The sequence below is a fragment of the Aeromonas sp. QDB17 genome (assembly GCF_027705305.1).
Classification (GTDB): domain Bacteria; phylum Pseudomonadota; class Gammaproteobacteria; order Enterobacterales; family Aeromonadaceae; genus Aeromonas; species Aeromonas caviae.
The window spans coordinates 1-57375 of sequence record NZ_JAPDBP010000025.1; the positions used below are offsets into that span (position 1 = coordinate 1).

48 protein-coding genes, 2 tRNA genes, 3 pseudogenes and 1 other annotated feature (1 of these 54 only partly in view) are annotated in these 57375 nt (G+C 61.1%); of the genes and pseudogenes, 22 read left to right on the forward strand and 31 right to left on the reverse strand.

Annotated elements, in window-relative coordinates:
* Window positions 1–45: 45 nt before the first annotated feature.
* The 3 genes from OKC41_RS17830 to brxF are packed head-to-tail and all read right to left on the reverse strand — an operon-like array spanning window position 46 to window position 4835.
* Window positions 46–546, reverse strand: coding sequence for a DNA methyltransferase (locus OKC41_RS17830; protein ID WP_270672233.1), 501 nt, complete (start codon window positions 544–546; stop codon window positions 46–48).
* Window positions 547–594: 48 nt separating this feature from the next.
* Entirely contained in the window at window positions 595–4320 is a 3726-nt protein-coding gene (locus OKC41_RS17835) for a DUF6079 family protein (protein WP_180911160.1), read from the reverse strand.
* A gap of 2 nt (window positions 4321–4322) precedes the next feature.
* Window positions 4323–4835: a BREX-3 system P-loop-containing protein BrxF gene (gene brxF / locus OKC41_RS21120; protein WP_369124025.1), complete on the reverse strand. Its 513-nt coding sequence runs from the start codon at window positions 4833–4835 to the stop codon at window positions 4323–4325.
* Between the two features lie 291 nt (window positions 4836–5126).
* On the opposite strand from brxF, the gene umuD reads away from it, so the two are divergent.
* The 4 genes and pseudogenes from umuD (at window position 5127) to OKC41_RS17855 (ending at window position 8948) form a co-directional block, all read left to right on the forward strand.
* Complete coding sequence (gene umuD, locus OKC41_RS17840) at window positions 5127–5570, forward strand: translesion error-prone DNA polymerase V autoproteolytic subunit (RefSeq protein WP_024945037.1); 444 nt, start codon at window positions 5127–5129, stop codon at window positions 5568–5570.
* Window positions 5551–5859, forward strand: a pseudogene (locus OKC41_RS17845) (protein UmuC); the annotation flags it as partial. The gene umuD and the pseudogene OKC41_RS17845, both read left to right, overlap by 20 nt.
* 76 nt (window positions 5860–5935) lie before the next feature.
* Window positions 5936–7225: a site-specific integrase gene (locus OKC41_RS17850; protein WP_025297805.1), complete on the forward strand. Its 1290-nt coding sequence runs from the start codon at window positions 5936–5938 to the stop codon at window positions 7223–7225.
* Window positions 7218–8948, forward strand: coding sequence for a site-specific integrase (locus tag OKC41_RS17855; RefSeq protein WP_034066273.1), 1731 nt, complete (start codon window positions 7218–7220; stop codon window positions 8946–8948). The genes OKC41_RS17850 and OKC41_RS17855 overlap by 8 nt, the downstream gene beginning before the upstream one ends.
* Before the next feature lie 150 nt (window positions 8949–9098).
* Here the strand turns inward: OKC41_RS17855 and OKC41_RS17860 are convergent.
* Window positions 9099–10303 (reverse strand): IS3 family transposase gene (locus OKC41_RS17860; RefSeq protein WP_128274605.1). Its coding sequence is split into 2 segments (ribosomal slippage): window positions 9099–9985 and window positions 9985–10303, totalling 1206 coding nucleotides; the frame shifts between segments, so codons are not numbered across the junction.
* A gap of 63 nt (window positions 10304–10366) precedes the next feature.
* Here OKC41_RS17860 and OKC41_RS17865 point away from each other — a divergent pair.
* Entirely contained in the window at window positions 10367–12322 is a 1956-nt protein-coding gene (locus OKC41_RS17865) for a hypothetical protein (protein ID WP_270672234.1), read from the forward strand.
* Window positions 12303–12767, forward strand: a complete 465-nt coding sequence (locus OKC41_RS17870) for a hypothetical protein (protein WP_075116600.1) — start codon at window positions 12303–12305, stop codon at window positions 12765–12767. The genes OKC41_RS17865 and OKC41_RS17870 overlap by 20 nt, the downstream gene beginning before the upstream one ends.
* Before the next feature lie 67 nt (window positions 12768–12834).
* On the opposite strand, the gene OKC41_RS17875 is transcribed toward OKC41_RS17870, so the two are convergent.
* Both OKC41_RS17875 and OKC41_RS17880 read right to left on the reverse strand, forming a co-directional pair.
* Complete coding sequence (locus OKC41_RS17875; RefSeq protein WP_034066276.1) at window positions 12835–15525, reverse strand: AAA family ATPase; 2691 nt, start codon at window positions 15523–15525, stop codon at window positions 12835–12837.
* Between the two features lie 439 nt (window positions 15526–15964).
* Window positions 15965–16522 (reverse strand): TetR/AcrR family transcriptional regulator, encoded by a 558-nt coding sequence (locus tag OKC41_RS17880; RefSeq protein WP_143237244.1) that lies wholly within the window; start codon window positions 16520–16522, stop codon window positions 15965–15967.
* Window positions 16523–16701: 179 nt separating this feature from the next.
* Here OKC41_RS17880 and OKC41_RS17885 point away from each other — a divergent pair, with 179 nt between their 5' ends.
* The 4 genes and pseudogenes from OKC41_RS17885 to OKC41_RS17900 form a co-directional block, all read left to right on the forward strand.
* Window positions 16702–17865, forward strand: coding sequence for a multidrug efflux RND transporter periplasmic adaptor subunit TMexC3 (locus tag OKC41_RS17885; protein WP_034039546.1), 1164 nt, complete (start codon window positions 16702–16704; stop codon window positions 17863–17865).
* 15 nt (window positions 17866–17880) lie between these two features.
* Window positions 17881–21015 (forward strand): multidrug efflux RND transporter permease subunit TMexD, encoded by a 3135-nt coding sequence (gene tmexD / locus OKC41_RS17890; protein ID WP_088813949.1) that lies wholly within the window; start codon window positions 17881–17883, stop codon window positions 21013–21015.
* Window positions 21016–21019: 4 nt separating this feature from the next.
* Window positions 21020–22453 (forward strand): multidrug efflux transporter outer membrane subunit TOprJ1, encoded by a 1434-nt coding sequence (locus OKC41_RS17895; protein ID WP_003152694.1) that lies wholly within the window; start codon window positions 21020–21022, stop codon window positions 22451–22453.
* Window positions 22454–22876: 423 nt separating this feature from the next.
* A pseudogene (locus OKC41_RS17900) lies at window positions 22877–23842 on the forward strand (DUF4113 domain-containing protein); the annotation flags it as partial.
* Window positions 23843–24234: 392 nt separating this feature from the next.
* Here OKC41_RS17900 and OKC41_RS17910 read toward each other — a convergent pair.
* Window positions 24235–25065 (reverse strand): hypothetical protein, encoded by an 831-nt coding sequence (locus OKC41_RS17910; RefSeq protein WP_195879771.1) that lies wholly within the window; start codon window positions 25063–25065, stop codon window positions 24235–24237.
* Between the two features lie 255 nt (window positions 25066–25320).
* Here OKC41_RS17910 and OKC41_RS17915 point away from each other — a divergent pair, with 255 nt between their 5' ends.
* Window positions 25321–25536 (forward strand): SEC-C metal-binding domain-containing protein, encoded by a 216-nt coding sequence (locus tag OKC41_RS17915; protein WP_162628344.1) that lies wholly within the window; start codon window positions 25321–25323, stop codon window positions 25534–25536.
* Window positions 25537–25732: 196 nt separating this feature from the next.
* Here the strand turns inward: OKC41_RS17915 and OKC41_RS17920 are convergent.
* Window positions 25733–25820: transfer RNA gene (locus tag OKC41_RS17920), tRNA-Ser, on the reverse strand.
* Window positions 25821–26018: 198 nt separating this feature from the next.
* On the opposite strand from OKC41_RS17920, the gene OKC41_RS17925 reads away from it, so the two are divergent.
* Complete coding sequence (locus OKC41_RS17925) at window positions 26019–26768, forward strand: DsbA family protein (RefSeq protein ID WP_039041345.1); 750 nt, start codon at window positions 26019–26021, stop codon at window positions 26766–26768.
* Window positions 26769–26942: 174 nt separating this feature from the next.
* Here the strand turns inward: OKC41_RS17925 and galE are convergent, their stop codons facing one another.
* The 20 genes from galE to OKC41_RS18025 all read right to left on the reverse strand — a co-directional run bounded on the left by galE (window position 26943) and on the right by OKC41_RS18025 (window position 44558).
* Entirely contained in the window at window positions 26943–27968 is a 1026-nt protein-coding gene (gene galE / locus OKC41_RS17930) for a UDP-glucose 4-epimerase GalE (protein ID WP_039041346.1), read from the reverse strand.
* 85 nt (window positions 27969–28053) lie between these two features.
* The gene (locus tag OKC41_RS17935) at window positions 28054–29073 is read right to left on the reverse strand and encodes a hybrid-cluster NAD(P)-dependent oxidoreductase (protein ID WP_270672235.1); all 1020 of its coding nucleotides are present in this window, start codon (window positions 29071–29073) and stop codon (window positions 28054–28056) included.
* Between the two features lie 100 nt (window positions 29074–29173).
* Window positions 29174–30823 carry a hydroxylamine reductase gene (hcp, locus tag OKC41_RS17940; RefSeq protein ID WP_270672236.1) on the reverse strand — a complete coding sequence of 550 codons (1650 nt, stop codon included), beginning with the start codon at window positions 30821–30823 and terminating at the stop codon, window positions 29174–29176.
* Between the two features lie 236 nt (window positions 30824–31059).
* Window positions 31060–31527: a Dps family protein gene (locus tag OKC41_RS17945; RefSeq protein WP_010673329.1), complete on the reverse strand. Its 468-nt coding sequence runs from the start codon at window positions 31525–31527 to the stop codon at window positions 31060–31062.
* 130 nt (window positions 31528–31657) lie between these two features.
* Complete coding sequence (locus tag OKC41_RS17950) at window positions 31658–32200, reverse strand: DUF3833 domain-containing protein (protein ID WP_270672237.1); 543 nt, start codon at window positions 32198–32200, stop codon at window positions 31658–31660.
* Between the two features lie 11 nt (window positions 32201–32211).
* On the reverse strand, window positions 32212–32754 hold the full coding sequence (locus OKC41_RS17955; RefSeq protein ID WP_270672238.1) for a chalcone isomerase family protein: 543 nt from the start codon (window positions 32752–32754) through the stop codon (window positions 32212–32214).
* Entirely contained in the window at window positions 32711–32929 is a 219-nt protein-coding gene (locus OKC41_RS17960; RefSeq protein WP_010673326.1) for a TIGR02450 family Trp-rich protein, read from the reverse strand. Before OKC41_RS17960 ends, OKC41_RS17955 begins: the two co-directional genes overlap by 44 nt.
* The gene (locus tag OKC41_RS17965; protein ID WP_270672239.1) at window positions 32926–33405 is read right to left on the reverse strand and encodes a DUF2878 domain-containing protein; all 480 of its coding nucleotides are present in this window, start codon (window positions 33403–33405) and stop codon (window positions 32926–32928) included. Before OKC41_RS17965 ends, OKC41_RS17960 begins: the two co-directional genes overlap by 4 nt.
* A gap of 2 nt (window positions 33406–33407) precedes the next feature.
* Window positions 33408–34664: a cyclopropane-fatty-acyl-phospholipid synthase gene (locus tag OKC41_RS17970; RefSeq protein WP_270672240.1), complete on the reverse strand. Its 1257-nt coding sequence runs from the start codon at window positions 34662–34664 to the stop codon at window positions 33408–33410.
* Between the two features lie 106 nt (window positions 34665–34770).
* A complete protein-coding gene (locus OKC41_RS17975) occupies window positions 34771–35550 on the reverse strand; it encodes a DUF1365 domain-containing protein (RefSeq protein ID WP_270672241.1) in 780 nt (259 codons plus the stop codon).
* Window positions 35547–36806: an NAD(P)/FAD-dependent oxidoreductase gene (locus OKC41_RS17980; protein WP_041214656.1), complete on the reverse strand. Its 1260-nt coding sequence runs from the start codon at window positions 36804–36806 to the stop codon at window positions 35547–35549. Before OKC41_RS17980 ends, OKC41_RS17975 begins: the two co-directional genes overlap by 4 nt.
* Window positions 36803–37537, reverse strand: coding sequence for an SDR family NAD(P)-dependent oxidoreductase (locus tag OKC41_RS17985; RefSeq protein WP_270672242.1), 735 nt, complete (start codon window positions 37535–37537; stop codon window positions 36803–36805). The genes OKC41_RS17980 and OKC41_RS17985 overlap by 4 nt, the downstream gene beginning before the upstream one ends.
* The gene (locus tag OKC41_RS17990; RefSeq protein WP_010673320.1) at window positions 37534–37962 is read right to left on the reverse strand and encodes a nuclear transport factor 2 family protein; all 429 of its coding nucleotides are present in this window, start codon (window positions 37960–37962) and stop codon (window positions 37534–37536) included. The genes OKC41_RS17985 and OKC41_RS17990 overlap by 4 nt, the downstream gene beginning before the upstream one ends.
* A 1-nt stretch (window position 37963) precedes the next feature.
* On the reverse strand, window positions 37964–39388 hold the full coding sequence (phrB, locus tag OKC41_RS17995) for a deoxyribodipyrimidine photo-lyase (RefSeq protein ID WP_270672243.1): 1425 nt from the start codon (window positions 39386–39388) through the stop codon (window positions 37964–37966).
* The gene (locus OKC41_RS18000) at window positions 39385–40272 is read right to left on the reverse strand and encodes a MerR family transcriptional regulator (RefSeq protein WP_270672244.1); all 888 of its coding nucleotides are present in this window, start codon (window positions 40270–40272) and stop codon (window positions 39385–39387) included. Before OKC41_RS18000 ends, phrB begins: the two co-directional genes overlap by 4 nt.
* A 139-nt stretch (window positions 40273–40411) precedes the next feature.
* Window positions 40412–41356, reverse strand: coding sequence for a DUF523 and DUF1722 domain-containing protein (locus OKC41_RS18005; protein ID WP_010673317.1), 945 nt, complete (start codon window positions 41354–41356; stop codon window positions 40412–40414).
* A 173-nt stretch (window positions 41357–41529) separates the two neighbouring features.
* Window positions 41530–42159, reverse strand: a complete 630-nt coding sequence (locus tag OKC41_RS18010; RefSeq protein WP_039041374.1) for an outer membrane beta-barrel protein — start codon at window positions 42157–42159, stop codon at window positions 41530–41532.
* A 178-nt stretch (window positions 42160–42337) separates the two neighbouring features.
* A complete protein-coding gene (locus OKC41_RS18015; RefSeq protein WP_042864298.1) occupies window positions 42338–42892 on the reverse strand; it encodes a DUF3157 family protein in 555 nt (184 codons plus the stop codon).
* Between the two features lie 88 nt (window positions 42893–42980).
* Complete coding sequence (locus tag OKC41_RS18020; protein WP_162540653.1) at window positions 42981–43844, reverse strand: hypothetical protein; 864 nt, start codon at window positions 43842–43844, stop codon at window positions 42981–42983.
* Between the two features lie 114 nt (window positions 43845–43958).
* Window positions 43959–44558 (reverse strand): HAD family phosphatase, encoded by a 600-nt coding sequence (locus tag OKC41_RS18025; protein WP_270672249.1) that lies wholly within the window; start codon window positions 44556–44558, stop codon window positions 43959–43961.
* A gap of 191 nt (window positions 44559–44749) precedes the next feature.
* Window positions 44750–44883, forward strand: a sequence feature (Phe leader region).
* 38 nt (window positions 44884–44921) lie between these two features.
* Here OKC41_RS18025 and pheA point away from each other — a divergent pair.
* Window positions 44922–46094, forward strand: coding sequence for a prephenate dehydratase (gene pheA / locus OKC41_RS18030; RefSeq protein ID WP_103244400.1), 1173 nt, complete (start codon window positions 44922–44924; stop codon window positions 46092–46094).
* 624 nt (window positions 46095–46718) lie between these two features.
* Here the strand turns inward: pheA and OKC41_RS18035 are convergent.
* Both OKC41_RS18035 and OKC41_RS18040 read right to left on the reverse strand, forming a co-directional pair.
* Window positions 46719–47144 (reverse strand): LPP20 family lipoprotein, encoded by a 426-nt coding sequence (locus tag OKC41_RS18035; protein ID WP_010673311.1) that lies wholly within the window; start codon window positions 47142–47144, stop codon window positions 46719–46721.
* A gap of 88 nt (window positions 47145–47232) precedes the next feature.
* The gene (locus tag OKC41_RS18040) at window positions 47233–47853 is read right to left on the reverse strand and encodes a FlgO family outer membrane protein (RefSeq protein WP_010673310.1); all 621 of its coding nucleotides are present in this window, start codon (window positions 47851–47853) and stop codon (window positions 47233–47235) included.
* Window positions 47854–48118: 265 nt separating this feature from the next.
* Here OKC41_RS18040 and OKC41_RS18045 point away from each other — a divergent pair, with 265 nt between their 5' ends.
* From OKC41_RS18045 to OKC41_RS18060, 4 genes and pseudogenes are all read left to right on the forward strand, one after another.
* Window positions 48119–49270 carry a flagellar assembly protein FlgT gene (locus OKC41_RS18045; protein WP_039041370.1) on the forward strand — a complete coding sequence of 384 codons (1152 nt, stop codon included), beginning with the start codon at window positions 48119–48121 and terminating at the stop codon, window positions 49268–49270.
* A gap of 50 nt (window positions 49271–49320) precedes the next feature.
* Window positions 49321–49397: transfer RNA gene (locus OKC41_RS18050), tRNA-Arg, on the forward strand.
* Window positions 49398–49660: 263 nt separating this feature from the next.
* Window positions 49661–50485, forward strand: coding sequence for a polyphosphate kinase 2 (gene ppk2, locus OKC41_RS18055; RefSeq protein ID WP_201894497.1), 825 nt, complete (start codon window positions 49661–49663; stop codon window positions 50483–50485).
* Between the two features lie 160 nt (window positions 50486–50645).
* A pseudogene (locus OKC41_RS18060) lies at window positions 50646–51840 on the forward strand (PQQ-dependent sugar dehydrogenase); the annotation flags it as partial.
* 81 nt (window positions 51841–51921) lie between these two features.
* On the opposite strand, the gene OKC41_RS18070 reads toward OKC41_RS18060, so the two are convergent.
* The gene (locus tag OKC41_RS18070; protein WP_010673300.1) at window positions 51922–52716 is read right to left on the reverse strand and encodes a DeoR/GlpR family DNA-binding transcription regulator; all 795 of its coding nucleotides are present in this window, start codon (window positions 52714–52716) and stop codon (window positions 51922–51924) included.
* 256 nt (window positions 52717–52972) lie between these two features.
* On the opposite strand from OKC41_RS18070, the gene ltnD reads away from it, so the two are divergent.
* The 5 genes in view from ltnD to denD are tightly spaced (at most 35 nt apart) and all read left to right on the forward strand, a layout consistent with a single transcriptional unit that may run on beyond the window.
* A complete protein-coding gene (ltnD, locus tag OKC41_RS18075) occupies window positions 52973–53881 on the forward strand; it encodes an L-threonate dehydrogenase (protein ID WP_201894500.1) in 909 nt (302 codons plus the stop codon).
* Entirely contained in the window at window positions 53878–55131 is a 1254-nt protein-coding gene (gene otnK / locus OKC41_RS18080) for a 3-oxo-tetronate kinase (RefSeq protein WP_270672245.1), read from the forward strand. The genes ltnD and otnK overlap by 4 nt, the downstream gene beginning before the upstream one ends.
* Complete coding sequence (locus OKC41_RS18085; RefSeq protein ID WP_039041066.1) at window positions 55124–55756, forward strand: aldolase; 633 nt, start codon at window positions 55124–55126, stop codon at window positions 55754–55756. Before otnK ends, OKC41_RS18085 begins: the two co-directional genes overlap by 8 nt.
* A complete protein-coding gene (otnI, locus tag OKC41_RS18090; RefSeq protein WP_128273577.1) occupies window positions 55753–56526 on the forward strand; it encodes a 2-oxo-tetronate isomerase in 774 nt (257 codons plus the stop codon). Before OKC41_RS18085 ends, otnI begins: the two co-directional genes overlap by 4 nt.
* A gap of 35 nt (window positions 56527–56561) precedes the next feature.
* Window positions 56562–57375: the 5' portion of a D-erythronate dehydrogenase gene (gene denD / locus OKC41_RS18095; RefSeq protein WP_128273585.1), read on the forward strand. Its footprint extends 137 nt past the window's final position; only the first 814 of its 951 coding nucleotides appear in the window; the start codon lies at window positions 56562–56564; its stop codon lies off the right edge, out of view.

Genomic DNA, 57375 nt, shown 5'->3' on the forward strand with positions numbered 1-57375 from the left:
AAGAGCCGGCTGGAATGACGACTATCGGGCTCAGTTATTCTTTGGTTAAAAGATCAACAAAGTGTGCTCCCGCCCTGCTGTCATCCCTGTTCCACAGAAGCCATCAAAGACTATATCACCAGGATTGGTGTAGTGGAGGATATAACGCATAATCGCCTTATGCGGCACTTTGGTATGATAGGAGTGGGCATTATAAATAGGGTCATTTTTCCCTTCACTGACATCTGCCGCAAAAGGCTCACGATGATATGCCTCATCACCGGCAGGCTTTTGTGCTTCCCATGCTGCGACAAAATCGCCAATCCAAGGGTTAGGGCAGGCCGTGTAATAGGGTGGATCACTAAGATTTAAAATATCTTCATCACTACCGATGGGAAAGCCTTCGATGTTACGAAATTCGGGATCTTTTAGTTTTTCTGCCAGCAGGGCTAAAAAATAATCACGCCGAGCCTGATCGTTGGCAAAAGTTTTGCCCAAGCAGGTCACAGAGCCTGCCGTCTGATCTTGTTCTGGGCTATCAGTGGAGAATAAGCTGTCTTGTTGCATGGCGTTTCCTATAGCGGGTGCAGTTTATACCGCACCCGCGACTCTTAATTAATCGATGATGATACGGACTTTATTGAGATCCTTGCCCTGACAGAGCTTGGTGAGCAGTTGATTGAAACGATCACTCACTTCTTTGTGGCTGAGAGGTAGTCCTTGTCCGAGCCCTTTCACCAGGTCCGTGGTGCTAATTCGCACCTCTTCTAAACCAGCCAATACTAGATTCACAATCTGTACAAAGCTGAAGTCCAGAGGGTCAGGTAGCTGCCCTTGCTGAATAAAATCACGAATTAACTGTGCCTGTTCGGCTTTGAGCAGATCCAGATTAATAAAGGGGTCATCCAGCAAGCTGCTCAGGTTACTGAGCCAATCACTTTGCAGGCTGTCGAGCCGCAGCTCCAGGCTCTTCAATTGTGCACTGGCTGGCGCCTTGCCGCTCTCTTGGCGAGCATTAAACTCCATGGGGTTGGCATTCATCGCCAGCAGCTTGGGGTCGATAGGCTTGGCGGCTTGCAATTGCGCCGCCTCCTTACGCCACTCAGCCAGTTGTGTGGCCGGGAGCAAGGCGATACCGCTTAAGATCTCCAGCTCAGCCAAGCGTTCGTCATTCAACAGCTTGGCTTTGATCTTCTCTTCGTTGCCGTCGAGACGCGCTCGCATATAAAGCTCAACATAGTGTTTGGCATAGTCGGTTTTCAGCGCCGACAATGTGCTGAGCTGCGCGGCCTTAAAGCTGTCATCACCGCGCTGTGACGGGTTGGCCAAACCTTGGCGTAGGGCATCACGCGCCTGCTTGACTTGCTCTTGCCAAGCGTGAGATTCAGGCAATACCTGCTGCGCCTCTTTGAGATAGGCGCAGAGGGGGGCTAGATCGCCCACTACGGTTTTAAGCTGCACAAAGTTGTGCCATGCCTGCAGCATCTGTTGGTATGTGGCGATGTCGGCGGCAGTCACCTTAAGATTTTTCAGCTTGCCCGGTTTGTCGTAGCGGGCAATAGTTTCCAAAAAGTTCTTCAGCTCGCTCAGCTGGGCGGAGAGCGTCTGCTCCTCGCTCTCTTCCAGTACTGATTGCCCCCACAGCGGCAAGCGATCCTTAACGCTCTGCTGCCCCTTGACCAGCTCGTTAATCAGCGCCTCAGTGCGCTTTAACATTTCCCGCACCACGCCTTCATCGCCTTGCTGAATTGAGGTGGCTAGGCCATCGTTCATCTCAAGCAGGGTGAGTAGGGCTTTTAAGGCGGTGATATTAAAATCCTTGGGTGCCTGGATATGTTTAAAATCTCTCAGCACATCAAAGGGGATGGACTTGAACTTGACCACATCGCTGGCGGTCAAGGTATGGCCGACCACCACCAACTCAAGCTCACCGCTGTAAACCAAACAGGCGATCAGCACCAGAAGCCATTCAGGCTCCAGGCGGAAGCTATCTGGCTTAAAGTAGAGGCGGGAGTTGATAGCCTCCAGCAATTCGGTCTGATTGACCACTTGCCCTTGCTGCTTGCTTTGCAAGACAGCCAAAACGGCTTGGGCATAGCGCGATTGCAGCGGAGCGATTTTATCGCCATCAAGTAATTCCAATGCATCGAGCACGGCATTGGCGCGCTTGGTGGCCGCACCACCGGAGACGACACTTAACGCATCCTTGGCTGCGCTTTCGATATTCTCGTAGGTGATCCATTGGCTAAAGCTGGGATACTCGGGTGCCAATGCTTCAAAATGATTGGCCAAAATATGGCTGGCAACGGCTTCGAAGATATCTTTCAGACTGCCGATCTGGCTATCACCAAGTCCGGAGATGTTGCGCACCGAGGTGCCTTTTAGCCAGTCCATCATCGGCTTGTTTTGCCCGTTATATTGGGCAATGTAAGCCTCTTTGAAGTGGCTCTTTAGCCAAGTCTGCATCTCTCTGAGATAGCCTTCAGCCTTGAGTTTATACACATTCTTGGCATTGCCCGTGGCCGAAGCATGTAAGTCGATAGCTGCTGCGTAGTAGTTCAAGCAACGATCAAACTCGGCGTCGGCGTTTTGCAGGACAAACAGCACTTCATCGCTACGGATAAACTCTTTTTTCAGCTTGGGCGGGTTGTAGGGCTGAATAAAGTACATGTAATAGTCGAGCGGCGGTTTGGCTGTCTCTCGCTCATTAGGAGAGCCGAGGAACATCCAGCCGGGGCGGTTGACGTTACGCTCCAACCATTTGAGCTCGTGCCGCCACATCTGAATATTCGGTTGCTGGGTATCAGTTTCCTCCAGGATCTGCAGCATGGCTTCACGATAAGCACCATTACGGCTGTCATCGGTCAGCAAGGGCACCTTGTTTTCGATATATGCATCAAAATCTTCGGTCTTTTTCAAATCCAAAAAAAACTGATCATTGGCCTTGTTCTTCGAGAAGAACTGGCCGTTGACGGTTTTGCGGATCTTGGTCAATACCGCAACGATCTGGGTTTCCAAATTTTTGCTCTTTTCCCCTGGCAACTTTTCGATGCCGGGTAGATAGAGGCAAAGGGAATCACGCAGTTCGGCGGCTGTAGCCCCCATCTCGTTATAGACATCACCCACGGACAAACGATGGATGGCCAATCCGGCGACTAAGCGCTTGGCAAAATCGATCTCTGTCGCGGTGGGATAGGCTTGATCGATTCGCGTAAACAGGGTCTCACCGACCTCAATAACCTGACCGATCTCTGGGTTGGTTTTGGCGCTAGGGTCGCCTCTGAGCTCATCCCAGTAAGTGTCGTAAGAAAACACTCCCGGCTTATCGACAGGTACAACCTGTTCCATCAAGGCTTGCATCTGGCGCGAGAGGCTACGCAGTACCTGGCGTTGCTCAATACCCGCGCCCCGCACACGCTCGAAGGTGTTGATGTAGTCAGGGTGCACTGGGAACATGCGCACAAACTCGTCGAGGCGTTCGTTCATGCGATCAAAGCAGGGGGTGAATTGCTGCAGATATTCGCGGATCCAATGCAATTGCTGGGCATCTTTTTTGAGCAGACGTTCAGCGACGACATATTTGATATCGTCACGGGTGATCAGCACCTGTTCGGCCCGATCACGGATACGTTTGACTTCTTGAGTGGCGAATGCAAGTTGCGTGCTATCGAAGATAGCTTCTTGCACACCACAGATGAAACGGAAACGGGTACCATCGATAACTTCACCCATCACACGCATCATGGCCATATCCAACGGCAGTTGCTGCTGATTACGAGAGCGCAGGTAATCGAGGATCTCGTCACAAATCAGCAGCAAACCTTGGTCGGGATAACGCTCGTGAAACAGCGCCATCATCTCTTCAAAGTAGGGTTTATGATTGGATGAGATCTCATCCATAGCCGGAAATTGGTAGTCAATACCCATCTCAGCCAGGCCTGATGTCAAGTTGTCGGTGACAATATCGGCAAAGGCTTTTTTGCTCGCTCCGACTTCAAAGCGGATAACTTTGAACTTGCCAGCAATCTTGTTCGCGGCTGCACGCACCTTGTCGTTAGTGATGAATTGGGCCAATTCTGGAAACTCGGCGACGGCCGAGATCACCGACATCAAATGTGATTTACCGGAACCGTAGTTACCTACCACCCAGAGAGATTTGTTATCAACGGATTCGTCAAACTGAAGCTGAGGAATGATGATGTCCGCCAGCTTTTGCGACATTTTGTCCGAGATGACATATGAGGCCACCAACTGCTGAGCCTTTGACTGTTCTGCCGACTCTTTGAGTTTGATGATGGTGGTGACGGGCTCGAACTGAATGAGCTCCCCGTACTTTTTCATTTTTATCCCCTTTGCTCGGTAACGTGAATGATGGGCACGTTGGCCAAATCATTCGCAGAGTAAGATTGATAGTCGTCCCGTCCGGGGACGGAAAAGGTTAGAAATCGTTCTGTAATCTGACCAGGCCAGATGGCCACGATAGGTTTGAGGCGAGCTAAATCCTGGAGCTGACGCAGTGGGTCTAGTTCCAACGTTGGCTCAAACAAAACTTGGATCCTGTCTAGCCATACAACATCAGACGCTATGCCATTCAGCATTTGAGCAATGATGTCTGAAACATGGCGAGACCGGTCATTGCATGATAGCGGTAACAGCCGCTCACATAACTGTTCTGAAAGCTCAAAACATGTCAGCCCTTCTGTTTCACGAGCAGACCTGATGATTTGTGTAGGTGAGTTGATGACTAGCACCAAGGCGCTAGATTGGACACTCATTCTCAACAGGGCCTTGTTGGCTTCCGCTTGCAGCTCGTATGCCGAGGATACGCTTGTTACATGGATTGGTTGCCCGAGCATCGCTCTCTGCTTAATGACATAAATAAATTGGCATATTCTAGCGATTTCAACTTGGTCTGTCTCATCAGAAACCGTGAGATAGCGTGTCTTTATGAATAGCCCCGGCTCTCCAACTGACTGGGGATCCACATAACCACCCAACTGGAATCAAGGCTGAGACACAGATTGTGACTCATACTGACCTCTTTGTTATCTATTAGCGCCATGGTACGCCATCAGTGGCATGCGGGACTTGCACTGGTTCAAAGGTGGTGCGCTATAATGGCTGTATATAAATACAGGTGTTTTGCCATGAAGCTGTTAACCCCAGACCCATCACCCGCCGAGGTGACCATCCCGCTGTTCTTGCACCGCGCCTCTTGCGGCTTTCCCAGCCCAGCCAGCGACTATCTGGAAGGGAAGTTGGACCTCAACACCCACTGCGTGCCGCACCCTGCAGCAACCTTCTATCTGCGTGCCGAGGGGGAGAGCATGACCGGGGTCGGCATCTTTCCCGGTGACTTGCTGGTGGTCGATAAGAGCCTGACCCCGCGCCATGGTGATGTGGTGATTGCACTACTCGATGGCGGCTTCACGGTAAAGACCTTGCAGCTCAAGCCGAGGTTGCGGTTGTTGCCAGCCAATCCGGCGTTCGCGCCTATCGACCCTTGTATGAGCCTCTCCCTGGAGCTGTTCGGAGTGGTCACCCATGTGATTGGCAATCTGAGGCAGCGTGATGGCTATAGCGCTCGTTGATGTAAACAACTTCTACGCCAGCTGTGAGCGGCTGTTTCGCCCTGAGCTGCGTGGCCGCCCGATCGTGGTGCTCTCCAACAACGATGGATGCGTGGTGTCACGCAGCCCCGAGGCCAAGGCGATGGGTATCAAGATGGCCGGGCCCTACTTCAAGATCCGCGAGCAGTTCGAGGCGCATGGCGGTGTGGCATTCAGCTCCAACTACGCGCTCTATGGCGATATGTCTGGCAGGGTGATGAGCACGTTGGAGACCATGGCCCCCGAGCTGGAGGTCTACTCCATCGATAAGAGTAAGTTGTATAGTGCGGACGCCTAAGCTATTGAGTTCTATCTATGGACATTGTTAAGCGTCCCAGGGGCGTTGAATGGCGACGCTAGAGCGCATTCATTTCGTGCCCCATTACCTCGTGCGCAGAGAGAACGCCGTCGCATACTCCCCCAGTAGCAGCCGGCCATCCATTGAGGGCTTGCCCCAAATCTTTTGGGCAGACTATGCACCTTGGAGGGAGGCAAACCTGTGGGCAGTGGAGCGAGCAACGACTGGTGACGCTTCTCTTAAGACCGTTGCCAGTAACATGAATGGCCTTCTCAATTACGCTAAATTTCTTGAATCTCGTGATTTGCAGTGGTTCGAGTTTCCCGCTCGCAAAGCTGACCGCTGCCTGGTGCTATACCGAGGGGCGTTGATCAAGATGCGCGATGCCGGCCAGATCAGCCCATCCACGGCGTCTGAGTACATGCGCAATTGCATCATGTTCTATCGGTGGGTAAGGCATAGGGAGCTTCTTTCTCCACACGTCCAGCTGTGGCGGGAAAAGCCCTACGTCGTTAAATACTTCGACCGGGTGGGGTTCGAGCGAACGATCAGCGGAACCACCACCGACCTCAGCATCCCGAACCGTAAGCGCCCAGGCCAAACGCTTGAAGATGGGCTGTTGCCAGTCTCGGAGACCGATCGCGATGCAATTCTGGATTTCGCCGCAGAGAACGCCACGCCCGAGCTCTACCTCATGTTGGCCCTTGGATTTTTTACCGGGATGCGGCTCGGCAGCATCTGTGATCTCAAGATTCAGTCTCTGGAGCGCGCCGCCCCCGACCCTTCCGCTGAAGGGCTTCTACGCCTTGCAGTTGGTCCAGGCGCAGCTCCGCCAGTGCACACGAAATTCGGTGTGACTGGCCAGGTCTGGATACCCGAAGCGTTGCGTGATGAATTGCTGGAATATGCCAAAGGCTGGCGGAGGATGGAACGAGAGGCGAAAGCCTCGCCCGAGAATCGTGACTTGCTGTTCTTGACCCGCTTTGGTAACGCCTATGGCAGGCGCGGCACCGATCAGTCATCTGCTGTGAATGTTGAGATGTCCGAGTTTCGAAAACGGGGCGTCAAAGCAGAACTACAGGTGCTCCGTAAATTCCGCTTCCATCAGTCGCGCTGCACCTTCGGTACCGAATTGGCACGTCTGGCGCTATCGGCTTGTGCCGATGTCGCTATTGTAATTGCGACGGTCAGCGACGCGTTGCTCCACGGGCCTAACTCTGAAGCCACCACCTTCAAATACATCCGATTCGTACAGGCACTGCCGATCAAACAAGCCCTCTCAAATAGCTTCATGGCGGCATTTAGCGGGATCGGCGCTGGGGCGCGGTACGATGGATAGTTCCGAATTCGACCTCACTTTCCCGATGCTTGAGTATGGGGCCACTGAAACGCCCTGGGACCTCCGGCCACTGCTGTTTCGCGGAGGTGCAGCAGCAAAGGTGAAGCATGTGGGCCGCCAGATCGCGCAGAGCGAACTCGGCAGTCCCTTGCCGGAACGTTTCGAGCTGGTGACGCGGCTGCATGAGCACATGACTGACGACCTTGCTGGTGGCGGAAGTCGCTTCTCGGTGCAGAACAAGATCAGTGCATTACGTCGATTCTTTGCCTGGATCGATTCAGAAAACGTGAATCTCAGTCTCGAGACGGCGGCCGACACGTTCATTCGTTGGACCGATCACTTGCTCCAGCGTCATCGAGTCGAACGTAATTTCAGCGAAGGGTCCCTGTACGATCTCACCAGGCTCACGGCGACGATGCTGGACCGAGCATTGGACCGCCAAGCAAGCCTGAGCAAGAGCACACGTATTCGCAAGCCGCGCGGCAAAGGCAAGGTACATACGAGCAAAGCGGACAAGCAGAGTCTGCAAAACACCTTCGCATTCGGACACCTTCTAGCTGACGTATGCGAGGCATTGACCTGGAGGGGGACAATGGCCCCCCTCCCAGTGTGTATTTCGTTACGCACCGGCCAAGTGCTGGAACTATGGTCGGGATTGCAGAGCCCCGAGAAAGTAGCGGCCCGCCGTACCAGGCCGCAAAACCAAGCGCAAATCGAAGCATCCCTGGCGGCGCGTGCCGCCCACGATGCAGATCGGACACTGCGGACCCGTTTCCCCATCGTCAATTTACGGATCGAGAGTGAATTGCTGATGTTCATCGCCCAGACCGGTATGAACCTCCAGCAAGCACATACCCTGCGGGTTGAGCAGTTTCATTACACCAGCCACTTAGACGGCTACCAGGTACGTACCTACAAAAAACGACGGGAAGGAGAAGTGCTATTCGAGATTTTTGCCAGTTATCGAGAGTGGTTCGAGCGCTATCTCGAATGGCGTTCCGAATGGTTTCCCAATGAGCCGGATGGTTTGCTCTTTCCGCTTATACGTAGCGGGGGACGAATCCTAGAAGAGGCGACGCAGTTCACGAACGTTACGCGCATCTGCCGCGAGCTTGGCATACCGATAGTGAGACCGCGAAAACTGCGCGGGACGCGCATCAACTGGTTGCTTCGGGAGTCCCAGAATCCCCAACAGGTTGCGGAGTTGGCCCAGCATACGGTGCAAACGCTGATACGCGTATATGCCGACCCCCATCCGCAGATCGCTATGGTGGAAATTACGCGCTTCCATCAGCAAACCGATCCGTCCCTTTCACCTCCTGCTCCTGGTAGATGTGTATCGGCCACACCTGAACCAGTGGGCACGATGCCGAAGAATGGTCCGCGACCCGACTGCATCAATGCTGCCGGTTGCCTGTTCTGTACCCAGCACCGGGATATCGAAAGTGAGGATCATGTGTGGTCTCTCGGTAGCTTGCGCCACCTCAAATCGCTTGAACTGGCACGCTACCGCCCACCCAGTTCGGGTAAGCACCTGACGACAGAGCATCCGGCCCTGCTAGTGATCGATCGGCTGACGGCCAAACTGCGCTTCTTCGAAGAAAGTAGCGAGGTCCGCAGGCTTTGGGTCGAAGAAGCCAGAGCGCGCATAAGTGAAGGTGACTACCACCCGGCCTGGGATGGCTTCATCCAATTGGCAGAACTGCGACAAAGATCAGCATGACGAAAAATATTCTTTCCGAACTTGGCCTCGGCATCGACTCGCCCCTAGCGATTCCTGATGCGCCGAACTACCGTCCGCCGTGCTGGCCACCGCAGCGTGATTGGCCGGTCATCTGGATTTGACCCCATAGATCCAGACACTTTTTCCCGCTTAGGGTTGTGATACCCGACTGCGCAGAAATTCCCGGGGTGAACGGTATCCCAAGGCGCTGTGCGGGTGGTGCTCGTTATAATGCTCAAACGCGATGGCCAAATTGCCTACCGCTGTTCGGCTATCTGGTTTCGGCATCATCTCGATATAGTCTCGCTTCATCGTCTTGACGAAGCTCTCCGCTATACCGTTGCTCTGTGGGCTTCTCACCGCAGTAGTTCTGGGCTCCAACCCGATTTCTCGTGCAAACGCGCGGGTCTCATGGGCTCGATACGCCGAGCCATTATCAGTCAGCCACTCCACCGGTGATGCCGGCAACGAATCCCCGAAGCGACGTTCGACAGACCTCAGCATGACATCTTGCACCGTGTCACTGTCGTAACCCCCGGTACTGGCAGCCCAATCCAAGGTTTCCCTGTCACAGCAGTCCATGGCGAACGTGACTCGTAGTTTTTCACCGTTATCACAGCGAAACTCGAAGCCATCTGAGCACCAACGTCGATTGCTCTCTTTGACGGCAACACGCCCCTTATGTGCCCGCGGGGTCAATGGTGTAGCCGGTTTTCTTTCCAGCAGCAGTCCATGATCGCGCATGACGCGATATACCCGTTTGGCGTTTACCACAGGCTGTCGTGTTGCCTCTGACTGACGCCGTAACAGCGCCCAGACTCGGCGATAGCCATAGGAGGGAAGCTCAGCCATCGCCTCCATGATCCGGCCAAGTAAGGCAGCATCATCATGCTGGCGATGATGACGACCATCTTGCCAACCTGGTTTTCGATGAACACGAACGGATAGCTGCGCACGCGATACATTAAGGGCCTGGCTCACAGCACTTAATCGTCGTCCCCCGGCAACAAGGGCGCATGCGCAATCCATTTTTTTGCTCGACCATACTCCACGGCTTCTTTGAGGATCTCGTTCTCCATGGTCTTCTTCCCGAGCAGACGCTGGAGCTCTCGGATCTGCTTGATGGCAGCAGCCAACTCTGAGGCAGGAACAACATCCTCACCGGCGGTGATCGCCGTGAGAGAGCCTTCCTGGAATTGCTTACGCCATTTGAAAAGCTGGTTGGCGTTGACGTCGTGCAAGCGAGCGACATGAGAGACGGTCATTCCGGGCTCAAAGGTCTGCTGCACGATGGAGATCTTTTCCTGCGGAGTCCGGCGTCGACGGCGCTCAGCCCCTGTTAACACTTCGACCATCTTCTCGTTGCGACTAGTACTGAACATAGTTCCAAGACTACCTCTTAAGTTAAGAGGGGCGAAGTGTCTGGATCTTCAAGGGGCCAATCTATCATCATAGATGCCGCTGGCCAGGTGGTGAGCCGTTGGGGCGATGCCATTTGGCGGCTCGACGCGTGGGCGGGAAAACGGCTCACTCTCAATTTCGGCGATGGCCCAGCTAAGAAATATGTCGCCGCGATCGATCCTGCGAACGCCGATTTATTGCGGACCGTAATCGGCTGGTGGCTATACGGCCCCAATGGAGCCCGTGGATACCGAGGCCTGAAAACGCGCTTCGACCAGATGCGTCGGCTGTTCGTCTTGTGCACTCAAGAAGGCATTCTCGCATCCGAACTGAGTCATTTTCCGCGCGTTGCCGACCTTCTCCCGGAGGTGCTCCAGGCTTCCCGGTACGGTGAGTTTTTGGCATTGCTGCACGAACTGTACGAGCGGCGGGATGCGCTGGGGTTCACCTTGTTGGATCGCGCAGGGTTGGCACGCCTCGCAGCGGCCATGCCCGACCACCAGAAGCTCCAGACCCCCTATATCCCGCCCCGCATTTGGCACTATCAAATCACACGCTTGCGTGAATGCCTGGATGACTTTTTGGCGCATCGAGGCCAAGTCGAGGAGTGCTTCCGCTTCTGTCTGGCTGCCTATCGGCACAACTCTGCCAGTCTCCAAGGACAACGCAGGCCACAATCGTTCTATCCGTTTCAGTGGCCGTCGGATGGATCAAACGGAAAGTGGACTGGGCGGCAGTACTACGGCCCATTCATCGACACAGCGCATCGGTTTGGCATGGTGGAACTATTTCGTCGCTGGCTGGGAGTGAGCGACGACGAAATTCGCATTCAAACTCTGAGTCGCTACCTCAACCTCGTGAGCCGATCTGGACTGTGCTATCTGCTGAATTTCAGCCTCATGCGAGTCGAAGAGGCTTGGAACCTGCGCGCCGATTGCTTGCACATAGAACGTGATCCGCAGTTTGGCGACATCCATGTATTGCGCGGACGAACGACCAAGACGATGTCGGATTCTGAGGCACTTTGGGTGACGTCCCCGTCAGCTCAGGTGGCAGTTGAAGCCATGCGTGTGGTCGCAGACCTCCGCGCAGAATGCGATTCTCCCCCCGGCGAGGCCTCGGTGCCGGATGATCCGGCCAAGCGCTATCTGCTTGATTATTGCCTTGAACCGTGGGGAACGAAGTTCACCAAGATCAACCGCACGATTCGGCCATCGATTCCGAGCTATGCCCATGTGCTTCAGTGGTTCGACAAGCTGTTCGACCCTGAGCAATTGCGCATTACGCCGGAAGATTTCGCATTGGCTCGGTTGGTGACGCCGACGCTGACCGACGAGTTTGCGGTCGGCAAAATCTGGCCATTGGCCTGGCATCAACTCCGACGAACCGGCGCAGTGAATATGCAGGCATCCGGGCTGGTCAGCGACGCTTCATTGCAGTTTCAGCTAAAGCACGTCGCCAGAGCGATGAGTCTCTACTACGGGCAAAACCATTCCAGGGTACGGCTGGAAGAGAAGGCCCACACCTACTACGTCCGCACCATGTACGAAACTTTGGGTAGACAGCTGCAACAGCTGACGAGCAACCGATTCGTCAGCCCCCACGGCGAGAAGCGAAAATCTGAGATTGTCCGCCTGATCTCAGCCTCTGATGCTAAGAAAGCGATCAATCTGGCTAAGAAGGGGACAGTCACTCATCGACCGATTTTGCTGGGCATCTGCACGAGCCGTACCCCCTGTCCCTATGGGGGCATCGACAATATCGCTCGCTGCGGAGGGGGCGATTCCCCCGGAGAAACCAAACCATGTGCGGACGTTCTCTATGACCCCGAGCAACTCGACGAAGTCGAAGTGTTGGAGGCAGTATTGGATGAGCGCCTGGCCGCTGCCGAGGTAGATAGTCCGCTAAGGTCTTCGTTGGAAGCCCAGAAACGTAGTGTGGAGAATTATCGCCATGTCATCCGGCAAACCTGAATCCGCTGACCCGGCTAAGCGAATGGGTGCCGGCGAGCAGTATCGCGCAGCGTTCGAGCGGCTGAAGAGCAACAAGCCCGAACGACTGCCGAAGGGGACGCCCGTAAGTCAGAACAACGTTGCCAAGGAAGCCGGCAGCGACCCCTCTGCACTGAAAAAAGCTCGTTTCCCCCTACTGATCGCTGAGATCCAAAAGTACGTGGAAGGACACGCTGAGCAACGTCCGCCATCAGTGCGCCAAGTCAGCTTATTAGCCCGCAGAAAAAATCGTGGACTTCGAGAACGGATCGAGGAAATCACGCAGCAGCGTGACCACCTAGCCAGCCTACTCGGTGAGGCCGACGCCACCATTCTTGAGCTGTACGACCGTATTGCGGACTTGGAGCGCCAACTGCCGGCCTCCAATGTGCTTCCTCTTAATCCGCGAGGCCACAAAAAACTTTGAAACGGAGAGCTCGCAATATTCGAAAGAAACACAGCCATGCCCGACCAGCCCGGCATGAAACGTCGGGCTAGCCGCCGAAGAGCTTCTTGCGTTGCGCGGTTCGCTCCCGGCGTAGATTCTCGTAGGCAGTTCGGCGTTTAGTCGCGTTTTTGATTAATTCCAGGACCTGGGCGATATCGCCGAGCAACTCCTCGCGCGCGGGAAGCGGTAGTTGGCGCTCGCCTGGGGTGTCGTGGGCCTCGGTAGCTTCGCAGGCCCGCGCATACACTGCCAGCAACTGCTCCCACTCCTCTGCGGGGTGGCCAATGACAGCACCAAATGCTTCTACGCTCACCACATCACTGAACGGCTGGACGGTATTGTTCAAAAAAACCTCGCGGATGGCGCGCTCGACAGTGCCTCGGAGGCTTGAGTATCCCGATGCAATTTGCCGCTCAAGCTCATCATCCGGGTCGCTGCCGACCGGAACGTTCAGCGCTTTCGCACGACTTTCGAGATCGGCCAGGCGGGCCTTGGTGTCCATCGTCGCCCACGTCAGCCCCTCGCTCACTAGTCCCGGCGACTCGTCCCAACCGATGGTCTTGTAGCTGGCCGAGCGATCAGCACGCTGAAGCGCCATCGCGAGCTCGGTCAGGAACACCGCATCATGGGTGAACACCAGCACTTGGCGGGTCTCAGCCAGCGCTACCAAACGCCGAGCTATGGCCCGACGATATACGTGATCCAGCGACGTAGACGGATCGTCGAAAATAACGGTCGAAGTATGTGGCAGGGATTCGAGCTCGGCGAGGAACATAGCCATCCCCAACGCGCGCTGCTCGCCCTCTGACAGCACCTTGGAGGCTTTCGCCGTGATTTCCTGCAGGCGCAGTGTGACCTTGGTCACCCCCAGCTCTGTGCGCCCGCTCAGGTCGGGTTGCACCCGTCGCTTATAGCCCAGGGCTTTCAACTCAGCATTCATGGAAGCGGCCAGAGCCTCGGTCACATGCGTCGCCGCCAGGGACGTCAGTTTGCGTGACACGGCCGCTGGGTTGAGGGCGGCATGGCAGCGGCTCAATGTGGCATGGGCCTGACTGTCCTGAACAAAGCGCTCCACCGCGCCAAGCTGGTTGGCGAGGCGTTGTCGGGCTTCTAGCTCTGCCAGTTCTTGGGTCAGCGCCAAGCGTACAGCGGGATCGGCAGAGGTCCGCAGGGTATTGGCGTCGACTCGGAGCGAAGCAGCTTTGGCGGCGAAGAGACTATCGAGGTTTGCTTCGATAGGAAGCGGTTCTGACTCGGGGGACCAGTTTCCAGTTTGCAGGGCTTGGCTAACCCAAGTATGCCGGGCGGTCCAGACCGATGCCGCTGCGGTGATGGCAGCGTGTAGGTCGGGCAGTCGCTCCTCCACGTCAGCCCGTGTTGGCACATCCAGAACGTTTAGATCGACAGCCTGCACCTTCCCTAGAGCGTTCATGCGCGCAAGCGTGGCGGCTTGCGCATCCGCCGTGGCGCTGTCGGCGACAAATGCCGCGAAACGCCGCATGCGCTCCGAGGCATCCGTTGAATAAGGTTGCTGGCAGAGTACGCAGTAAGCGTCCGGTTCCAGGTGCGGGAAGGGATGTTCAGGGTATGCCGTCTGCTGAGAGAAAGCCTCAGCGGCTCGGTACATCGTTTGCCAGAGTTCAGCTCCTGTGCCTTCCAGCAGCGTGGCGGTGGGTGAGGACGTTACCGGCAACTCCATGGCGTTCAGTGTGTCTCGATCCTGAAGACGCGCTTGCGCCAGTTGCATGGCGAGATGCGCGGTTTTTTCCGTTGTAATCAGTTCCTTTGCCCGTGCTATGGCACGATCATTCACCCAGCGCTGGACTTCCTCGGCTCGACGCTGCGCCTGGTCCAAGCGTGTCGCCAAACGTTCCAAGGCCAGCGCCTGCGGCACAGGATCGCTTTCCAGTAATGTCCGCTTCAGAAACTCCAGTCGCCGGAGTTCATCGTCACCGACCGTCCCTAATCGAGCAAGCACGGCGCGGTCCGAGTCCCCACCTAATTTGGCGATGTAGCGGCCGACTTCGGTGTCACCCTTCAGCGGTTCGAATTGCCGGGTATCCAGAGCCAAGGCATTGCGTTCGGTCCCAATCCGTGCCTGTAAATCACGCTGAAGTAGGACCAGGCGCGTCAGATGAGTGAGTCCGTAGGGCTGAAATGCAGGGGTCCCTTCCGCGTCGATGTAGTCATTGGCACAGGCCGCGTCGTAGACCGAGACCGAACTCAAATGCAAATGGGCCGGCCCGTTCTGGACCCAACGTGCGGTTTCCGGAGTGCCATCCACCAAAATGGCGAAATCTGCTGATGGCGGTCTAGCTGGGGTTGCCGCCCCAAAAGCGTCGGGCAGGACCTCCACCCGATGCCGAGCGTTGCAGGCATTCTTGAAGACGCGGGCGTAGCCGGATTTGCCGGCGCCGTTATGACCAAAGAAAATGGTCATGCCCTCCGGTGCGAGGTCAAAGGCACGACCGGACGGGAAGCCGTTTACCTGGTCTAGCCCCGAGACACCCACCAACCGCACGGTTGCGCCACTTCCGGCGCCTGGTACGTCGTCCAGCGTGAATGGCCGTGCTCCCCCCGTGGTTGCGTCTTCCCGTTCTTGCTCGCGAACCATTCGCAGAATGGTCTCGATGTCATCTTGGGTTAGTTCGGCCCGGGCAAATATCCGGCGCAGTGCTTCCTGCTGCCAGGGTCTGAGTCCGCCGGCCCACCCAATAATCTCGTCCAACAATGGCATATCCGTCTCCTTTCCAGATCCGCCGATTAAAGGCCGCGCCCAGTTGGATGGCAAGTGGCCAGCGCCTTCGAGGTGCTTCGCCGTGTTCCGTTTGCCTGCCTTCCTGACCGCCACCCTAGTGGCTTGTCCGGTCGTGACGCTACACGGGCAGAATTTCTGCATGCTGGCCAGTATCAAGCCGCTCTAAAGTCCGCTACCGGAAAGCGCTGTTTAGCGGTGAGAGACGGGGAAAGTGCGGAAGCTACTACCGACGCAAGCGATGTGGTGAGTAGTCCTCAGGTATGTGCGAAATTGCACTCCTCTTGACCACCAATTTGGGTTGGCGTTGACCACGGATTGCGTTCAACTTGACCAGGGCGTGTCACTGTCACGACCGTCAGAGAACGGCCAAAAACGGACACCGCCAACCCGTTGGAAAAAAACTGAGCGTTGCTTTCCGTTAAGTTTGGTAGTTGCAAGCCCCGTTCAGGAAGAATTGCTCGATCAACGCCGCCATACCTGCGCGTGCGATACGGCCGCGGCGCTCGGCGTCTACCAGGCCGAAGATCAAGGAGGAGAAGATTTCGGTAAGCGCCGGGGCACCGATATCGATACGGAATACGCCCAGTTTTTGCCCGCGTAGAAAGAACTCGTCCAGCGTTTCTGAGTAAGGCAGCCATCGGCAGCCGCCTGCATCTAAATCAAACGTGTCCGGGCGCCACTGAAATGAGAGGAAAACCAACAACTCCCTGTGAGTCAAATGGCCTTCGATCAGGCGATGCAATGCGTCCAAGGGCGCCGACTCAAGATCGGCATCGGCAATGACCCGATAAATAACCACCGAACCATGATCCAGAAGCATCTCGATCAGGTTGTCGCGGGCGCCGCAAAACCTGTTTAGCGTCGCCTTGCTGACTCCCGCTGCCTGGGCTATTTCTTTGAACGTGGCTCGCGGGTGGTCAACGATGGCGATCGCCAGGGCCTTCAGCAATTTCTCATCGGCAGCAGTTAAATCCATCGGTCACTCTTTATCTATCGCAGGCAGATGCGGGTATTTTGCCTAGAACACTCATTTTTCTCAAAGAGGATACTAGCTTTGTTCACATCAAAATAAAATGAGTCAATATTGACTCATTTGATTTTGATGTGCATCATGCGCGGCTTCGACTACGTACTGGCTTCGTGCTTGGGTGAGATATGAACAAATTTCGCGAGTGGATCACTTTTTCCGTGATCTCCTGTTTGGTCGCCGTGACCCTGGTTGGCTGCGACAAGCCCGAAGAGCAAGGGGAGGAGGCGCCGGCGCGTGAAGTCGATGTGCTCAGCGTGCAGACCGAGCCCTTCACCGTGGTTGCCGAGCTACCAGGACGCATCGAGCCGGTGCGTGTCGCCGAGGTGCGCGCGCGGGTGGCGGGGATCGTGCTCAAGCGCACCTTTGAGGAAGGGGCCGACGTGAAGGCCGGCGACGTGCTGTTCCAGATCGACCCTGCGCCGTTCAAAGCGGCCCTGTCGCGGGCGCAGGGTGAACTGGCCCGCGCCGAGGCGCAGTTGTTCCAGGCCCAGGCGATGGTTCGCCGATACGAGCCGCTGGTGAAGATCAACGCCGTCAGCCAGCAGGATTTCGACAACGCCAAGGCCGCTCTGCAGAGTGCCCAGGCCGACAAGCGATCGGCCCAGGCCAATGTCGAAACCGCCCGCCTGGACCTGGGCTATGCCGAGGTTCGCGCACCCATTGCCGGACGCATCGGCCGAGCCCAGGTCACCGAAGGGGCGCTGGTAGGCCAGGGTGAGGCGACTCTGCTAGCGCGTATCCAGCAACTTGATCCGGTGTACGCCGACTTCACCCAGCCGGCTGCCGACGCCCTGCGCCTGCGCGCGGCCATCGCCGAGGGCAAGGTTGCCGGCGCTAGCGACCAGCCGTTGTCGCTGCGCGTCGATGGTACCGATATCGAGAGCAAGGGCACGCTGCTGTTCACTGATATCTCGGTGGATCGCAGCACCGGGCAAATCGCCCTGCGAGGGCAGTTCGACAACCCCGAGGGCGTGTTGCTGCCGGGTATGTACGTGCGTGTGCGCACGCCGCAGGGGCTCAACCAGAACGCCATCCTGGTGCCGCAACGTGCCGTGCAGCGTTCGGCTGACGGCCAGGCCAGCGTGATGCTGCTGGGCGAGGGCGATACCGTCGAGGTGCGCCAGGTCACTACTGGCGCCATGCAAGGCTCGCGCTGGCAGATCAGCGAGGGCCTGCAGGCCGGCGACAAGGTGATCACCAGCTCGCTGGCGGCTATCCGTCCGGGCGCCAAGGTCATCCCACGCGAGCAAGGCGCCGCCGAAAAAGCTCCACAGTCCCAGGCCCAGTAAGCCGGAGAACCATTCATGCCCCTGTTTTTCATCCGACGCCCCAATTTTGCCTGGGTAGTCGCCCTGTTCATCTCGCTAGGTGGCCTGCTGGTCATTCCGTTCCTGCCGGTGGCACAGTACCCCAACGTGGCGCCGCCGCAGATTACCGTGACCGCCACCTATCCCGGCGCCTCGGCGCAGGAGCTGACCGACTCGGTGACCAGCGTCATCGAGGAAGAACTCAACGGCGCCAAGAACCTGCTGTACTTCGAGTCCACCAGCAACGCCAACGGCATAGCCGAGATCACCGTCACCTTCCAGCCGGGGACCGACCCCGAACTGGCCCAGGTCGACGTGCAGAACCGTCTGAAGAAGGCCGAGGCGCGCATGCCGCAGGCCGTGCTGACCCTCGGCATCCAGACCGAGCAGGCCACCGCCGGCTTCCTGCTGATCTATGCGCTGAGCTACACCGATGGCGACAAGGACTCCGATGTCACGGCGCTGGCCGACTACGCGGCGCGCAGTATCAACAACGAAATCCGCCGGGTACCCGGTGTCGGCAAACTGCAGTTCTTCGCCTCCGAGGCGGCCATGCGCGTGTGGATCGATCCGCAGAAGCTGGTTGGCTACGGCCTGTCCATTGATGACGTGAACAACGCCATCCGCGCGCAGAACGTGCAGGTGCCGGCCGGTGCCTTCGGCAGCACGCCGGGTTCCAGCGAGCAGGAGCTGACGGCGACCCTGGCGGTCAAGGGCACCCTGGACAACCCGCAGGAATTCGCCGCCATCGTGCTGCGTGCCAACCAGGACGGCTCGCGCCTGACCCTGGGCGACGTGGCACGCATCGAGGTCGGCAGCCAGGACTACAACTTCGGCTCGCGCCAGGACGGCAAGCCCGCCGTTGCCGCCGCCGTGCAGCTGTCGCCCGGTGCCAACGCGATCCAGACCGCCGAGGCGGTCAAGCAGCGTCTGACCGAGCTGTCGGCCAACTTCCCGGACAACGTCGAGTTCTCCGTGCCGTACGACACCTCGCGCTTCGTCGACGTGGCCATCGACAAGGTCATCATGACCCTCATCGAGGCCATGGTGCTGGTGTTCCTGGTGATGTTCCTGTTCCTGCAGAACGTGCGCTACACCCTGATCCCGTCCATCGTCGTGCCGGTGTGTCTGCTTGGTACCCTGACCTTCATGTACCTGCTGGGCTTCTCGGTGAACATGATGACCATGTTCGGCATGGTGCTGGCCATCGGCATCTTGGTGGACGACGCCATCGTGGTGGTGGAGAACGTCGAGCGGATCATGGCCGAGGAAGGCCTGGCGCCGGTGCCGGCGACCATCAAGGCGATGGGGCAGGTGTCCGGGGCGATCATCGGTATCACCCTGGTTCTGTCGGCGGTGTTCCTGCCGCTGGCCTTCATGGCGGGTTCGGTGGGGGTGATCTACCAGCAGTTCTCGCTGTCGCTGGCGGTGTCGATTCTGTTCTCGGGCTTTCTCGCGCTGACCTTCACCCCGGCGCTGTGCGCCACGCTGCTCAAGCCGATTCCTGTAGGCCATCACGAGAAGACTGGCTTCTTCGGCTGGTTCAACCGCAAGTTCACCAGCCTGACCAGCCGCTACACGAAGCTCAACGACAAGCTGGTGCCGCGAGCCGGGAGGGTGATGTTCATCTACCTGGGCGTGGTGGTGCTGATGGGCTTTCTCTACATGCGCCTGCCGGAATCCTTCGTGCCGGTGGAAGACCAGGGTTACATGATCGTCGACATCCAGCTGCCGCCCGGCGCCACCCGTGAGCGTACCTCGGCCGCTGGTGGAGAGCTGGAGTCATTTCTGATGGCCCGCGAGGCCGTGCAGACGACCTTCCTGGTGCTTGGCTTCAGCTTCTCCGGCATGGGCGAGAACGCGGCCATTGCCTTCCCGCTGCTCAAGGACTGGTCTGAGCGTGATTCTTCGCAGTCGCCGGAAGCCGAGTCGGTTGCGGTCAACGAGCACTTCGCCAACCTCGATGACGGCGCAATCATGTCGGTACCACCACCGCCGATTGAAGGCCTTGGTAACTCCGGTGGCTTCGCCCTGCGCCTGCAGGACCGCGCCGGTCTCGGCCGCGATGCCCTGTTGGCAGCGCGCGATGAAGTGCTGGGCAAGGTCAACGGCAATCCGAAGTTCCTCTACGCCATGATGGAAGGTCTGGCCGAGGCGCCGCAGCTGCGCCTGGTGATCGACCGTGAGCAGGCCCGCACGCTGGGTGTCAGCTTCGAAGCGATCAGCAGCGCGCTGTCCACTGCGTTCGGCTCGTCGGTGATCAACGACTTCGCCAACGCCGGCCGCCAGCAGCGCGTGGTGGTACAGGCCGAACAGGCCGAGCGCATGACGCCGGAAAGCGTCCTGCGCCTGCATGTGCCCAACGACAGCGGCAGCCTGGTACCGCTGAGTGCTTTCGTCACCACGAGCTGGGAGGAAGGCCCGGTGCAGGTCGCGCGTTACAACGGTTACCCGTCGATCCGCATTGCCGGTGACGCCGCGCCCGGCGTGAGCACTGGCGAGGCGATGCTCGAACTGGAGCGCATCGCTGCCGAGCTGCCCGAAGGTATCGGCTACGAGTGGACCGGGCTTTCGTATCAGGAGCGGGTCGCCAGCGGCCAGGCGACGATGCTGTTCGCGCTGGCCATCACCGTGGTGTTCCTGCTGCTGGTGGCGCTCTACGAGAGCTGGGCGATCCCGCTGACGGTGATGCTGATCGTGCCGGTCGGCGCACTCGGCGCGGTACTGGCGGTGACTGCCATCGGCCTGCCCAACGACGTGTACTTCAAGGTCGGCCTGATCACCGTGATCGGCCTGGCGGCGAAGAACGCCATTCTCATCGTCGAGTTCGCCAAGGACCTGTGGGAAGACGGCTACTCGCTGCGCGATGCCGCTGTCGAAGCCGCGCGCCTGCGTTTCCGCCCGATCATCATGACCTCCATGGCGTTCATGCTCGGCGTGGTGCCGCTGGCCATCGCCACTGGCGCCGGCGCTGCGAGCCAGCGCGCACTGGGCACCGGGGTGCTGGGCGGGATGCTCAGCGCGACCATGCTCGGGGTGATCTTCGTGCCGATCTTCTTCGTCTGGGTGCTGTCGCTGCTGCGCACCAAACCTCAGCAAACCGACAACCATCCCCTGCATAAAGCGGAGTAATGCGATGACCTCTCACTTCATGCTCCGTCGCGCTCTGCTGCCCCTGGCCATCGCCGCCCTGGCGGGGTGTTCGCTGGCCCCGACCTACGAGCGCCCGCAGGCACCGGTCGCGTCGCACTGGCAAGCCGCCGACGCGGAGGGCGCCCGTGCCCAGGCGCTGGACTGGCAGACCTTCATCGTCGATGCCGACTTGCGCCGCGCGGTGGATACGGCGCTGAGCAACAACCGCAGCCTGCGCCAGGCGCTGCTGGATATCGAAGCTGCGCGTGCCCAGTACCGCATCCAGCGTGCTGATCGCCTGCCTTCGATCAACGCCAATGCCAGCGGCAACCGCCAGCGCCTGCCTGCCGATCTGTCGCAGACCGGGCGCTCGGAAGTGACCAGCAACTATCAGGTCGGCCTCGGCCTCGCGGAGTACGAAGTCGACCTGTTCGGCCGCGTGCGCAACCTCTCCGAGGCCGCGCTGGAGACCTACCTGGCGACCGAGGAGGCGACCCGTGCCACGCAGATCAGCCTGGTTGCCGAGGTCATCCAGGCCTACCTGACCCGCGATGGTGCGCTACGCCGCATGGCCCTGGTCGAACAAACCCTGGACAGCCGCATGGCCTCGCTGGAGCTGGTCAGCCAGCGCCGTGCAGCGGGGGCCGCCACCGCCCTGGATTACCAGGAAGCGGTCGGCCTTGCCGAACAGGCTAGGGCCGAGCGCGAGAGCACCGAACGCCAGTTACGCCAGGCGGACAACGCCCTGGTCCTGTTGCTCGGCACGCCAGATGCCGCTCGCCTGCTGCCCGCGACGCCCCGCGACGACCTGATGGTGCTGCAGGACATCGCCCCCGGCACCAGCTCGGAACTGATCGAACGGCGCCCGGACATTCTCGCCAGCGAGCACCGCCTCAAGGCGCGCAATGCCGATATCGGTGCAGCTCGCGCCGCGTTCTTTCCCCGGATCAGCCTGACCGGTTCGGTGGGCAGCTCCAGTGCCGAGTTGTCCGGATTGTTCGATGGCGGCTCGCGGGCCTGGAGCTTTGCCCCGACGCTGTCGCTGCCGATCTTCGCCGGTGGCCGCAACCGCGCCAACCTGGACCTCGCCGAAGTGCGCCAGGACGCGGCGGTGGCCGACTACGAAGGCACCATCCAGACCGCCTTCCGCGAAGTGGCCGATGCCCTGGCCGCCACCGACACCCTGCGCCGCGAGGAGGCTGCCCGCCAGGCTCTGGCCGGTTCCAGCGAGGCTGCGATGGCCCTGGCTAAGGCGCGTTACGAGGGCGGCGTGGACGACTACCTGCGTTATCTTGACGCCCAGCGCAGCACCTTTAGCAACCAGACCACACTAATTCAAATCAGCACGGAACGGCAGATTGCGCTGGTTGACCTGTTCAGGTCTCTGGGCGGTGGCTGGGGCCAAACTGAACCGATGGCCGGGATCGGCGCTGAGTGAGCAAAGCCAGGAGTCCTGCATCCGAAGACCGGACTCTGGCTCCATCACCGGTGAGCTACTGGTCATCGACGGGGCAATCGTCTGATCGAGAATAAGACTGTCTGACGACTGGCAGGCCTATGGATTATTGGTGGCAGCAGCTAACGGCTCTATAAAGAGCTGCAAAAAATCACTGTAACGCATGATTGACTGACTGCTTCTGGCCGGTTTCTGCCTGTTGCGTCTCTGCTGCCCACTGGCCAAGTCGGATGCACGCGGTGGTCAGTACCAATGCAATTGACTGGTCAAATGGGTGCAATTGCGCAGGTATGGACTTCAAGCCCCAATTTCCTGGAAAAGAGGTTCTTTCTATGGACATCCGACATCAGAGATTGAGTAGCGGAATGTCTGAGCTGAAGTCATGTCCATGGCTGTTCTTCTTTCCTTTACATCGATGAAGCATTCCTGTCACTGTCGGAGTCGTTTGCCGGGGACCTGACAGCCTATGGACAACAGATCCGGCAGCGAGTGTGGCAATGGACCGGCCTAACGGTAGGGGTTGGGATCGGCCCCACCAAGACCCTTGCTAAGCTGGCCAACTATGCAGCCAAGAAATGGCCTGCCACTGGCGGCGTCGTGGACTTGCGTGACGAGCTGCGCCGCGCTCGGCTGATGGCTATCACCCCGGTGGATGAGGTGTGGGGCATAGGACGGCGCTTGGGAGCCAAGTTGGCGGCGCAAGGCATCAACACCGTGGCTGACCTGGTGGCTAGCGATGCCAAAGGGTTACGCGCCCAATACGGCGTGGTGGTCGAGCGGATCGTACAGGAGCTGCGTGGCCTGCCTTGCGCAGAGCTGACAGTTGAACCGGCGGCGAAGCAGCAGATCCTCTCAAGTCGTTCCTTTGGGGAGCGCGTGACTGACCGTGGGGAAATGGCCCAAGCGTTGTCAGGCTTTATGGCTCGCGCAGCCGAGAAGCTGCGGGCCGAGGGGATGTGTTGCCAGCGGGTGCACCTGTTCGTGCGAACCAGCCCCTTTGACGAACGAGCGCCTTACTACAGTGAGCAGGCTGGCGTTCGGCTAGTTTGCCCTAGCGATGACACTCGGTTGTTGCTGCAGCAAGTGAACGTGCTACTACCGCAGATTTGGCGCGACGGTTACCGTTATCAGAAGGGGGGCGTCATGCTGAGTGAGTTCACCCCCAAGGGGCAGCAACAGGCAGATCTGTTTGCCCCGTCCTATGCTCAATCGGATGCGCTGATGGCTGTGATGGACCAGATCAAAGCCAAGGGATTAGGGCGCATAGGCTTTGCCAGCCAAGGCACGAAGTCAGCCGAGTGGATGATGCGACAAGAACACCTGAGCCCCTGTTACACCACTCGCTGGGAGGACCTGCCGGTGGCGAGGTAGCGACCTCCTGGAGGTTCGTCTGATAGGCAAATTTGGACGGGGAATTTTTTTCCAAACGAGGACCTGATACAATAGAGAGTGCCGACTTTCGCAAAAGGCAGTTACCTTTTGAGAAAGGTAAGAATTAAAATTTCCTATACTGTCAACTAAGGAAAGTGCGAACAAGTATCCCACGAACAAAAAATGAAAATTTTAGTCATTTAATATCAATGGGTTACCAGTAAATGCTCTCGTGCCATATGACTTATTCGCACCTTCCCTAGTCTGACGGCGCTTACTGCTGAATTCACTGTCGGCGAAGGTAAGTTGATGACTCATGATGAACCCTGTTCCATGGCTCCAGATGACAAACATGATCTCATGTCAGGGACTTGTTCGCACCTTCCCTAACGCTATACAGTCCAATCAACTAAGTGTTCAGCCTTCAAAATAACATTTTTCACTGTAGGCATAAGGATCATTTCTCCAGCAACAATAGTGAAACTAAATCGGTACTCTTTTTCTGCTGAGAAAGAGGGGGGCTTCACAAAAGCCATATCCGAGATTTTGCGCATAAAGTGTTCTATCGTGAAGTCGCTGGTATCAGAAATATGAATCTCACGACTCAAGTAAGACACTGGTTCATGTCGGCAGTAAATTGACAGATTTTCTAATGATACGTTTGGATCAACGATGTGATTACCTGAGTGGCGTCCGGAGGTAATCCGATCACGGAGTAATATTGAAAGCTCAAGTCCAAGGCTGTGAGCTTTTGATGCCGTCATATACCAACAGTCATCGTAGTTTGGAAATAATCCAACAGCATCACGCTTTTTTCTAACGCGTGATACACAAAAAATGAATCCGTTAAGAGCTTCTCGATGAATGCTTGCGCGTGTGTCTCGTACCCTGAGTATTTGCCCAGTATTTTCAACAATGTGAAGATGTTCTATCGCTGCGCTCATGCTCCCTAGGATTCGTGGATGGTTCTCATCGCCCCCTACGCTGATTGCCCCCTGAAGTATGAAATTGAACCACTTTGGTTCAATATCAACTGTTCCATCAAAATTTAGTACAAAAGAGTGTTTACCTTCGCCATCATCGACGATTTGAGCACTTTCTATATCTCTATACTCATACAACGTGCCCAATTTTATTGTTTTTCCAATTTTCAAGTTGTCCTTTGCGTAGCAATTTTTTGCGAGAAGCATCCCCATCACTCCATTCTTGACCGGGGCAAGCATCCCCCAAATCGTATTTTCGATGACTTTTTAATATCACAAGCTCAACTTCTATTCACCCAAAAACTCTGTCATATGACCTATGCGCCTGAAGACTATTTCCCGGTGGCGCCGGAATTTGAGCGACACGGGGAATGGGTCCCGCTGATCCACGACTGGTGTGGTGGTTACCTGGGAGGTCTTGAGCTGGCCCCGTGGCCCGCGCTACCTGCTCCTGAAGCTGCCGCACTGGCGATGATATCTGAACCCCTGGAGAAGATGCCTACATCGCTCGAAGCGCTCAGCAATGAACACCTGCAAGAACAAGCCACCAAGGCCCGCTTTGCCGCTCGTATCCTGCATGCCCACTTTCTGGCGCAACGCAGCGAGCGCCCGGCACGTTCTCAACCAGTGGAGGCACCCATCAAGATTGGCCGTAACGAGCCGTGCCCCTGTGGCAGCGGCAAGAAGTACAAGCAGTGCTGTTTGCACTGACCAACAAAATAGATAGCAAGAGAGGGCCATTGGCCCTCTCTTGTTTTGGGTAACTTGAGGGAGGCGTGGCAATGAACTGTCCAAAGAAATGCTATCAAGGGGTAGGACAGCCAACACCTAATGGCATACTCACTGGCATACCAAAAATCTCAGATACAAAAAAGCCCAACCGAATCAATCAGTTGGGCTATATAGATGGCGGAGGAGGTGGGATTTGAACCCACGGATGGTCGCCCATCGCCGGTTTTCAAGACCGGTGCATTCAGCCGCTCTGCCACCCCTCCGCAGCAGTGCGACGCATATTACCCATGCCCCCAGCCCTTGTAAATCCCTACTCCGTTTGTTTGCCCATTTATTGGGCTATCTGGCGCACAAAACCGGCAAAACCGCTGCAAACCGTGCTTTTTCAAGCGGATGGCTTGACTTGAAAACAGACTCACCCACTATAGGGGCCACTACCACATCCCCAGCAAGATGGACTTATGAGAATCAAACATGCCCTGTTCGCCGCCCTGACCGGCGCGACCCTGCTTGCGGCGCCCGTGCAGGCGAGCGAGCTGACCAAGAGCGATGTCGAGCAGATCGTGCGCGACTATCTGGTCAAGAATCCGGAGATCCTGGTCGAGATGTCCAACGCCCTGCGTGCCAAGCAGGAGAGCCAGCAGGCCGAGAACGACAAGACGCTGATAGAAGCCCATGCCAAGCAGCTCTTCGCCAACCAGGATCCCGAGAGCGGCAATCCCAAGGGCAGCCTGACGGTGGTGGAGTTCTTCGACTACAACTGCGGCTACTGCAAGCGCGCTCATCCCCTCATTCAGCAACTGCTCTCTGAGGACAAGGAGATCCGCTACATCTACAAGCAGTTCCCCATCCTGAGCGAAACCTCCTACTACGCCGCCCGCGCGGCGCTGGCGGTGAAGCTCGGCCAGCCCGACAAATACCAGGCCTTCCACGACAAGCTGTACGCCCATCAGGGACCCCTCTCCGACGAAGCCCAGGTGAAAGACGTCGCCAGGGCCGCCGGCGTGGACTGGAGCAAGGTCGAGGCGAAGATCAAGGACGGCAGCATCGATCAGAATCTGGGTACCAACCGGGCGCTGGCCGAAGCCATGGCCATTTCCGGTACCCCGGCCTTTATCATCGGCGATCAGATCCTGCGCGGCGCACCGCGGGATCTGGCCAGCCTCAAGGCTATCATCAAGGATGTCCGCGCCGGCAAGAGCATTCAGTAACCCGCGCGTTGTTCATGAAAAAACGCCCCGGCATGCCGGGGCGTTTTGCTATTCAGGCTGCAAACCATCAGGCCTGATGGGTCGTCGCGAGACGCTGTCAGCAAGGCGAAGAGCAGCGCTGGGACCCGAGTCTATATGAATAAATGAGGTTCCCGAGCAGCCCATGACCAGTGATCACGGCTTCGCAGCAGGGCCATAACCGTTCGGGTTCTGGCTTTGCCAGCGCCAAGTATCGATCATCATCTGCTCCAGACCCCGCTCAGCCTGCCAGCCCAGCTCGTCACGGGCCAGAGCCGGTTCAGCCCAGCACTCGGCGATGTCACCGGGGCGACGGGGCTTGATCTGGTAGGGAATGGCACGGCCACTGGCTGCCTCGAACGCCTTGACCATCTCCAGCACGGAATAGCCCTGACCGGTGCCGAGGTTATAGGTGAAGACGCCGGTATCACTCTTGATGCGGGCCAACGCTTTGAGGTGACCGATGGCGAGATCCACCACGTGGATATAGTCGCGCACCCCAGTGCCGTCCGGGGTCGGGTAGTCGTTGCCAAAGACCCCCAGCTCCTTGAGCTTGCCCACGCCGACCTGACTGATGTAAGGCAGCAGGTTGTTGGGGATGCCGTTGGGATCTTCACCGATGAGGCCGCTCTCGTGAGCCCCCACCGGGTTGAAGTAGCGTAGCAGCACGATGGCCCAGCGGGGATCGGATTTGGAGAGGTCACGCAGGATCTCTTCGACCATCAGCTTGGAGCGGCCATAGGGGTTGGTGGCGCTGGTGGGGAAATCTTCCCGCAGGGGTACCGAGGCCGGATCCCCATAGACGGTGGCCGAGGAGCTGAACACCAGCCGGAACACGCCGGCCCTGGCCATCTCTTCGCACAGCACCAGGGTGCCGGTCACGTTGTTCTGATAGTAGGTGAGCGGGATCTGGCCGGATTCCCCCACCGCCTTGAGGCCGGCGAAGTGGATCACGGATGCTATCCTGTGTTCGGCAAACAGCCGTTGCAGGCAGGCTCTGTCCAGAATGTCCCCTTCCACGAAGGTGACCGGCTTGCCGGTGATCCGCTCGACCCGCTTGAGAGACTCGGGGGAAGCGTTGGAGAGGTTGTCCAGTACTACGACCTGCTGCCCGGTACCAAGCAGCTCGACCAGGGTGTGGGAACCGATGTAACCGGCTCCCCCCGTCACCAGAATTGTCATTTTTTATCCCGTACTTTGCTGAAACTGGGGTTGAGTCTACCCGCACGACCCGCCCGGGAAAAGCTCGGGATACCAATGACGCCCGTCAATACTCCAGGCTCACATCCCCTCTGGCGGTGCAGGAACAGGCCAGCGCCACCCCGTTCTCGAGGTCCTGCGCGCTCAGGGTCATCACGCTCTGGCGCTTGATTTCGCCTTCCGTGGTGCAGCGACAAGCGCCGCACACCCCGGCGCGGCAAGCGGCCATCATGGTCTCCCCCGCCCCCTCCAGTGCCGCCAGCAGGGTCTGGCCAGGCAGTATCTTCACTTTCTTGCCGCTCTTTTTGAGGGTCAGCCAGAAGTGGTCGCTATCGGCCGCAACTGGCGCCGCGCTTGAGGCCACCCCAGGCAGGCCGAACGACTCCTGATGCAACTGCTCGGGGGGCAGCCCGAGCCCGGCCAGCATCTCGCTCACCACCGCCATATAGGGGGCTGGCCCGCACAGATAGACATGGCGGCTCAAGAGATCCGGCGCCAATTCCTTGAGCATCCCCGGTGTGAGCCGGCCAACCCAGGGATGAGCCGTTGGCGCCTCTTCCCCAACTTTCTCCAGCACTAAAGCATGGCGCACACCGGCATGAGCCTCGGCCAGTGAAGCCAGTTCCCTCGCGAAGATCACATCCCCGGGGGTTCTGGCGCTGTGAATAAAGCGAATGTCTGCATCCGGCCGTTTGGCCAGCTCGTCCCGCAGCATGGCCCACATGGGGGTGATGCCGGAGCCGGCGCTGAGCAGCAGCGGCCGCTCGCAGGGGAACGCGGTCAGGTGGAAATCGCCGATGGGGCCGTCTACCCGGATCTCGTCCCCCACTTGCAGGCTCTGGTGCAGATGGTGAGAGACCAGCCCCACATCCTTGATGGTGACCTGCCAGAAAGGATCCTGCGGGCTGGAGGAGAGGGTGTAGGCGCGGCAGTGAGGCTTGCCGTCAATCATCGTGTGCAGGGTGACGCACTGGCCGGCCAGCACGGAGGGCAGGTCGCCAGCCAGGGGTTCAAATTGCCAGCTCGCCACGTCGTGGGTCTCTGCCCGGCGGGCTATACAGCGCAGGCTCAAAGAAGTGGAGGTCATCGCAAGGCTCCTCTTGCTCGGAAATAGCGTTAAAAAAAGGCGAGCCATCAGGCTCGCCAAAGGCTTACAACATGCTGAGCGTGTAAGGCTGTATCTTTGCTCAGGCCGCCAGGATCTCGGCGAGATCCGCGTCTGCCGTGGTGGTTCCTTTCAGGCCGAACTGCTCCTCCAGCACCTTGAGCAGGGCCGGGGTGAGGAAGGCCGGGGCGGTCGGGCCGGTGCGGATGTCCTTCACGCCGAGCGCCAGCAGGGTGAGCAAAATGACGATGGCTTTTTGCTCGAACCAGGAGAGCACCAGGGTCAGGGGCAGATCGTTGACGCCGCACTCGAACGCGTCGGCGAGCGCCAGGGCCAGCTGGATGGCGGAGTAGGCATCATTGCACTGACCCACGTCCAGCAGGCGCGGAATACCGCCGATGTCGCCGAAATCGAGCTTGTTGAACTTGTACTTGCCGCAGCCCAGGGTCAGCAGCAGGCTGTCCTGCGGGATCGCCTTGGCAAACTCGGTGTAGTAGGCGCGCTCGGCACGGTCACCGTCACATCCCCCCACCAGGAAGAAGTGGCTGATTTCGCCAGCCTTGACCTTGTCGATCACCGCAGGAGCGGCCTGCATCAGGGCGTTGCGGGCAAAACCGATGGTGATGAAGTGCTCGAGCTCAACGTGCTTGAAGCCTTCCAGCGCTTGCGCCTTGGCGATAACGGCGGAGAAATCTTCCCCTTCCAGGTGGGTCACACCGGGCCAGCCGACGATAGAGCGGGTGAAGATGCGATCCGAGTAGTTGCCCACGTTCGGGTCGATGATGCAGTTGGAGGTCATCACCACGGCGCCCGGGAAGTTGGCAAACTCCTTCTGCTGGTTCTGCCAGGCGGAGCCATAGTTACCCACCAGGTGCGGGTACTGCTTGAAGAAGGGGTAGGCCAGGGCCGGCAGCATCTCGCCGTGGGTGTAGACGTTGATGCCAGTGCCCCTGGTCTGCTCCAGGATGAGCTTGAGATCCACCATGTCGTGGCCGGAGACCAGGATGCACTTGCCCGGTACCGGAGTGACGCGTACCTGGGTCGGCTCGGGGTGGCCGAAGGCGGTGGTTTCACCGAGATCCAGCATCTCCATGATCTTGAAGTTCAGCAGGCCAATATCCATGGCGCACTTGAACAGGAGATCCAGATCGCAGGGATCCGTGCCGAGCCAGCTCATGATGCGATGGAATTCGGCGGCGACCCCGGCATCCTGCTGATCCAGCACCCGGGCGTGTTCCATGTAGGCGGCGGCGCCCTTGAGGCCGTAGAGGCAGAGCAGGCGCAGCCCCATGATGTCTTCGTTGACCTCGTTCTTGCCCCGGTTGACCGCGGTCTGCGGCGCCTGGGCAAGCTGGGCCAGCAGATCGGCACCCGGTTCGAAGCTGGCCGCGGCGGGCAGCGTGTCGGCCTGCACCGCCAGCGGTGCCAGCTTGGCGGCCAGTTGCTGGCGATAGGCCAGCGCCTGGTTGACGTAGGCGACGATGCGAGCGGAGTCGAAGTTGACGTTGGTGAGGGTGGCAAAGAACGCCTTGGGCACGAAAGCGTCTATTTCGCTGTCGACGATGCCGTGCTCGCGGGCCGCCAGGGCCCAGGCGCTGAGCCCTTGCAGGGTATAGATCAGCACATCCTGCAGATCAGAAGTTTCAGCCGTCTTGCCGCACATGCCTTGTGCATAGGCGCAGCCGTTGCCTGCCGGGGTACGAATAGTCTGTTCACATTGCACACAAAACATCATGTCTCTCCTAATTGGACATTTCAGTTATCTGTTTTGTGGCGATTCTATTCCCCTCCTGGAAAACTTAATAGGCATTCAATTTACCAATTAACATTTCATTGATGCAGATCAAATAGAAAAAAGCCGCCCAAATCGGGCGGCAAGCGGGTGGGAAATCAAGGAGAGACAACTCGGGTTTGCAACAACAGGGGCAATGATACGGGCCGGGGCATGGGCAGCCGGCCCCAGGTTCATCAGGCCAGATAGGCGCGCAGCATCCAGACCAGTTTCTCCTGCTGCTGCACATAGTCGGAGAGGATGGACGCAGTCCCTTCATCACCGGCATCGGCGGCCTGACCCAGGATGCGGCGCTGGGCAACCAGCAGTTCGCGGAAGCTCGCTAGCAGGGATTCCACGCAGGCACGACCGTCATGCAGCCCCTTCTGCTCGGGGATGGCGGACACCTGGATGTAGTCGCTGAAGCTGTGCAGGGGCACCCCATCCAGGGTCAGAATGCGTTCGGCCAGGGCATCGACTTTCAGCAGCAGGTCGTTGTAGATCTCTTCGAATTTCAGGTGCAGCTCGAAGAACTGGTTGCCGCGGATGTTCCAGTGGAAGCCACGGACGTTCATGTAGAGGATCTGGTAGCTGGCCAGCAGCTTGTTGAGCTCGGCGGCCAGGGCTTGTGATTGAACGGTATCAAGACCAATGGGGCTCTTCATGATTCACCTCCAGGTGGTAAGCATTATCGGGAACGGAGTCAGCTTATCCAGAAGCAGACTCAAAGGACAATCGTCTGTGCCTTGCCGATCCATAGCCAATAGCTATTGTCGGCAAAAAATGCACCGGCTTTCATTGCTCAAGCCGTTCGATATAGAGGATCACCTCGCCGAGATGAATGCCGAACTTGCTGATCTTCGCGCGGTTGATCAGGCGATCGTCGTCCAGCAGATACATCCAGTCATCAAAGCTCACCCTCACCACGCTCTCATCCGGCAGAGCCAGATCGAGTTGATAACGCCAGTTGAGGGCAAAGCCCGCTGTCTTGCCTACCGCCTCCCCCACCACGTCTGAAGCCGTGCCGCGCCAGTGGTCATCCGCCCCCTTGCTCAAGAACCAGGTGCGGGTCTGCCGACGGCCATCATCGAAGTAGAACTGCTCGAACAGCTCCCCCTTGCCCTCTCGCCAGTGCCCCTGCATCTCGACCCGAAAGCGACTGGTCACTTCGCCGCTGCGGTCCGTCACCAGGCCATGGGCCACCAGCTTGCCATTGAAGAAACGGGCGAGATCCCAACCCGGCCGGGAGCCGCGATAATCGTCAAGACCCGCGCCGCAACCAGAGAGCCACAGCAGGGGCAGCAACCAGGCAAGACGCCACCAGGAAGAGAACTTCATGGAATACTCCATCAGGATTGGCCGCGCAGGCGGCGGGTCAGAGCGGGATCCCGGCTGTCGTCAGTCAGCCAGATAGCAAGAAACGCGGGGGCGAAGGCGGGATCATCGAGAGAGCCAAGGAGGCGATCTCGCAACCAGAAGTGGCCCGTGCCTTGCTCGTCCACATAAAAAACCAGCTTGTCGCCGGGGGCGACATCCGGCCAGAGCGTGGCCAGTCGAGCCAGCCAGTGTTGGCGCTCACTCTCGCTGCCAAGGCCGAGCCGCTGCCACTCGGCGGCGGTCGCCTCCAGCAAATCCTGGCGCTCGATGGCCCTCGCGTAGGTAATGCTGAGGGCCTGCGGGTAGCGCCCCGGCTGATAGCGGCCGCTCTCGCTGTAGAGGGTGGCGTCATAGAGCTTGAACCAGAGCCAGCGCATCTCCCCCTGTCCCACGGTGCGCAGCCCCTGCCAGGGGGCGGCAACGCTCTGGGCGGTCGCAAACAGTGGCAGGCTCAAGGCCGCCAGCAGCAGGCTAGTTCCACCCCATGTGCCAACGGGCGGGATCCTCCAGTTCATGCCAGTCCATCTCCTGTTCCTGCAGGGTGTTGATATCCTGCATCACCACGCTCGCCAGATGCCCCTGGGCATCGCGCTGGCAGGCCACCACCAGGTAGAAACGCTCGGCCAGCTCGCACTGGCCATCCCTGGTCCACTTGGAAAACAACAAGGTGTCGGTCGAAAAGGTGTTCATCTCGTCTCACCCTCCAGCTTGACCGTTACCCACAGGAGTACGGGTAACCACCACATCCAGATCACCGCCAGCAGCACTGCGCTTGTCCAGATGCCCCAGGGTAAGTTTACTGCCCCCATGGCGGCCCCCGCCATATAGGAGGAGGCGCCCCCCACCATGCCGAACAGCCCCTGTTGCCAGCGCGGCAAGGGGCGAAGCCAGCGAAGGCCGTGGGAGAGGGTCAGGGAGAAACCGCACCAGAGCAGCAACAGCCAGAGCGGAAAACCGGACGGAAAGTGAAACAGGCCGAGGCGCCAGAGCAGGATGTCGAGCAGGCAGCCTGCCAGGGCGACCGGGATGAGGCGCCAGTCCTGCCCGCGGCGGGGGGAGAAGATGAAATGGAGCAGCAGCATCCCGAGCAGCGGGCCCGGTTGCTGCCATGTCACCGCCAGCAACCAGTAGAGGTTGAATCCCAGCAGGTGGGCCCACTGCCACATGATCAGCGACCGCTTGCCGGCAAGTCCCCGGACCAGCCATGGGGCCCCGGCTTGGCAGCCTCCAGTTGCACCAGGCTGATGGCCCGCTCCCAGAATCCCCCTTCACAGTAGGCGAAGTAGAAGTGCCAGAGCCGGATGAAATCCTGGCTGTAACCGAGCTTGGGCAGCTCCGGGGCCAGCGCCAGGAAGCGTTCGCACCAGTGGGCCAGGGTACGGGCATAGTGGTGGCCGTGATCGTGCAGCCGTACCAGCTGCATGTCGGTCTCCCGTGCCAGCAGACCCGCCATCTGGGAGACGCAGGGCAGGCAGCCTCCCGGGAAGATGTAGCGCTGGATGAAGTCCACCCCGCGCAGATACTGGGCGTGACGCTGTTCGGCGATGGTGATGGCCTGGATCAGCAGGCGTCCGCCGGGCTTGAGCAGGCGCGACAACTGGCGGAAATAGTCGGGCAGGAAGGCGTGCCCCACCGCCTCGATCATCTCGATGGAGACCAGCTTGTCATAGCGTCCCTCCAGCTTGCGGTAATCCTCCAGCAGCAAGGTGATGCGATCCCCCAGCCCCTCCCGCTCGATCCACGCCTTGGCATAGTCGTGCTGGGCCCGGGAGATGGTAGTGGTGGTGACCCGGCAGCCGTAGTGACGGGCCGCATAGACGGCAAGACCGCCCCAGCCGGTGCCTATCTCCAGCAGGTGGTCGTCCGGCCCAAGCTCAAGCCGCTCACAGATGGTGCGCAGCTTGGCCTGCTGCCCCTCCTCCAGGGTGGCATCCGGGTGGGGATAGATGGCGCTCGAATACTGCATGTGATCGTCGAGAAAGCCCTGATAGAGGGTGTTGCCAAGGTCATAGTGGGCGGCGATGTTGGCGCGCGAACCGGTCAGGGTATTGCGATTGAACCAGTGGCGCACCTTGTTGAACGGGAAACTGAGCCAGCCGAGGCGCCGTTCCAGGGCGTCGAGCAACAGCAGATTGCGGGCCAGCAAGCGCACCAGTGCCACCGGCTCCGGGCTGGTCCAGAGACCCTCCACCCAGGTCTCTCCTGCGGCGATGCTGCCCCCCAGCAGCAGGCGGCGATAAAACGCCGGATCCTGCACCACCAGCTCGGCATGCAGGTCGCTGCCCGCCTTGCCGAAACGGTGGCACTCGCTGCCGTCGTGGAGCACCAGCTGGCCCTGCTCAAGGCGCGCCAGCAATTTGAGCAGCAGTTGCTTGGCCCCCTTGTCGATGAAAGAGGCAGAGAGGGTTGATTGAGCAAGTTCCATTAGCGGCTCTCCGAATGGGTCAAGAGTGGGGTCGTTCGGTTGGGATGAACCCGCACCATGGGCTGCTGACAACACCAGGAAGCGGAATTAAACGGGTGTGTCAGCGTCATGGGCGGCTCTCCGGATGGGTGAAGACGGGGGTGCGTTTGATAAAAAGGCGCAGGGCCTGCCAGTAGATCCCGAGCAGCACCTTCAGGGTCATCCAGGGCCAGCGAACCAGCAGCGCCGCCAGCCCCTTGCGCGACAGCGGCGCGCGGCGCAGGGCCAGGGTGGCGTCAAACAGCTTGCTCTCACCGGATACGGGGTGGCTCTCGATATGGATCAGCGCCTCCTCTTTCGGCGCCCGGATGCGCCAGTGGTAGCGCATCCCCAGTCCCATGAAGGGGGAGACATGAAAATCCTTGTCATGGGGGGAGAGCGCCGCCAGATCCAGCAGGTAGTAGTGGCGCTCGTTCCAGGGGGTATTGGAGACCTCCGCCAGCAGGTAGCGGGTCTCCCCCGCCCGATCGCAGAAGTAGAAATTGACCGGGCTGAAATAAAACCCGAGGCAGCGCACGTTGCCAAGGAGCAGCACCCGCCCGCCGGGCTCCGCATCCCCCCCAAGGGCCGCCACCTTGTCCCAGACCGCCTGCTTGAGGGGCCCTTCGCTGCCCCGCAGATAGTCCTCGCGGCGAAACGAGAGCAGTCCGGCCCGCTCCACGGCAAACCAGCGCCCCTGCTCAAGCCCGGGCAGTTCGTCCAGCTCCAGCCCCAGCATGAAGAGGCTGTAGGAAAAGGCGTGGGGACGCGGCGCGAAGCGGCGATGGCGCACCGAACCTTGCCAGATGGCGCTGATCCCCTCCCCCATTCCCTCGTCCCCTTGCGTCAAGGCCGCGGCGCCGCTCATAGCTCGGCCCCGAAGCGTCTGGCCACGTCCAGGGCGCTGCGCACCCCGTCCTCGTGAAAACCGTTGTACCAGTAAGCCCCGCAGAAGTGGGTGCGCTGATGGCCACAGATCTCGCCCCGTCGCTGCTGGGCGGCGATGGAGCCCTGATTGAATACCGGATGATGATAGACGAAACGGCGCAACACCTTGCTCTCGTCCACCCGTCCACGGGGATTGAGGCTGACGCAGAAGGGCGCTGGGGAGCTCACCCCCTGCAGGATGTTCATGTTGTAGCTCACCAGGGGGCGCGCCCCGTCATCCTCACCGAGCTGGTAGTTCCAGCTCGCCCACGCCTTGCGGCGCATCGGCAGGCAGGAGGCGTCGGTGTGCAGCCAGACGTCGTTGGCCTGATAGGGCATGTTCCCGAGGATGGCCCTCTCTCCGTCGCTCGCATCCGCCAGCAGGGCCAGGGCCTGATCGCTGTGACAGGCGAAGATCACCTCGTCAAAATGGGCCTCCTGCCCCTGGCTGGTGACCACGACGCCATCCGCCACCCGGCGCACCGCCTCCACCGGGGTAGCGAGGCGGATGCGCGACTGCCAGCCCGCCGTGAGCGGCCCTATGTACTCTCGCGAGCCACCCGGGATCACATACCACTGGGGGCGGTTCGCCACCTCCAGCAGCCCGTGGTTGGCGAAAAACCGCAGAAAGAAGCTCAAGGGGAAGGCACGCATGTCCGCCAGGGTGGAGGACCAGATGGCCGCCCCCATGGGCAGGATGTAGTGGCGGGCGAAATAGTCGCTGAATTTCCCCGCCTGCAGGAAGTCCCCCAGGGTCAGCTCGGGGGTCAGCTCCCGCTGGCGATGCGCGGCCAGCCAGGCCCGCGCCTCCCGGTTGAAGCGCAGGATCTCGGCGACGAAGCGATAGAAGCGCGGGCTCAGCAGATTGCGGCGCCGGGCGAACAGGGTATCGAGGTTGTGGCCGTTGTACTCCATCCCCTCGGGACTCTTGACCGAGAAGCTCATCTCGGCGGGTTGGCGCCCCACCCCGATGCGCTCCAGCAATTTGAGGAAGTTGGGATAGGTGCGGTCATTGAAGACGATGAAGCCGGTGTCGATGGCATAGTGGCGCCCAGCCTGTTCCACCTCCACGGTGGCGGTGTGGCCTCCCAGGGTCGGCGCCGCCTCGAACAGGGTGATGTCATGCAGCTTGTGGAGCAGAAAACCGGCTGTGAGACCGGAGATACCGGAGCCGACGATGGCGATCTTTTTCTTCATGAAGAGCGTCCTTTCGAAACGAGTGTGCGGCCAAGGCGCAGCCAGAGCCCCGTCGGCAGAGCGCCGAGCAGGCGCAGCAGCCAGATGAAGCGACGGGGAAAGTGGATCTGGTGGCGACCGGCGGCAAGCCCCGTCATGATGGCGCGGGAAGCCTCTTCCACCGTCACCAGGCAGGGCATGGGAAAATCATTCTTGTCGGTGAGCGGCGTCTGCACGAAGCCCGGGCGGATCAGGGTCACCCCGATGCCCTTGCTGGCCAGATCCAGGCGCAACGTATTCGCCAGATAATCGAGGGCCGCCTTGGAGGCGCCATAGGCCTCCGCCCGTGGCAGGGGCAGCCAGCTCACCGAGGAGCTGACGATGGCAAGCCGTCCACCCGCCCCCAGCCGTGGCAGCAAGGCGGCCAGGGCGTTGCCGGTGGCGATGAGGTTGGTCTCGATGACCCGGGCAAACAGGACGCCGTCAAAGCCTTCTGCCGGATCCATGTACTCGCAGTTGCCCGCATTGAGAATGAGCAGGTCGAGGGCGGGCAGGCTCGCGGCCACCCCGGCCATGGCGGCGCTGTCGCGCGCATCGAATCGCAAAGGGGTGATCCCCAGGTCGGCCAGTGCCTGCAAGCGCACCTCGTCCCGGCCACAACCCCACACCTGCCAGCCGGCGCGCCGATAATCCAGCGCCAGCTGGCGGCCGATGCCCGAGGTGGCCCCGGTGATCAGTACCCGGCCGCTCATGTCCCCAGCCTCCCCTTGATGGCCCGTACCACGGGCCCCAGCAGTGGCAACTGCTCGTAGAGCATGGCCCCGAGATCGAAGTAGTCCCGGTGCAGGCACACCTTGCCCCAGGAGTCGAACGTCAGCCGGGTGGCCCCCTCCACCCTGACGGCCCGACCACCGGCAATCCTGGGGTGGGAGAAGGTCATGACCCAGGCGAGCCAGGCTTCGTTGCCCGACTGCTGCTGACTCGTTATCTCGAAACTGCACTGGGCAAGGCGCTCATAAAGGGAGGAAAAGTAGCGGGTGAGCGCAGCCAGCCCCTCTATCCGGTGCGCAGGATCGATGAAGAGCACCTCATCGGCATAGACCTCCGGCAAGCGGTGCAACTGATGCTTGTCCAGTTGCAGATAGAGGATGACAAAGCGGGCCAGCGCGTCATTCATGCTAGTTTTTCTCCAGTTCGCGGAACATCTCGATGGCCCTCACCCGTGCAACGGCATGATCCACCATGGGGGCCGGATAATCCTGCCGCCCCTTGAGCCGCAACCAGTCGTGGGGCTCGTGGAGATAGGCAGCAGGCACATCCGCCAGCTCAGTGACCCAGGTACGAATGAACTCCCCTTGTGGATCAAACCGTTGCCCCTGGGTGGTGGGGTTGAAGACCCGGAAATAGGGCGCTGCATCGGCCCCTGTCCCCGCCGCCCACTGCCAGCCGCCATTGTTGGCCGCCAGATCCCCGTCGATGAGCCGACTCATGAAGTAGTCCTCCCCAAGCCGCCAGTGGATATGGAGATCCTTGGTGAGGAAGCTCGCCACTATCATCCGCAGCCGGTTGTGCATCCAGCCCGTGGCGTTGAGGCAGCGCATGGCCGCATCGACCACGGGGTAGCCGGTGCGCCCCTCGCACCAGGCGGCGAAGGCATCCGGATCCCAGCTCCACGGCAGGGCCGCCGTCTCCGGCTTGAAGGGGCGGTTCATGGAGAGGCTCGGGATCTGCACCAGCAAGTGTCGGTAGAACTCGCGCCAGATGAGCTCGTTGAGCCAGACAAAACCGGGTTGGGCCTTCGACAGGGGCCGGTAGCCGAGACGCTGCTGCAGCGCCCCCACGCACTGGCGGGCACTGATGATGCCCGCCGCCAGATAGGGGGAGAGCACGGAGGTGCCCGCCAGCGCCGGAAAGTCCCGGGTCTCGCCGTAATCGAGCACCGCCTGATCCAGAAAAGCGTGCAATCGGCGGCTCGCCTCGGCCTCCCCCACCGGCCAGCGGGTGTCCGGCGTCAGATCCCCCAGCCCGTCGTCCACCCACTCCCGCTCGGCCAGGGGCAGCCACGGCAACGGCTCGCCGCGTGGTGCGGGGGCACGGTGAATGACGAAACCATCCTCCTCGAGAGCCTTGAGCCAGGCACGGCTGAAGGGGGTAAAGACCTTGAACATCTCCCCCGACCCGGTCAGTACCCGACCGGGCGGCAGCACGCAGCAGCCGTTGAACCAGTGGCTGGTCAGGCCCTGCTCCCCCAGCGCGGCGCTGACGGCGTGGTCGCGGCGCAGCTCGTCGATCTCGATGGCCTGGTTGGCGTAGAGCTGGCTCACCCCGAGCTCCCGGCAGAGCGCCGTCAGCGCCGTCGGCACCTCGGCAAAGGTCTCGACCCGCAGCAGATGAAGCGGAATGCCGAGGGCCGCCAGCTCGCGGCCCATGGCATCCACCTGTGCCAGCATGAAGCGCTGGCGGACCGGGGCCAGCTTGTGCGCCTGCCACTGGGTCGGCGAGACGATGAAGAGTGCGGCGACCGGTTCATCTCCGGCGCAGGCGTGGCGCAGGGCCGGGTTGTCGGCCAGACGCAGATCGTTGCGAAACCAGACCAGCCTCATGACGGTGTTCTCCCGCCCTTGCCCTTCGCCTTGGCAGTGCGGGGCGTCGCACTGACCTCTGCCAGGGTGGCGTGCCAGTTGCGGGCACGCCGCCACGGCTCATCGTAGAGGCGTCCCAGCTCGCCAAAGAAGCGGGTGCCCGCAGGCCATTCGGCGGCCTGGTCCTGCTTGCCGAGCCCGGCCCCCAGCAGGATCAGCCAGGGGGGAGTGGCGCGCCCCTCCAGCAGGGTGGCATGGCGGGGCTCCACCGCCCCCAGCAGTTGCACCTCATAACCCTGACCGATGAGCTCATACGCAGCCCAGACCAGATCCAGCGGCCCCACCTGCCCCCAGCTTGCCAGGGTGACGGGGACGCCCTTCTCCTGCTCGATGAGGTGGCGGGCGAAGCGGGTATGCAGCCAGCCGAGCCACACCTGTTGCAGCAGCTCGCCATCGGGGCGCTCGCGCCACAGCCCCAGCAGCCGCTCCACCAGGGGCTGCAGCACCCGGCTGCGCACCAGCTCGAAGGGGTAGCTCGCCAGCAGATCGCCAAGCTCGGCCTCCGCCTTGCGCTGGTTGAAGGCGAGCAGCGCCTGGCTGAATTGCTCCAGGGTCTGCTGCCAGTGATCGCTCACCGGCGCACTCTGGGGCTCGCTCAGCAGCCCCTTCACCTGACCTATGCTCACCCCCCGCTCCAGCCAGCTCAGGATCTCGCCTATCTGGCGGATATCCTGCTCGCTGTAGAGGCGATGGCCCTTCTCGGTTCGGGCCGGTTGCACCAGCCCGTAGCGGCGCTGCCAGGCGCGCAGGGTGACGGCGTTGACGCCGGTGAGGCGGGAGACCTCGCGAATGGGGTAGACGCCCTCGTCGGGGAAAGGCGCGGCTGCTTGTGATTCATCAGACATGAGAGAGTCCATCAGACGTTGGGAAGAGGCCCCGGTCATCCGCCGGGGCCTGCACAGGGGGTTCAGAGCCCGCAGCGCAGCTTGAGCGTGTTGGGATGAAGGTCGAGGTAGGCCTGATCGGCCAAATCCAGCCACACCTTCACAGCCCGTAACGCAATTTCAGCGTGTCGGGATGGGGATTGAGGTACACCTGCTCGGCGAGATAGGGGTTCGGGTACTCGCGCAGGTAGTGGCGGATCAGGGTAAGGGGCACCAGCAACGGGAAGACCCCGGTGCGGTACTTGTCGATGGTGTCGCACAGCTCCTGCTTCTGGGCCGGGGTCAGCACCCGCTTGAAGTAGCCCTGCAGGTGCATCAACACATTGGTATGGCTGCGGCGGTTGGCCCGCAGGGTCAGCGCCGCCATCAACCCCTGGATGTAGCTGTCGGCCACCTCCTGCAAGTTGGCCTTGCCAAGGTTGGCGAGCAGGCGCCCCAGCGCCCGGTAGTGGGTGGTGGCGTGGGAGAGCACCAGGTACTTGTAGCGTGAATGGAAGCGGATCAGGGCTGAGGCGGTGATCCCCCGGGCGCAAAGCTGCTGCCAGTCGTGGTAGGCGAAGACCCGCAGCACGAAGTTCTCCCGCAGGATGGGGTCGCACAGGCGGCCATCTTCCTCCACCGGCAGCAGGGGGTTGGCCTCCATCAGCGCCTTGGCGAAGAGGCCGACCCCCTCCTTGGCGCTCCCCTCGTTGTTGGCGCCATAGATACGCACCCGCTCCATGCCGCAGCTGGGGGACTTGGCGCAGAGGATGTAGCCGGAGAGGAAGTCGAGCTGGCGTGCCTTCTGCTCGCTGAAGGCAATCAGCTTGTCGGTGACGTCGAAGCTGCCGTTGCTTGCCTCGGCCCGCACCTCGCCCTGGCGCTTCACCAGCCGGATGGCGGCGCGGGGTGCCCCCAGGCCAATGGCCATCTCGGGGCAGACCGGGTGATAGTCGAAATGGGCACCCAGATCCCGTTCGCAGAAACTGGATCGTTTGTGGCCCCCGTCGAAGCGCACTTCCTGGCCGAGCAGACAGGCACTGATACCGACCTTGATCTTGTACATGATGAAGCCCCTTGTATAAGCCTTGAGTAAGTTATAGCAGTTATACAAAAAATTGGAAGCTGTATAACTATTGCGAACTGATACGGCCAGGGGGCGGCGGGCGGATCAACCCCCATAAAAAAAACCCATGACCGAAGTCATGGGTAAAGGTGAAGACCCTGCAGGAAGGATGATCAGAAGCTGTATTTCACACCCAGGCTGGAGATGGAGCCTTTTTGCAGATCCCAGTTGCGATAGGTGTAGTCGGCGGTGAGGGCCAGGTTCTGGGTCAGCTTGTACGCCGCCCCCGCCTTGAAGTCGTGCATGTCGTCGGTCATGTTGGCGTAGCGATAGCCGGTGGAGAGCTCGACGGCGCCGATGTCGTAGCGCAGGCCCACTTCTCCGTAGAGGCTGCCGCTCTTCTTGCGGGCCAGGGTATCCCAACCGGAGTGGTTCACGTCGGAGGCCAGCTCCCGTTCCAGGCTGTAGCCCATCAGGCCGGTTTCACCGTAGAGGTTCAGGCCGGTGCTGAGGGGGGTGTAGACACCCATCCCCAGGCTGGAGATGGCCATGCTGTCGTTGCCGCTGCTGCGGGAGGTGTATTCGCTGCCGATCCGGCCATAGACATTGCTGGTGAAGCTCTTGGAGAGATCCAGGCTCAGGCCGCCGAAGTCGCGGTTCTCCCCATCCTTGCCACCGATGTAGTCAGACTTGGTGTGGGCCCAGGTGGCAGAGCCCTTGGCATAGCTGAAGGCATCTTGCGCCAGGACGGAGGTGGAAGAGAGACCGGCCAGAACCAGAACAGACAGTGCGATCTTTTGCATTTTGTTGACTCCATGGGTTGAGTTAGGCGGACCTAACTGGAATGGAGCCATTGTGACGGGCAAAGGGGGTAACGCCGAGGAGCAAGCTGTTGCCAAACCATGTCAGATGTAAGCGGATATTGCTGGCGGTTACCGATGCAACACTCTGCGGGGGAGCCAGGGCTCCCCCGCCGTCATCCTAGCGGAACTCCACCTCGTCGATCTGCACCCGCACCAGCGGCTTGCCGGTGAGGCCGGCGGGTCGTGCCAGCTCGATGGCCCGGGAGGCGCGTGCCTCCCCCTTGCGCAGGTAGGAGTCAGGCAGGCGGTTCTCCCCGACCCAGAAGCGCACGGGCTCGGTCGAGAGCTGCACCCCGTCGGCGCTGAACAGGGTCAGGCTGCCGTTGACGCGCACCACGTTGCGACTGCCGGTGTTGCTCACCACGAACTGCAGGCTGAGGGGATCGTCCCCCGCCACCTGGTCCAGCTTCACCGTGATGCCGTCCCGGGTCGCCTGGGAGAGCAAGTCGGGATGGGCCATGGCCTGCTCGGTCAGCACCGGGGCCGCGACACTCGCCGTCACTGCCTGACCGGCTACCGTGGCTGCCGGCTTGACCAGCAGGTATTCCCAGGTGAAATCGTCATTGAGTTGCACCTGGCGACCATCCGGCAAGGTGATCTGGTGCAGGGGAGCCGCCTCGGCCAGCAGAGGGCACAGACAGAGGGCGACCAGCAGTCGGGAGAGGGGTTTCATGGGCAGGCACTCGATAAAGGATGCGAAGGGGGCAGTATAAAGAGTCGTGCCCTCCTTGCCTATGACCCCCCTCACGTTACGCCCCGGCTCAGATGACCAGGGGGTGGGGATCCTCCAGCGTGGCCAGATCCAGGGTCACCAGATCGAACTGGGCACTCCTGAGGGCCTTCTGGATGGTGGGCTGCATGTCGAACACCAGGGCCCGCAGCCGTTCGGGCACCCGGATCCTCGCAAGGGTGGTGACCCTGTCACCCAGGGTATGGAAGAAGACCTGGGCGCCCCCCAGTCCCATGTCCACCAGCATCTGCTCGGCCATGTCGACCATCCGCAGGTGCCGCCTGTCCAGGGAAGTCATATCGACAAAGCGCCGGCTCAGGCAGGCCTCCCCCACGTCTCCCCAGAGCGCCAGTTGCCGCTTGTGAAAGCCGTAGCGAAAATCCCGGTTGGTCATCCCCTGCTCGGCAAAGATCCAGAGGGTGTTGGCGGGCAGGCTGTGGAATCGGCGCAGGTACTCCCGCTTCTCCTCCACCGAGGCCGACATCAGCAGCGGCGGGCCCTCTTCATGTTCGAGCTGCTGGCAGAGGTAGCGCACCGGGTCGGTCACCTCGGCGAGGTGGCCCAGGTGGGCGCTGAAGATCATCTCGTCGGTCTTGAGCACCTGATGGGGGATGCCGTAGTGCCGGCAGTAGCGCTGTGCCCTGGCCACCGACTGGCGGCTGAGGGTGGGGTTGTCCAGGGTGATGGCGCGAAATCGCACCCCGCTGGCCCGGCACAGATCCATGCTGTAGCAGGATTCCAGTCGGCCGGAGAAGGAGACAAGCAGTTCGCTGTAACCGGCCAGGGTGTTGATGAGCCTCTGTTCCCTGGCTTGAAAGGTCTGATCGTATCCCCGATGCAGCGCAACGACATTGGCATCCATAACAACAACTCCGGATGATGAACTGGATACCATTTTGCCCGCACCAAGCTGAATATACACTTAAAGAGCATGGATAAAGCTGTACATTATTTGCCCTGAATCAAGGTTTTGCCCACTTTTTTCGCTGCGAAGCGAAACTGGCTCCCCTCAGGCAGGCAGCAGCCCCTTGGCGATCAGGTGCGCCCGGCACCGGGCTGGATCGGTGAAGATCAGCCCCCGCAGACCGAGCGCCTCGGCCGCCGCCACGTTGGCCGGGCTGTCGTCGATAAAGAGGCACTCCCCAGCCTTGAGGTCGAACGACACCAGCAGATAGCGGTAGATGTCGGGCTCGGGTTTGAGCATCCGCACCCGGGCCGACACCACCTTGCCGCTGAAGAAGCGCCAGAAGGACTGATGCTGCTCCAGCCAGTCGATGCTGGCGTGCCCCATGTTGGAGAGGGCATAGAGGGGGTGGCCTGCACCGTGCAATTCTTCGATGAGCGCCACCATGGAGGGATCCGGCACAAGGGAGGACGGCACCGCCTGCAAGATGGCCAGATTCTCCGCCATCGACAGGCCGGTGCGCCCCTGCGCCTGACGGGCCATGGTGTGCAGGGAGAGGGTCCCCCTGTCCACCTCCAGCCAGTCCGGGTGGTTGAACAGCTGCTCCGCGATCGCTGTCGCCCCCTCGGGTCCGCGCACCCCACTCACTATGGCCACCGGATCCCAGCGCACCACCACCCTGCCCAGATCGAAGATCACCGCCATCGTCTCGTCCCCTCTATGTGTTGTTGCCACGGATGTGGTCACGGCGGTTGCCATAAACAGGGACCAGAACGACGCTCACTCTCCCCCGGCAACCCGAGCCACCACCCTGCCCCGTTCAACGCCCCCGGGCAAGTTTTACTTGCATCGCACAGCCAAATCCCTTAATGGTTATGGCGTTACATTCAGGACACGCCCATGAACACACCATTCTTCTTTGTTTTCTCGTTTACCCGGCCCACATGAGGGAAGGCCCGTCGTCACGTGAACCATTCGCGTAAACAGAAACCAAAGACGAATCGAGCCTCCCCAGCGGAGGCTTTTTTTTGCACCACACACCACAGAATCACTGGATAGGGAACCACCATGGCAACGCTCGACGAGATCAGACACGACATCACCCAGTTGGATCAGGAGCTGCTCGCCCTGCTGGCCAAACGCAAGACCCTCAGCATCGAGGTCGCCCGCGCCAAGCAGGCCAATCCCCGTCCCATCCGTGACCACCAGCGCGAACAGGACTTGCTGGTCGCCCTGATCCAGAAAGGGCGCGCCCTCGGACTGGATGCCCAGTACATCACCCGCATCTACCACACCATCATCGAAGACTCCGTGCTCTCCCAGCAGGCCTACCTGCAGAGCCTGCTCAACCCCCAGCAGCAGGAGCCCATGACCAGCGTTGCCTACCTGGGACCGCGCGGCTCCTACTCGAGCCTCGCCGCCCGCAAGTACCTGGCCCGCTACAAGGATCAGGTGATCGAGGTGAACTGTCAGAACTTCCGCGAGGTGCTGGACACCGTGGAGTCGGGCCGTGCCGCCTTCGGGGTGCTGCCCATCGAGAACACCAGCTCGGGCTCCATCAACGAGGTGTACGACGTGATGCAGCACACCACCCTCTCCATCGTGGGTGAGCTCACCTATCCCATCGAGCACTGCATCCTCACCGCCGTGCCCACCGAACTCTCTCGCATCAAGACCTTCTACGCCCATCCCCAGGTGTTCCAGCAGTGCTCCCATTACCTCAGCAAGCTGGAAGGGGCGCGCCACGAGATCTGCGACTCCTCCTCCAGCGCCATGATGAAGGTCAAGGAGCTGGCAAGCCCGGAAGCGGCGGCCATCGGCAGCGCCGCCGGCGGCGAGCTCTACGGCCTGGATGTACTGGCCGAGCAGCTCGCCAACCAGAAGGAGAACTACAGCCGCTTCATCGTGGTGGCGCGCAAGCCCATCGACGTGGCGCCCCAGATCCCGGCCAAGACCACCCTCATCATGTCCACCTCCCAGAAGCCGGGCTCCCTGGTGGAGGCGCTGCTGGTGCTGCGCAGTCACGAGATCAACATGACCAAGCTGGAATCCCGTCCGGTGCAGGGCAACCCCTGGGAGGAGATGTTCTACCTGGATGTCTCCGCCAACCTGCAGACCCCGGCCATGCAGGCCGCCCTGCTGGAGCTGACCAAGATCACCCGCTACATCAAGGTGCTGGGCTGCTACCCGAGCGAAGACGTCAAGCCGACCGCCGTGCCGCCCGTCTTGATGGGAAGCTGATGGGGAGCGGATCCCGCCCCTGCCACACAAAGGCGAGCCCCGGCTCGCCTTTGTGCTCTCTGCGCCCTCCCCGTGAGACGCGGCCCAGTCCCGCCCTTCCCTTCCGGCGTTAAACCGCCCTCCACCCCCTTCCTCGTGGACCCGGGATCCTGGCGCGGCTGTCTTTCCACTCACCACCAGGCCATCTTCCTCCCGTTGCGGCCCCCTTTTGCCGCCTGCCGGGCCTCTCTATCGTTTGGTTTTATTTAACGACATGGCTATATCGTTAGATTTCACTAAACAAAAAAGGCCGCCATTCCGACCCCCGGGCACCTCTTGTGCGATCTCAGCCCCCTTTTTCCTCGCCACAGGCCGGATCCCGACCGGCCCATCAACTCCGTTTCTCCTGCCGAAGACCAGTTCCCCCCCAAGACGCCAACCCCGGTTATCCTCTCCAAGCGCTATACCGCCCACGCGCCAACCCCGGTTACCCTCACCGCAGGCCCTATCCCGTCCAAGGCGCCAACCCGGTTATTCCCCGCAGATCCGAACCCCTTCCCGGCCAAACAAAAAGGCGAGCCTGCGCTCGCCTTTGTCTGTACCGTGATGATCGCCGGGCTCATGCCGGCGCCCCCCGGACCCGCCCTAGAACTGGCCCGCCATCAGCTGGTTCAGGTGATAGAGGTTGCGGGTGTCGAGCTCCAGCTCGGTGGCATAGGTGTTGCCACGGGGATAGGTCGCCACCACCCGGGCACCGCGCACCATGCCCGCCACCGACACATCCAGGGAGTTGGAGGTCTGGGTCAGGTCCTTGTAGCTGCTCTGGCCGCGCACCTGCTGGCCGTTGAGCTGCTCCGCCAGCTCCCGGTAGGCATCCATCTTGGACGCCCGGATCGCCTGCAACATCTTCTCGGACTGGGAGGGACCGGGCTGGATGTCGATCACCGCATACCCCACCGCCTTGAGCACCGGGAAGTCATCGGGCTTCTCGCCCACGTCATAGTTCACCACCCGGTTGCCACTGCACGCCGTCAGCAACATGGCCATCAGGCAACCCAACAAGATTTTCATCGCTGTTTCCCCGTTTTCCTGTTCACCACACCCGATGTTTCACGGCTCAATGTCAGCCAGCCCGCTTCACGCTTCATGACGCGCCACCTCAAGGGGTCAGGTTGACCAGATGGCCGGACGGGCTCTGGCCCCCCCGCATCAGGTAACCGCGATTGATGGAGGCCCGGCCAAAGGAGTTGCTGGCACCGGACAAATATTGTTTCGGGATCAGGCTCTGGGCCGTGGTCTCCACCATCTTGGTGCGCAGATCGATGATGCGGGCATTGACCAATATCCCCTGCTGATTGCGGCTGAAGGTGCCGGTCAGGATGCGGGAGATGGGCAGCCGGGACGAGAGATCCTTGTAGTTGCGGCTCATCACGAAGTCCCCCTGCGGGGTCACCTGGATGTTGCCCGTGGTCTTGAAGTCCACCACCACCTCACCGCGCCGGTTCAGCTCGTAGATGAAGCTCTCCTCGATCTGCTGTCCCATCCAGTTGGTGTCCTTCAGGGTGTCGAGATCGACAAAGGAGGCGACCGCAATGGGCTCGGTCAGGGTCGTGAGGGACTTGCGCTCCATCAGCTGATCCGTCATGCGGGCCACCAGCCAGTTGAGCTCCATCCCCTTCGCCGCCTGGCGAGGGTCTCCCAGCTCCCGATTGATGGGGTCGGCCGACCCGCAACCGACCAATGCCAGCGCCACCGCCAGCACCGTGATAACTCTCTTCATGGATACCTTTCCTGTATCTGCACCTGACCTGTTATCGGTCGCAACCGCCAACACTTGAGGCGGGAATGCGCGCAGGATCCTCGATGATCCCCGGGCAAAGGCGCGCACTGTGCCACCGGAGCCCGCCGCGCGAGCTCCGGCCAGGGAAGAAGGCATGGTTCTTGCTTTTATTTGGTCACCCGCTCCGGTCCAGACCGGATCTGTGTCCAGGATCCCTGACCCGCCCCACCGGCGGCAGCGGGGTCGCCCACTCAAGGTGTTTGTTATGAAAGTTTCGCTGCTGTTCACCCTGCTGCTGGCCAGCCTGTCGGCCAGGGCCGAACTTATCGAGGCCCAGGGCAGTGCCGCCATTCTGGGGGGCGACGAGGTCTACGCCCGCGAGCAGGCGACCCGGGATGCCCTGCGCCAGGCGCTGCTGGCCAGCGGCGCCTCCGTCTCCAGCATCCAGCGCCTGGAAAACGGCAGCCTGCGCTCCGAGCAGATCCAGATCCGCTCCGGCGGCGACATCCGCCAGTACCGCCTCAAGCGCGAAGAGGTGCGCAACGGCCGCATGTACATCACCCTCGTGGCCGACATCCAGGCGGAGCGGCAGATCTGCCAGACCCAGCACTACGCCAAGGATTTGACGCTGGTGCGCCTGCGCATGCGCTACCCGGACCAGGCGAGCACCGGTGCCCTGGACGACATGCCCGCCGATCTCTCCCGCCGGCTGTTTGAAACCCTGGCGACGACGCCCCAGGTGGTCGCACGCCAGTGGCTGGACGAGAACCTGCGCATCGACCCTCTCCATCTGCAACAGGGGGATCGCAGCGCCCTCGAGGAGATCAAGGCCCTGAGCCTGCGCACCGACAGCCAGTATCTGGTGCTCGGCAGCATCGACGACCTCTCCCTCGAGCCCCAGGGCAACGCCCTCACCAGCTGGTATGAGGATCCCGTGCGCAATTTCTCCATGCAGCTCTACCTGTTCGACGGCATCAACGGCAGCCTGCTCGGCCGCAAGGAGTACAAGGGCCGCGCCAACTGGACCTTCTCCAAGCGGGAGCAGGTGGGCAGCAGCGGCGGCCAGTTCTGGCAGTCGAGCTTTGGCCAGGAGGTGGGCTACCAGTTGAAGGAGGCGGCCCAGGACATCGCCGCCGAACTCGCCTGTGCCCCCGTCACCGCCCGGATCGTGGCCCAGCACGAGCGCGGCCCCCACATCAACCTGGGCCGTCGCAACGGGGTCAAACTCGGGGACCAGTTCCGGGTCCAGCACAGCGCCGACTTCGTCGACCCCTATGGCAAGTCCAGGGTGATGCGCAACCCCGCAGACGGTCTGTTCGAGGTGGTGCAGGTGTTCGAGGATGGCGCCATCATCAGCAGTCAGAACAAATATTCGCCGTTCAATGTCCAAATCGGTGACCTGGCCGTATTGGAATAGGAATCAAGGGTTTAAAAGCACAATGCTTCTTGTATAATGCCCGCCACAAGGTTCCCGTAGCTCAGCAGGATAGAGCGGTCCCCTCCTAAGGGACAGGCCACTGGTTCGACTCCAGTCGGGAACGCCATACAAAACAAGGGGCTGGCATCGTCATGATGCCAGCCCCTTGTGCGTTTCTGCGCCATTTCCCCTGCATCCATGGCGGCCAGGTCCCGCCCCCCCCCTCTTCAATGTCTCACTGCCACCAACAACCCCGCGAGCCCCACCAAAGATGATCCCGGCCATCCCCCTGTAGTTGCCACTCCCGGTGGCGGCACACCGTCATCTCCCCTTGAAGGGCGCCGTCCGGCAGGACGGCCCTCCATTCGCCGAGACACAGAGAAGGACATCATGGGCAGCAAACGAAAATCCAGAACGGAAGAACCGGTCGCGGCCAAGGCGCAAAAGCCCCTTGGCAACAAGGCATACGAAAAGGCGCTGCGCCTCTTGCACGTGGAACTGGTCAGGCTGCAGCAGTGGGTGGTGCACAAGGGGCTCAAGGTCTGCATCGTCTTCGAGGGGCGCGACGGGGCCGGCAAGGGGGGCATCATCAAGGCGATCACCGAGCGGGTCAGCCCCCGGGTCTTTCGGGTCGTCGCACTGCCCGCCCCCACGGAGCGGGAGAAGAGCCAGCTCTACTTCCAGCGCTACATCCCGCACCTGCCGGCGGCGGGGGAGATCGTCATCTTCGATCGCAGCTGGTACAACCGGGCTGGGGTGGAGCGCATCATGGGCTTTTGCAGCGAGGAGGCGAGCGACAAATTCCTGGCTGGCCCCCCCATGGTGGAAAAAGCCCTAGTGGACTCTGGCATCATTCTGCTGAAGTACTGGCTGGAGGTGACCCCACAAGAGCAGGAGCGGCGGCTGCGGGATCGCATCGACGATGGCCGCAAGATCTGGAAGCTCTCCCCCATGGGCATCAAGTCCTTCGATCGCTGGGATGATTACACCCGGGCGCGGGATGCCATGTTCATCGCCACCGACACCGCCTGGGCCCCCTGGTTCGTAGCCCACTCCGAGGACAAGAAACGGGTGCGCCTCAACATCATCTCCCACCTGCTGGCGCACATCCCCTACGAGGCGCTGCCGACGGAGCCGGTGAAGCTGCCCAAGCGCAAGATAGGCAAAGTCAAACCATCGGATCACCCGCTTCGCATCGTGCCAGCCCTCTTCTAGCCAGAGGGGGGTGAGCCCTGGCTCACCCCCTTTCCCTTCCAGCCCCAAGGGGCAACCGGCGCTGCCGGTATCACCCAATGGCTTGTTGTTGCTCACGTTTTCCCGTTTTCCTCCCCTATACTTCAGCGACATTCAGGTCTGGCCGAGCGAGGAGGCCCCCATGTTGCGACTGTTTGCCCTGCTGCTTGTCTGCCTGGTGCTCCCGGTGCGGGCGCTGACCCTGACCCCGGTGGCGGGGGAGCTACGCCACCCCTGGGGGCTCGCCTTCCTGCCGGATGGCGGCTACCTCGTCAGCGAGCGCCCTGGGCGCCTGCTGCGCATCGATGCAGGTGGCAACCGCCATGTGGTCTCCGGCCTGCCGCCCCTCGCAGCCACGGGTCAGGGGGGGCTGCTCGATCTCGCCCTGGACGGCGATGGCTGGCTCTATCTCAGCTACAGCGAGCCGGGGGACGGGGGGGCCGGCACCGCCGTGGCCCGGGCCCGGCTGCAAAAAGAGGCCCTCGTCGACTGGCAACTGCTGTTTCGCCAAGAGCCCAAGGTGGCCGGCGGCGCCCATTTCGGCTCTCGCCTGGTGCTGACGGATGACCACCTCTTCATCACCCTGGGGGATCGCTACAGCGAGCGGGAGCGGGCCCAGACGCTGGACAACCACCTCGGCAAGACGGTGCGCCTGCACAAGGATGGCCGGGTCCCCGCCGACAACCCCTTCGTCAAGACGCCGGGGGCCCTGCCGGAGATCTGGAGCCTGGGCCATCGCAACATGCAGGGGGCGGCCCTGCGTCCGGGCAGCCAGCAGTTCTGGGCTCACGAGCATGGTCCCCAGGGCGGGGACGAGGTCAACCTCATCCTGCCAGGCCACAACTACGGCTGGCCCAGAGTGACCTTTGGCGAGGAGTACGGGGGCGGCAAGATTGGCGTGGGCCAGAGCGCGCCGGGCATGACGGCACCGCGCTGGATCTGGGTGCCCTCCATCGCCCCCTCGGGCATGACCTTTTATCAGGGGGACCTGTTCAGGGAGTGGCAGGGGGATCTGTTCGTCGGCGCCCTGCGCGGTCAGGCCTTGTTGCGCCTGCACCTCGACGGAGACAAGATAGTGTCGGCAGAGCGGCTGCTGACCGATCTGGGGGAGCGGATCCGTACCGTCAAGGAGGGCCCCGACGGCGCCCTCTATCTGCTGACGGATTCAGGCCAGGGGCGCCTGCTCAAACTGACCCCATAGCATGAAAGGAGCAAGGATGAAGACGAATCGCATGCTGCTGGTGCTGTGCACCAGCCTCTGGTTGCTGGGCTGCAACACCATCCACGGGATGGGACGGGACATCGAGAAGGCGGGGGAGGTGATCCAGGGCTCCGCCAAGCTGACGGACGCACCGGCCGCAGAGGGTCGCTGATCCCGGCCGGGTGGCGCGGTGGTTCGCCCCCTGTCGCCCTTTTCCTTACCCCTGTTCGGCGCTGGCCACCAGACTGGCCAGCGGCGCCATGGTCACTCTGACCCCGTGCTGTGCCAATGCCTCGCGGGCGCTCTGGGGCAGTTGCTCGTCGGTGATCACCTGATCGATCGCATCCCAGCTCACCACGTTGAAGGTCCCCACCTTGCCATATTTGGACGAATCGCAGATGAGGATGCGCGTCGCCGCCGACTCCACCACGGCCCGCTTCACCGGCACCTTCTGTTCGCTCGGGGTGGAGATCCCCTGACTGTCCCAGGAGGAGGCTGACAGGAAGGCGATGTCCAGATGGAGGTTGCGCAGGAAGTGGGCGGTAGCCTCCCCGGCACAGGACTGGTTCTCGCGAATGACCTGCCCTCCGGTGTGATAGAGGCGGCAGCGGCCGTGCTCGATGAGGTAGGCGCAGACCATGAAGTCGTTCGTCACTATCATCAAGTCTTCCCGAAGCGCCAGCTCCCGGGCCAGCTCCAGGGAGGTGGTGCCGGCGTCCAGATAGACGGTGCTCCCCTCGCTCACCTGGGCGGCGGCAAGCCGGGCGATCGCCAGCTTGGCTCCCTGCATCAGGCTGCGCTTGGCGGCGTGTGAGGGCTCGCTCTTGATCCGCTGGGAGAGGCTGACCCCGCCGGAGACGGAGAGTACCCTCCCCTGCTCCTCCAACTTCTGGATGTCGCGCCTGATGGTCATGTGGGAGACCTGCAGCCAGTCGGTCAGCTCCACTATGCTGACCACGCCGCGCTCTGCCAGCAGTTGCAGGATACGTTGCTGTCGCTCTACGGGAATCATCTTGCCTCGCGCCTCGGGGAAGGGAAGGTGCCATTCTACCCCAGCGACCTGGGAAAAAATGATAAATAACCTGAAACGGGCTCACAAATCACATTTATTCACAAAATTAGCGCCAAAACTTGACCCAAAAGAATCTCGATCCGCATAAATAACAAAAATTAACACGCAATAAGTTATTTTTTGTGACGACTGCCTGATATTTCATCGCCGCAAGCCTCTACTATCTGCTCATCAGTCGTAATCGAGGAATCACGAGATGAGCACTCCCTATCATGTTGCGGTCATCGGCCTGGGCGCCATGGGCATGGGCGCCGCCCGTTCCTGCCTGCGGGCCGGGCTCACCACCTATGGCATCGACCTCAGCGAACAGGCTCGCGGCCAGTTGCAGCAGGCCGGTGCCGCCGCCGTCATGGCCGATGCCAGGCCCCTGGCCGAGACGCTCGATGCCGTGCTGTTGCTGGTGGTCAACGCCACCCAGGTGCGCCGCATCCTGCTCGGCGAAGCGGGGCTGGCTCGCCACCTGAAGCCGGGCACCGCCATCATGGTCTCCTCCACCATCGCCGCCGAAGAGGCGAGCGCCCTGGCCGCCGAGCTGGCGCTGATGGGGTTGCCGATGCTGGATGCGCCGGTTTCCGGTGGTGCCATCAAGGCCGATGCCGGCGAGATGACGGTGATGGCTGCAGGCTCCGACGCCGCCTTCGACAAGCTGGCCCCGGTGCTGGATGCGGTGGCCGGCAAGGTCTACAGGGTCGGCAGCGAGCCGGGCCAGGGCAGCACGGTCAAGATCATCCACCAGCTGCTGGCCGGGGTGCACATCGCGGTGGCCGCCGAGGCCATGGCCCTGGCCAGCCGGGCAGGCGTGTCCCTGGATCTCATGTATGACGTGGTGACCCATGCCGCCGGCAACTCCTGGATGTTTGAAAACCGCATGCCCCGGGTGCTGGCCGGTGACTACCAGGCCCGCTCCGCAGTGGACATCTTCGTCAAGGATCTCACCCTGGTGGCCGACACCGCCAAGGCGCTGCGCTTCCCGCTGCCGCTCGCGAGCACGGCGCTGAACATGTTCCTCGGCGCCAGCAACGCAGGGTACGGCCAGGAAGATGACAGCGCCGTCATCAAGATCTTCTCCGGCATCCAGCTGCCGGGTCAGGAGGATCAAGCATGAAACTCGGTGTCATCGCAGACGACTTCACCGGCGCCACCGACATCGCCGGTTTCTTGGTGGAGAACGGCCTCTCCACCCTGCAACTCGCCGGCGTGCCGGAGCATGACGGGGATCTGCCCCCGGTCGATGCCGTGGTGATCAGCCTCAAGAGCCGCTCCTGTCCCGCGGACGAAGCGGTGCGCGACTCCCTGGCGGCCCTCGACTGGCTCAAGGCCCGCGGCTGCCCGCGCATCTACCAGAAGTACTGCTCCACCTTCGACAGCACGGCAGCGGGCAACATCGGCCCCGTCACCGACGCCCTGCTGGCGGCGCTGGAGAGCAAGTTCACCCTGATCTGCCCGGCCCTGCCGGTGAACGGTCGCACCGTCTATCAGGGCAACCTGTTCGTCGGCCCCCAGCCGCTCGCCGAGTCCGGCATGCGCCATCACCCCATCACCCCCATGACCGACAGCAACCTGCTGCGGCTGATGGAGGGGCAAGCCCAGGGCCGCGCCGGTCTGGTGCCGTTCAATACCATCTCACAGGGCCCCGGCGCCATTGCCGACGCCTTTGAGCAGCTAACGCAAGCTGGTGTGCGCTACGCCGTGGTCGACACCCTGACCGAGCAGCACCTGCTGGACATCGCCACCGCCGCCCTCGACATGCCCCTGGTGACCGGCGGATCCGGCCTCGCCATCGGCCTGGCCCGTCAGCTTGGCAGCGGCGATCTGCAGGGTGCCCGCGAAGCGGGCTGGCCCAGAGGCACCCGCGCTGCGGTGCTGTCAGGCTCCTGCTCCGAGATGACCAACCGTCAGGTGGCCCACTATCGCCAGCACGCCCCTGCCCTGGCGCTGGATGTGGTGCGCTGCCTCGAAGAGGCCGACTACCCGGCCGAGCTGGCGCGCTGGGTACTGGACCAGCCCCGTACCCCGGCGCCGCTGGTCTACGCCACCACCAGCCCAGTTGAGCTGGCCCGCATTCAGGAAACCCACGGCCAGCAGGCGGCCAGCGACGCGGTGGAACACTGCTTTGCCCGCCTCGCCCAACTGCTGCAAGGCGCCGGTGTGGACCGCTTCATCATCGCCGGTGGCGAGACCTCGAGCCGGGTCACCCAGGCCCTCGGCGTCAAGGCGTTCCACATAGGCCCGCAGATCGCCCCCGGTGTGCCCTGGGTGCGGGCCATCGACGCCCCCCTGTCGCTGGCCCTCAAATCCGGCAATTTCGGGAGCGACGACTTCTTCGACAAGGCTCAGGAGTACTTCCATGACTGAACAGGCACTGCGCGACACCATGGTGATGCTGGGGGCTTCCCTCTTCCAGCGCGGTTATGCCACCGGGGGCGCCGGCAACCTCTCCGCCCTGCTGCCGGACGGTACCCTGATCGCCACCCCGACCGGCTCCTGCCTGGGACGGCTCAGCGCCGACAGGCTCTCTCACGTCAACCTGCAGGGGGAACACCTGGGAGGTGATCGCCCCTCCAAGGAGGTGGCCTTCCACCTCGCCATCTACCACAACAATCCGGACTGCCGGGCCGTGGTGCACCTGCACTGCACCCACCTGACCGCCCTCTCCTGTCTGGAGGGGCTGGATCCGGCCAACGTCATCCGCCCCTTCACCCCCTACTACGTGATGCGGGTCGGCCAGTTGCCGCTCATCCCCTACTACAAACCGGGGGATGCCCGCATCGCCGAGGAGCTGGGGCGCCGCGCCCCCGAAGGCAACGCCTTCCTGCTGGCCAACCACGGCCCCGTGGTGACGGGCAAGGATCTGGTGGATGCGGTCAACAACATGGAAGAGCTGGAGGAGACGGCGCGCCTGGCACTGATGCTCCATGGCCACGCCATCCGCTACCTGAGCGAACCCGAAATTGATGAATTGAGGAGGATGAAACCATGAGCAAGTTTGCCGCCAATCTCACCATGCTGTTCACCGAGGTGCCGTTCCTGGAGCGCTTCGCCGCCGCCCGCGACGCAGGCTTCGAGGCGGTGGAGTTCCTCTTCCCCTACGAGTGGCCCGCCGCCGAGCTGGGCCGCCGCTTGCGCGAGCAGGGGCTCTCCCAGGCCCTGTTCAACATGCCGCCGGGCAACTGGGCGGCAGGGGAGCGCGGCATGGCCGCCATTCCGGGGCGGGAAGCGGAGTTTCGCGGCCACCTGCCAAGCGTGCGTGACTATGCCCTGGCGCTCGGCTGCACCAAGGTGCACGCCATGAGCGGCATCGTGGACCCTGCTCATAGCCTCTCGGCCCACCGCCAGACCCTGATCGACAACATCCGCTTCGCCGCCGACTTCCTGGCCGAAGACGGCATCAAGGTACTGCTCGAGCCCCTCAACGATCGGGATGTCCCCGGCTACTTCCTGGCCCACCAGCTCGACGCCCTGGCCCTGGTGCAGGAGATAGACAGACCCAACGTGGGGGTGCAGCTCGACCTCTATCACGCCCAGATCATGGACGGGGATCTCACCCGTCTCATCGGCAAGCTGGGCCCGGCCATCGGCCACGTCCAGATCGCCTCGGTGCCGGATCGCCACGAGCCGGACGAAGGGGAGATCGCCTACCCCCACCTGTTCAAGGTGCTGGCGCAGGCGGGCTACCACGACTGGATTGGCTGCGAGTACAACCCCAGAGCCGGCACCCGGGAAGGGCTGGCCTGGCTGACACAACAATAACGACCCTGAACATGAACGAGTCTGAGGATAACAAGATGCAGATCATCATCACCGGCGGCGGTGGCTTCCTGGGCCAGAAACTGGCCCGGGCCCTGCTGCAAGGCCCCCACCCCTTCACCGAGCTGCTGCTGGTGGACATCCAGCAGCCGCAATCCCCCCTACCGGACCCCAGGGTTCGCTGTCTGCGGGCCGACCTCACCGAACCCGGTGTCGCCGAGTCCCTCATCAGCGAGCGGACCGCCGTGGTCTACCACCTGGCCGCCATCGTCAGCAGCCACGCGGAGCAGGACTTCGATCTGGGCTGGCAGGTCAACCTGGACACCACCCGCACCCTGCTGGAGGCGTGCCGCCATGCCCGGCCGGGCATCCGCTTCGTCTTCACCAGCTCGCTCGCCGTCTATGGCGGCCCGCTGCCGGAGCTGGTGAATGACGGTACCGCCCTGACCCCCACCTCCTCCTACGGCGCCCAGAAGGCCATGGGAGAGCTGCTGGTCAACGACTACAGCCGCAAGGGCTTCGTCGACGGTCTGGTATTGCGCCTGCCCACCATCTGCGTGCGGCCGGGCAAGCCGAACCGCGCCGCCTCCTCCTTTGTCAGCAGCATCATCCGCGAGCCGCTGCAAGGGGAGAGCGCCATCTGCCCGGTGAGCCCGGATCTGCGTCTGTGGCTCTCCAGCCCCGCCACCGTGGTCGCGAACTTCCTGCTGGCGGCCAGGCTTCCCGCCACCGGTGACGCCCGCAGCATCAACCTGCCCGGCATCAGCGTGACCGTCGGCGAGATGCTGGAGGCCCTCGCCCGGGCCGGTGGCCAGGCGGCCCGGGATCGGGTGCAGTTTGCCGCCGATCCGG

Excerpts from the sequence above, each read along its gene's own strand:
- OKC41_RS17830 (WP_270672233.1), bottom strand. The coding sequence starts at position 546 with ATGCAACAAGACAGCTTATTCTCCACTGATAGCCCAGAACAAGATCAG.
- OKC41_RS17835 (WP_180911160.1), bottom strand. The coding sequence starts at position 4,320 with ATGAAAAAGTACGGGGAGCTCATTCAGTTCGAGCCCGTCACCACCATC.
- brxF (WP_369124025.1), bottom strand. The coding sequence starts at position 4,835 with ATGCTCGGGCAACCAATCCATGTAACAAGCGTATCCTCGGCATACGAG.
- umuD (WP_024945037.1), top strand. The coding sequence starts at position 5,127 with ATGAAGCTGTTAACCCCAGACCCATCACCCGCCGAGGTGACCATCCCG.
- OKC41_RS17850 (WP_025297805.1), top strand. The coding sequence starts at position 5,936 with ATGGCGACGCTAGAGCGCATTCATTTCGTGCCCCATTACCTCGTGCGC.
- OKC41_RS17855 (WP_034066273.1), top strand. The coding sequence starts at position 7,218 with ATGGATAGTTCCGAATTCGACCTCACTTTCCCGATGCTTGAGTATGGG.
- OKC41_RS17870 (WP_075116600.1), top strand. The coding sequence starts at position 12,303 with ATGTCATCCGGCAAACCTGAATCCGCTGACCCGGCTAAGCGAATGGGT.
- OKC41_RS17875 (WP_034066276.1), bottom strand. The coding sequence starts at position 15,525 with ATGCCATTGTTGGACGAGATTATTGGGTGGGCCGGCGGACTCAGACCC.
- OKC41_RS17880 (WP_143237244.1), bottom strand. The coding sequence starts at position 16,522 with ATGGATTTAACTGCTGCCGATGAGAAATTGCTGAAGGCCCTGGCGATC.
- OKC41_RS17885 (WP_034039546.1), top strand. The coding sequence starts at position 16,702 with ATGAACAAATTTCGCGAGTGGATCACTTTTTCCGTGATCTCCTGTTTG.
- tmexD (WP_088813949.1), top strand. The coding sequence starts at position 17,881 with ATGCCCCTGTTTTTCATCCGACGCCCCAATTTTGCCTGGGTAGTCGCC.
- OKC41_RS17895 (WP_003152694.1), top strand. The coding sequence starts at position 21,020 with ATGACCTCTCACTTCATGCTCCGTCGCGCTCTGCTGCCCCTGGCCATC.
- OKC41_RS17910 (WP_195879771.1), bottom strand. The coding sequence starts at position 25,065 with ATGCTTGCCCCGGTCAAGAATGGAGTGATGGGGATGCTTCTCGCAAAA.
- OKC41_RS17915 (WP_162628344.1), top strand. The coding sequence starts at position 25,321 with ATGCCTACATCGCTCGAAGCGCTCAGCAATGAACACCTGCAAGAACAA.
- OKC41_RS17925 (WP_039041345.1), top strand. The coding sequence starts at position 26,019 with ATGAGAATCAAACATGCCCTGTTCGCCGCCCTGACCGGCGCGACCCTG.
- galE (WP_039041346.1), bottom strand. The coding sequence starts at position 27,968 with ATGACAATTCTGGTGACGGGGGGAGCCGGTTACATCGGTTCCCACACC.
- OKC41_RS17935 (WP_270672235.1), bottom strand. The coding sequence starts at position 29,073 with ATGACCTCCACTTCTTTGAGCCTGCGCTGTATAGCCCGCCGGGCAGAG.
- hcp (WP_270672236.1), bottom strand. The coding sequence starts at position 30,823 with ATGTTTTGTGTGCAATGTGAACAGACTATTCGTACCCCGGCAGGCAAC.
- OKC41_RS17945 (WP_010673329.1), bottom strand. The coding sequence starts at position 31,527 with ATGAAGAGCCCCATTGGTCTTGATACCGTTCAATCACAAGCCCTGGCC.
- OKC41_RS17950 (WP_270672237.1), bottom strand. The coding sequence starts at position 32,200 with ATGAAGTTCTCTTCCTGGTGGCGTCTTGCCTGGTTGCTGCCCCTGCTG.
- OKC41_RS17955 (WP_270672238.1), bottom strand. The coding sequence starts at position 32,754 with ATGAACTGGAGGATCCCGCCCGTTGGCACATGGGGTGGAACTAGCCTG.
- OKC41_RS17960 (WP_010673326.1), bottom strand. The coding sequence starts at position 32,929 with ATGAACACCTTTTCGACCGACACCTTGTTGTTTTCCAAGTGGACCAGG.
- OKC41_RS17965 (WP_270672239.1), bottom strand. The coding sequence starts at position 33,405 with ATGTGGCAGTGGGCCCACCTGCTGGGATTCAACCTCTACTGGTTGCTG.
- OKC41_RS17970 (WP_270672240.1), bottom strand. The coding sequence starts at position 34,664 with ATGGAACTTGCTCAATCAACCCTCTCTGCCTCTTTCATCGACAAGGGG.
- OKC41_RS17975 (WP_270672241.1), bottom strand. The coding sequence starts at position 35,550 with ATGAGCGGCGCCGCGGCCTTGACGCAAGGGGACGAGGGAATGGGGGAG.
- OKC41_RS17980 (WP_041214656.1), bottom strand. The coding sequence starts at position 36,806 with ATGAAGAAAAAGATCGCCATCGTCGGCTCCGGTATCTCCGGTCTCACA.
- OKC41_RS17985 (WP_270672242.1), bottom strand. The coding sequence starts at position 37,537 with ATGAGCGGCCGGGTACTGATCACCGGGGCCACCTCGGGCATCGGCCGC.
- OKC41_RS17990 (WP_010673320.1), bottom strand. The coding sequence starts at position 37,962 with ATGAATGACGCGCTGGCCCGCTTTGTCATCCTCTATCTGCAACTGGAC.
- phrB (WP_270672243.1), bottom strand. The coding sequence starts at position 39,388 with ATGAGGCTGGTCTGGTTTCGCAACGATCTGCGTCTGGCCGACAACCCG.
- OKC41_RS18000 (WP_270672244.1), bottom strand. The coding sequence starts at position 40,272 with ATGTCTGATGAATCACAAGCAGCCGCGCCTTTCCCCGACGAGGGCGTC.
- OKC41_RS18005 (WP_010673317.1), bottom strand. The coding sequence starts at position 41,356 with ATGTACAAGATCAAGGTCGGTATCAGTGCCTGTCTGCTCGGCCAGGAA.
- OKC41_RS18010 (WP_039041374.1), bottom strand. The coding sequence starts at position 42,159 with ATGCAAAAGATCGCACTGTCTGTTCTGGTTCTGGCCGGTCTCTCTTCC.
- OKC41_RS18015 (WP_042864298.1), bottom strand. The coding sequence starts at position 42,892 with ATGAAACCCCTCTCCCGACTGCTGGTCGCCCTCTGTCTGTGCCCTCTG.
- OKC41_RS18020 (WP_162540653.1), bottom strand. The coding sequence starts at position 43,844 with ATGGTATCCAGTTCATCATCCGGAGTTGTTGTTATGGATGCCAATGTC.
- OKC41_RS18025 (WP_270672249.1), bottom strand. The coding sequence starts at position 44,558 with ATGGCGGTGATCTTCGATCTGGGCAGGGTGGTGGTGCGCTGGGATCCG.
- pheA (WP_103244400.1), top strand. The coding sequence starts at position 44,922 with ATGGCAACGCTCGACGAGATCAGACACGACATCACCCAGTTGGATCAG.
- OKC41_RS18035 (WP_010673311.1), bottom strand. The coding sequence starts at position 47,144 with ATGAAAATCTTGTTGGGTTGCCTGATGGCCATGTTGCTGACGGCGTGC.
- OKC41_RS18040 (WP_010673310.1), bottom strand. The coding sequence starts at position 47,853 with ATGAAGAGAGTTATCACGGTGCTGGCGGTGGCGCTGGCATTGGTCGGT.
- OKC41_RS18045 (WP_039041370.1), top strand. The coding sequence starts at position 48,119 with ATGAAAGTTTCGCTGCTGTTCACCCTGCTGCTGGCCAGCCTGTCGGCC.
- ppk2 (WP_201894497.1), top strand. The coding sequence starts at position 49,661 with ATGGGCAGCAAACGAAAATCCAGAACGGAAGAACCGGTCGCGGCCAAG.
- OKC41_RS18070 (WP_010673300.1), bottom strand. The coding sequence starts at position 52,716 with ATGATTCCCGTAGAGCGACAGCAACGTATCCTGCAACTGCTGGCAGAG.
- ltnD (WP_201894500.1), top strand. The coding sequence starts at position 52,973 with ATGAGCACTCCCTATCATGTTGCGGTCATCGGCCTGGGCGCCATGGGC.
- otnK (WP_270672245.1), top strand. The coding sequence starts at position 53,878 with ATGAAACTCGGTGTCATCGCAGACGACTTCACCGGCGCCACCGACATC.
- OKC41_RS18085 (WP_039041066.1), top strand. The coding sequence starts at position 55,124 with ATGACTGAACAGGCACTGCGCGACACCATGGTGATGCTGGGGGCTTCC.
- otnI (WP_128273577.1), top strand. The coding sequence starts at position 55,753 with ATGAGCAAGTTTGCCGCCAATCTCACCATGCTGTTCACCGAGGTGCCG.